This is a genomic window from Chitinophaga sp. 22308 (assembly GCF_052045305.1).
GTDB lineage: Bacteria > Bacteroidota > Bacteroidia > Chitinophagales > Chitinophagaceae > Chitinophaga > Chitinophaga varians_A.
In genome coordinates this window covers 444,274-501,944 of record NZ_JBQEOP010000005.1, presented here as the reverse complement: position 1 = coordinate 501,944, position 57,671 = coordinate 444,274, and the positions used below count along the sequence as shown (strand labels likewise).

General features: G+C 48.7%; 51 protein-coding genes, 6 tRNA genes and 1 other RNA gene (2 of these 58 only partly in view). 40 read left to right on the top strand and 18 right to left on the bottom strand.

Going from position 1 to position 57,671, the window contains the following annotated elements; translation table 11 throughout:
- On the bottom strand, positions 1-2,004 hold the 5' portion of the coding sequence (gene tamL, locus ACTJJS_RS22290) for a translocation and assembly module lipoprotein TamL (RefSeq protein ID WP_440665298.1). It extends 399 nt beyond the left edge of the window; the window shows 2,004 of its 2,403 coding nt (coding positions 1-2,004); it begins with the start codon at positions 2,002-2,004; its stop codon lies beyond the left edge, outside the window.
- Positions 2,005-2,135: 131 nt separating this feature from the next.
- Here tamL and ACTJJS_RS22285 point away from each other — a divergent pair, with 131 nt between their 5' ends.
- From ACTJJS_RS22285 to ACTJJS_RS22275, 3 genes are read left to right on the top strand one after another with little or no spacing between them, the layout of a single operon-like run.
- Positions 2,136-2,876: a TrmH family RNA methyltransferase gene (locus tag ACTJJS_RS22285; protein WP_440665297.1), complete on the top strand. Its 741-nt coding sequence runs from the start codon at positions 2,136-2,138 to the stop codon at positions 2,874-2,876.
- A gap of 9 nt (positions 2,877-2,885) precedes the next feature.
- Entirely contained in the window at positions 2,886-3,911 is a 1,026-nt protein-coding gene (locus tag ACTJJS_RS22280; protein ID WP_168871796.1) for a hypothetical protein, read from the top strand.
- Positions 3,877-6,198 carry a hypothetical protein gene (locus tag ACTJJS_RS22275; protein ID WP_440665296.1) on the top strand — a complete coding sequence of 774 codons (2,322 nt, stop codon included), beginning with the start codon at positions 3,877-3,879 and terminating at the stop codon, positions 6,196-6,198. Before ACTJJS_RS22280 ends, ACTJJS_RS22275 begins: the two co-directional genes overlap by 35 nt.
- Positions 6,199-6,200: 2 nt before the next feature.
- Here the strand turns inward: ACTJJS_RS22275 and ACTJJS_RS22270 are convergent, their stop codons facing one another.
- Entirely contained in the window at positions 6,201-7,436 is a 1,236-nt protein-coding gene (locus ACTJJS_RS22270) for an ABC transporter permease (RefSeq protein ID WP_440665295.1), read from the bottom strand.
- Positions 7,437-7,530: 94 nt separating this feature from the next.
- On the opposite strand from ACTJJS_RS22270, the gene ACTJJS_RS22265 reads away from it, so the two are divergent.
- A complete protein-coding gene (locus ACTJJS_RS22265; RefSeq protein ID WP_440665294.1) occupies positions 7,531-8,823 on the top strand; it encodes a DUF5103 domain-containing protein in 1,293 nt (430 codons plus the stop codon).
- Positions 8,824-8,931: 108 nt separating this feature from the next.
- Here ACTJJS_RS22265 and ACTJJS_RS22260 read toward each other — a convergent pair whose 3' ends face one another.
- From ACTJJS_RS22260 to ffs, 5 genes are all read right to left on the bottom strand, one after another.
- A complete protein-coding gene (locus ACTJJS_RS22260) occupies positions 8,932-10,245 on the bottom strand; it encodes an NAD(P)/FAD-dependent oxidoreductase (protein ID WP_440665293.1) in 1,314 nt (437 codons plus the stop codon).
- 349 nt (positions 10,246-10,594) lie between these two features.
- Positions 10,595-11,305, bottom strand: a complete 711-nt coding sequence (locus tag ACTJJS_RS22255) for an MIP/aquaporin family protein (RefSeq protein ID WP_168871801.1) — start codon at positions 11,303-11,305, stop codon at positions 10,595-10,597.
- Positions 11,306-11,316: 11 nt separating this feature from the next.
- Positions 11,317-12,813 (bottom strand): glycerol kinase GlpK, encoded by a 1,497-nt coding sequence (gene glpK, locus ACTJJS_RS22250; RefSeq protein ID WP_440665292.1) that lies wholly within the window; start codon positions 12,811-12,813, stop codon positions 11,317-11,319.
- 93 nt (positions 12,814-12,906) lie between these two features.
- Entirely contained in the window at positions 12,907-13,557 is a 651-nt protein-coding gene (gene fsa, locus ACTJJS_RS22245) for a fructose-6-phosphate aldolase (RefSeq protein WP_078667044.1), read from the bottom strand.
- Between the two features lie 128 nt (positions 13,558-13,685).
- Positions 13,686-13,785: signal recognition particle sRNA small type (gene ffs, locus ACTJJS_RS22240), an RNA gene on the bottom strand.
- A 238-nt stretch (positions 13,786-14,023) separates the two neighbouring features.
- Here ffs and ACTJJS_RS22235 point away from each other — a divergent pair.
- Together ACTJJS_RS22235 and ACTJJS_RS22230 are read left to right on the top strand one after the other, a co-directional pair.
- Positions 14,024-14,452, top strand: coding sequence for a DUF5684 domain-containing protein (locus ACTJJS_RS22235; RefSeq protein WP_440665291.1), 429 nt, complete (start codon positions 14,024-14,026; stop codon positions 14,450-14,452).
- 40 nt (positions 14,453-14,492) lie between these two features.
- The gene (locus tag ACTJJS_RS22230) at positions 14,493-14,918 is read left to right on the top strand and encodes an RDD family protein (protein ID WP_168871804.1); all 426 of its coding nucleotides are present in this window, start codon (positions 14,493-14,495) and stop codon (positions 14,916-14,918) included.
- 75 nt (positions 14,919-14,993) lie between these two features.
- On the opposite strand, the gene ACTJJS_RS22225 is transcribed toward ACTJJS_RS22230, so the two are convergent.
- Positions 14,994-15,737, bottom strand: a complete 744-nt coding sequence (locus tag ACTJJS_RS22225; RefSeq protein ID WP_168871805.1) for an RDD family protein — start codon at positions 15,735-15,737, stop codon at positions 14,994-14,996.
- Positions 15,738-15,852: 115 nt separating this feature from the next.
- On the opposite strand from ACTJJS_RS22225, the gene ACTJJS_RS22220 reads away from it, so the two are divergent.
- Genes ACTJJS_RS22220 through ACTJJS_RS22200 form a run of 5 tightly spaced genes read left to right on the top strand, consistent with a single transcriptional unit; the run spans position 15,853 to position 21,290 of the window.
- Positions 15,853-16,848: a stage II sporulation protein M gene (locus ACTJJS_RS22220; RefSeq protein ID WP_168871806.1), complete on the top strand. Its 996-nt coding sequence runs from the start codon at positions 15,853-15,855 to the stop codon at positions 16,846-16,848.
- Between the two features lie 5 nt (positions 16,849-16,853).
- Entirely contained in the window at positions 16,854-17,720 is an 867-nt protein-coding gene (locus tag ACTJJS_RS22215) for a DUF4129 domain-containing protein (protein ID WP_440665290.1), read from the top strand.
- A complete protein-coding gene (locus ACTJJS_RS22210; RefSeq protein WP_440665289.1) occupies positions 17,717-18,946 on the top strand; it encodes a hypothetical protein in 1,230 nt (409 codons plus the stop codon). Before ACTJJS_RS22215 ends, ACTJJS_RS22210 begins: the two co-directional genes overlap by 4 nt.
- Positions 18,946-19,926 carry an AAA family ATPase gene (locus tag ACTJJS_RS22205; protein WP_168871809.1) on the top strand — a complete coding sequence of 327 codons (981 nt, stop codon included), beginning with the start codon at positions 18,946-18,948 and terminating at the stop codon, positions 19,924-19,926. Before ACTJJS_RS22210 ends, ACTJJS_RS22205 begins: the two co-directional genes overlap by 1 nt.
- An 11-nt stretch (positions 19,927-19,937) precedes the next feature.
- Entirely contained in the window at positions 19,938-21,290 is a 1,353-nt protein-coding gene (locus tag ACTJJS_RS22200; protein WP_440665288.1) for a DUF58 domain-containing protein, read from the top strand.
- Between the two features lie 2 nt (positions 21,291-21,292).
- Here ACTJJS_RS22200 and ACTJJS_RS22195 read toward each other — a convergent pair whose 3' ends face one another.
- From ACTJJS_RS22195 to gatC, 5 genes are read right to left on the bottom strand one after another with little or no spacing between them, the layout of a single operon-like run.
- Positions 21,293-21,976 (bottom strand): hypothetical protein, encoded by a 684-nt coding sequence (locus ACTJJS_RS22195; RefSeq protein ID WP_440665287.1) that lies wholly within the window; start codon positions 21,974-21,976, stop codon positions 21,293-21,295.
- A gap of 12 nt (positions 21,977-21,988) precedes the next feature.
- On the bottom strand, positions 21,989-22,576 hold the full coding sequence (locus tag ACTJJS_RS22190; RefSeq protein WP_440665286.1) for a riboflavin synthase: 588 nt from the start codon (positions 22,574-22,576) through the stop codon (positions 21,989-21,991).
- Between the two features lie 21 nt (positions 22,577-22,597).
- Positions 22,598-23,158, bottom strand: coding sequence for a cob(I)yrinic acid a,c-diamide adenosyltransferase (locus ACTJJS_RS22185; protein WP_440665285.1), 561 nt, complete (start codon positions 23,156-23,158; stop codon positions 22,598-22,600).
- Positions 23,159-23,192: 34 nt separating this feature from the next.
- Positions 23,193-23,906: an ABC transporter ATP-binding protein gene (locus ACTJJS_RS22180; protein ID WP_168871814.1), complete on the bottom strand. Its 714-nt coding sequence runs from the start codon at positions 23,904-23,906 to the stop codon at positions 23,193-23,195.
- 4 nt (positions 23,907-23,910) lie between these two features.
- The gene (gene gatC, locus ACTJJS_RS22175) at positions 23,911-24,201 is read right to left on the bottom strand and encodes an Asp-tRNA(Asn)/Glu-tRNA(Gln) amidotransferase subunit GatC (RefSeq protein ID WP_440665284.1); all 291 of its coding nucleotides are present in this window, start codon (positions 24,199-24,201) and stop codon (positions 23,911-23,913) included.
- 186 nt (positions 24,202-24,387) lie between these two features.
- Here gatC and trpS point away from each other — a divergent pair, with 186 nt between their 5' ends.
- The 9 genes from trpS to ACTJJS_RS22130 all read left to right on the top strand — a co-directional run bounded on the left by trpS (position 24,388) and on the right by ACTJJS_RS22130 (position 36,979).
- Positions 24,388-25,398: a tryptophan--tRNA ligase gene (trpS, locus tag ACTJJS_RS22170; protein WP_168871816.1), complete on the top strand. Its 1,011-nt coding sequence runs from the start codon at positions 24,388-24,390 to the stop codon at positions 25,396-25,398.
- A 44-nt stretch (positions 25,399-25,442) separates the two neighbouring features.
- Entirely contained in the window at positions 25,443-26,078 is a 636-nt protein-coding gene (locus ACTJJS_RS22165) for a deoxynucleoside kinase (RefSeq protein WP_168871817.1), read from the top strand.
- Between the two features lie 157 nt (positions 26,079-26,235).
- The gene (locus ACTJJS_RS22160) at positions 26,236-27,024 is read left to right on the top strand and encodes a hypothetical protein (RefSeq protein WP_440665283.1); all 789 of its coding nucleotides are present in this window, start codon (positions 26,236-26,238) and stop codon (positions 27,022-27,024) included.
- Positions 27,000-29,063, top strand: a complete 2,064-nt coding sequence (locus ACTJJS_RS22155) for a ComEA family DNA-binding protein (protein ID WP_440665282.1) — start codon at positions 27,000-27,002, stop codon at positions 29,061-29,063. The genes ACTJJS_RS22160 and ACTJJS_RS22155 overlap by 25 nt, the downstream gene beginning before the upstream one ends.
- Positions 29,064-29,509: 446 nt before the next feature.
- On the top strand, positions 29,510-32,740 hold the full coding sequence (locus ACTJJS_RS22150) for a SusC/RagA family TonB-linked outer membrane protein (RefSeq protein WP_440665281.1): 3,231 nt from the start codon (positions 29,510-29,512) through the stop codon (positions 32,738-32,740).
- A gap of 24 nt (positions 32,741-32,764) precedes the next feature.
- On the top strand, positions 32,765-34,096 hold the full coding sequence (locus tag ACTJJS_RS22145; RefSeq protein ID WP_440665280.1) for a SusD/RagB family nutrient-binding outer membrane lipoprotein: 1,332 nt from the start codon (positions 32,765-32,767) through the stop codon (positions 34,094-34,096).
- A gap of 84 nt (positions 34,097-34,180) precedes the next feature.
- Positions 34,181-34,495: a DUF3467 domain-containing protein gene (locus tag ACTJJS_RS22140; protein ID WP_168871822.1), complete on the top strand. Its 315-nt coding sequence runs from the start codon at positions 34,181-34,183 to the stop codon at positions 34,493-34,495.
- Positions 34,496-34,502: 7 nt separating this feature from the next.
- Positions 34,503-35,576 (top strand): Ldh family oxidoreductase, encoded by a 1,074-nt coding sequence (locus tag ACTJJS_RS22135; protein ID WP_440665279.1) that lies wholly within the window; start codon positions 34,503-34,505, stop codon positions 35,574-35,576.
- A gap of 80 nt (positions 35,577-35,656) precedes the next feature.
- Complete coding sequence (locus ACTJJS_RS22130; RefSeq protein WP_168871824.1) at positions 35,657-36,979, top strand: aspartate kinase; 1,323 nt, start codon at positions 35,657-35,659, stop codon at positions 36,977-36,979.
- A gap of 60 nt (positions 36,980-37,039) precedes the next feature.
- Here the strand turns inward: ACTJJS_RS22130 and ACTJJS_RS22125 are convergent, their stop codons facing one another.
- The 4 genes from ACTJJS_RS22125 to dinB form a co-directional block, all read right to left on the bottom strand.
- Positions 37,040-37,501: an RES family NAD+ phosphorylase gene (locus ACTJJS_RS22125; RefSeq protein ID WP_168871825.1), complete on the bottom strand. Its 462-nt coding sequence runs from the start codon at positions 37,499-37,501 to the stop codon at positions 37,040-37,042.
- 3 nt (positions 37,502-37,504) lie between these two features.
- On the bottom strand, positions 37,505-37,957 hold the full coding sequence (parS, locus tag ACTJJS_RS22120) for a type II RES/Xre toxin-antitoxin system antitoxin (RefSeq protein WP_168871826.1): 453 nt from the start codon (positions 37,955-37,957) through the stop codon (positions 37,505-37,507).
- Between the two features lie 122 nt (positions 37,958-38,079).
- Complete coding sequence (locus ACTJJS_RS22115; RefSeq protein WP_440665278.1) at positions 38,080-41,031, bottom strand: DNA polymerase III subunit alpha; 2,952 nt, start codon at positions 41,029-41,031, stop codon at positions 38,080-38,082.
- 1 nt (position 41,032) lies between these two features.
- Entirely contained in the window at positions 41,033-42,247 is a 1,215-nt protein-coding gene (gene dinB, locus ACTJJS_RS22110) for a DNA polymerase IV (protein ID WP_168871828.1), read from the bottom strand.
- Between the two features lie 439 nt (positions 42,248-42,686).
- Between dinB and ACTJJS_RS22105 the strand changes: the two genes are divergently transcribed.
- Complete coding sequence (locus ACTJJS_RS22105; protein WP_168871829.1) at positions 42,687-43,352, top strand: SdpI family protein; 666 nt, start codon at positions 42,687-42,689, stop codon at positions 43,350-43,352.
- 83 nt (positions 43,353-43,435) lie between these two features.
- Here the strand turns inward: ACTJJS_RS22105 and ACTJJS_RS22100 are convergent, their stop codons facing one another.
- Entirely contained in the window at positions 43,436-43,876 is a 441-nt protein-coding gene (locus tag ACTJJS_RS22100; RefSeq protein WP_440665277.1) for a hypothetical protein, read from the bottom strand.
- 108 nt (positions 43,877-43,984) lie between these two features.
- On the opposite strand from ACTJJS_RS22100, the gene ACTJJS_RS22095 reads away from it, so the two are divergent.
- From ACTJJS_RS22095 to rpoB, 19 genes are all read left to right on the top strand, one after another.
- Complete coding sequence (locus ACTJJS_RS22095; protein WP_168871831.1) at positions 43,985-44,737, top strand: XRE family transcriptional regulator; 753 nt, start codon at positions 43,985-43,987, stop codon at positions 44,735-44,737.
- A 512-nt stretch (positions 44,738-45,249) separates the two neighbouring features.
- On the top strand, positions 45,250-45,447 hold the full coding sequence (gene rpsU / locus ACTJJS_RS22090) for a 30S ribosomal protein S21 (RefSeq protein ID WP_168871833.1): 198 nt from the start codon (positions 45,250-45,252) through the stop codon (positions 45,445-45,447).
- 89 nt (positions 45,448-45,536) lie between these two features.
- Entirely contained in the window at positions 45,537-46,475 is a 939-nt protein-coding gene (locus ACTJJS_RS22085) for a tyrosine-type recombinase/integrase (RefSeq protein ID WP_440665276.1), read from the top strand.
- A gap of 162 nt (positions 46,476-46,637) precedes the next feature.
- Positions 46,638-46,937, top strand: coding sequence for an HPF/RaiA family ribosome-associated protein (locus tag ACTJJS_RS22080; RefSeq protein WP_078667073.1), 300 nt, complete (start codon positions 46,638-46,640; stop codon positions 46,935-46,937).
- A 235-nt stretch (positions 46,938-47,172) separates the two neighbouring features.
- Positions 47,173-47,246: transfer RNA gene (locus tag ACTJJS_RS22075), tRNA-Thr, on the top strand.
- Positions 47,247-47,319: 73 nt separating this feature from the next.
- Positions 47,320-47,405 (top strand) — tRNA-Tyr (locus ACTJJS_RS22070).
- A 193-nt stretch (positions 47,406-47,598) separates the two neighbouring features.
- A tRNA-Gly gene (locus ACTJJS_RS22065) sits at positions 47,599-47,671 on the top strand.
- A 15-nt stretch (positions 47,672-47,686) separates the two neighbouring features.
- Positions 47,687-47,758: transfer RNA gene (locus tag ACTJJS_RS22060), tRNA-Thr, on the top strand.
- Positions 47,759-47,878: 120 nt separating this feature from the next.
- A tRNA-OTHER gene (locus tag ACTJJS_RS22055) sits at positions 47,879-47,958 on the top strand.
- 74 nt (positions 47,959-48,032) lie between these two features.
- Complete coding sequence (gene tuf / locus ACTJJS_RS22050; RefSeq protein ID WP_168871835.1) at positions 48,033-49,220, top strand: elongation factor Tu; 1,188 nt, start codon at positions 48,033-48,035, stop codon at positions 49,218-49,220.
- A 102-nt stretch (positions 49,221-49,322) separates the two neighbouring features.
- A tRNA-Trp gene (locus ACTJJS_RS22045) sits at positions 49,323-49,396 on the top strand.
- Positions 49,397-49,493: 97 nt separating this feature from the next.
- Positions 49,494-49,691, top strand: a complete 198-nt coding sequence (gene secE / locus ACTJJS_RS22040) for a preprotein translocase subunit SecE (RefSeq protein ID WP_168871836.1) — start codon at positions 49,494-49,496, stop codon at positions 49,689-49,691.
- A 4-nt stretch (positions 49,692-49,695) separates the two neighbouring features.
- Complete coding sequence (gene nusG, locus ACTJJS_RS22035) at positions 49,696-50,262, top strand: transcription termination/antitermination protein NusG (protein WP_078667076.1); 567 nt, start codon at positions 49,696-49,698, stop codon at positions 50,260-50,262.
- 166 nt (positions 50,263-50,428) lie between these two features.
- Positions 50,429-51,622 (top strand): transglutaminase domain-containing protein, encoded by a 1,194-nt coding sequence (locus ACTJJS_RS22030; protein WP_440665275.1) that lies wholly within the window; start codon positions 50,429-50,431, stop codon positions 51,620-51,622.
- A 231-nt stretch (positions 51,623-51,853) separates the two neighbouring features.
- Positions 51,854-52,297 carry a 50S ribosomal protein L11 gene (gene rplK, locus ACTJJS_RS22025; RefSeq protein ID WP_143307800.1) on the top strand — a complete coding sequence of 148 codons (444 nt, stop codon included), beginning with the start codon at positions 51,854-51,856 and terminating at the stop codon, positions 52,295-52,297.
- A 43-nt stretch (positions 52,298-52,340) separates the two neighbouring features.
- Complete coding sequence (gene rplA / locus ACTJJS_RS22020; RefSeq protein WP_247654960.1) at positions 52,341-53,030, top strand: 50S ribosomal protein L1; 690 nt, start codon at positions 52,341-52,343, stop codon at positions 53,028-53,030.
- A gap of 57 nt (positions 53,031-53,087) precedes the next feature.
- On the top strand, positions 53,088-53,615 hold the full coding sequence (gene rplJ, locus ACTJJS_RS22015) for a 50S ribosomal protein L10 (RefSeq protein WP_168871839.1): 528 nt from the start codon (positions 53,088-53,090) through the stop codon (positions 53,613-53,615).
- 122 nt (positions 53,616-53,737) lie between these two features.
- Positions 53,738-54,109, top strand: coding sequence for a 50S ribosomal protein L7/L12 (gene rplL / locus ACTJJS_RS22010; protein ID WP_113617224.1), 372 nt, complete (start codon positions 53,738-53,740; stop codon positions 54,107-54,109).
- 219 nt (positions 54,110-54,328) lie between these two features.
- Positions 54,329-57,671: the 5' portion of a DNA-directed RNA polymerase subunit beta gene (gene rpoB, locus ACTJJS_RS22005; protein WP_168871840.1), read on the top strand. Its footprint extends 467 nt past the window's final position; the window shows 3,343 of its 3,810 coding nt (coding positions 1-3,343); it begins with the start codon at positions 54,329-54,331; the stop codon falls past the right edge of the window.

Below are 57,671 nucleotides of genomic sequence, written 5' to 3'. Positions count from 1 at the left end.
GGAAGATGTGTCCTTGTAAGAGCCGGGCCCCAGTGTACGCAGCCGGAAAGCCCGGATGCTGTTGGGACCGCCGGAAGTGAACTGTCTTACATAAGGCAGTACGCTTGAAGAGCTGTAGGGAATGCCCACGCCTGCATATATCCTTGTCGCCAGCCCGCTATGAACGCCTAACCGCCAGTAGTGACGGTAGTCGGCCTCCATCTTCACAAAATTGGAAATATTTACTTTGGTAAGGGATTCAATATTGGATTTTTTACCGGTAGCCATGTCTACCAGGCTGTTGATACCATTCAGCCACAATCCTGACTCTTCGATGTTTGCCCTGAAATAGCTGTAGTGCCGTTGATGCAGCAGGTCATTATTGCTGTAGATAAAAGAAACACTCTCTCCGCCGATCAGCGCAGGTTCAAAACTACGCTTGAGGTAGGGGTTGGGGTCTACAGTGGTCGCCTTAAAATTTGGATCGAGGTTCACCCCTACATAGTTAAGCGTAAAAGGTTTCACGATCCAGCGTTTGTACAGGCTTTCGTTCCAGTCATATCCATAGGAGAGGTTGATGCTGGTAATATCGAATTTTTCGACTCGGGACAGGTAATTGGCGCCGAAAGTAAGGCGTGTTTTTACATTGGACCGCGCTGTCTGCCGGATATTGAACGGCAGTGCGAAGCGGGGCCAGGTGAAACTCATTTCCCCGCCAAACTCCCTGGACTGCAGCACCCAGCTGTCGGGCAGTCTTACCAGTTCAATGCCGGTATTAAGGCTCATGCTCAGCTGGGTAGCGCTTTTAGCGAGATTGATATGCCTGTAGTTGAGGCTCACGCCGGAACCTAACGTATAGTCGGAACTGTTGCTTAACTCGAAGTTGATGCCCAGCTCCTGTTTGCGGCGGGGCGTGAGAAAGAGATAGGCATCCAGCGCGTGTGCAGTATCCTTGTTTTCTTTGTATTGCAGGGTCACAAACTGCCATACGCCGAGGTCATACAGTTTGTTGACCGTATTATTATACTGCTGTAACGAGTATGTTTCTCCCGGTCTCAGCAGGATGGATTTGGACAGTGTTTTAGGTTTCAGGACATCCTGATGGGAACGGATGGTAATGTATTTGCGTTTATCTTCCTTCAGGGTGGAATCGTTGGGATTGCCATTGAGCGGGAAGTCCGGGTACGCGTATATTTTGCTGATGTGATAGCGTTGCCAGGTGGCGTTGGCCGAGTCTTCAGGGTTTTTGATCCTTACTTCCACGTCCATCGTGGGTTTTTCGCGGCCTTTGTTTTCCGCGAAGATGTTCACGAACCCTTCAAAGGGATTGAGGGAGTTGCGGAACAGTGCTTTATTGAGGGTATCAACTTCAAATTCGATGGCATCGCGGCCAAATTTGTAATAGCCGGCATCGCGGATAACGCGGGTAAGCCTTTCTCTCTCGGATGATAAAGTGGCCGACTTGTACGCGATGCCTTTTTTCAGGAGCGACAGATTTTGATTGGCCTGCACGATCGCGAGGAGATTGGAATCGGGCACTTCGTAGGTGATTTTATCCAGTACGAAGTTGCGGCCGGTATTCACAGCGTAGGTGACGCTGGTTTTGCGTCTTTTCTCGCTGGCGTCGGCTGTCACTGTGGCGTAGAAGAAGCCCTGGTTATGCAGGTAGCTGGTCATGCGGGCGATAGACTCCTTTGTTTTAGCGGAATCATAGACCACCGGGGCTTCCATGTTTCTTTTGGAGAGCACCATGTTCCAGAACCAGCTGGATTTTTTCTCGTTATACTTCTGATTGAACAGCCACACTTTAATGCGGGTGGTCAGCAGCTTTTTGTTGGGCTGCTGGGTCATCAGCGATTTAGAAGACAGGGAGCTGCGGATATCCTGTTTTTCTGAGTTGAGGATATCGCCTTTCACATCTACTGTACTGTTGATATATAAAGTCTGGTCCTGTTGCAGGTATTTGGTATTGGAACATGCGCCCAAAGCCAGTATTCCAACCAGTAGCAGCAAATATCTCAGCAAAGAAGTCCTTGAATTGGGTGGCGGCTGCATCACGGGCGAAAACGTTATAATATTTTAAATGGTAATACTGAACCCTACCTCCGGCAGCCTGTTTCTTGGCTGATTAAAAGAAATCGTGTAGGTTTGGCCTCATGTTGTCAAAGGCGCAAATTAAATATATTCAATCATTACAGCACAAAAAAAACCGTCAAAAATCCAGCCAGTATATTGCGGAAGGGGACAAGATCGTACAGGAGCTACTACAGGCGGGCATGCCAGTGAAAGCCGTATATGCCACCAGTGCATGGCTGCTTCAGCATAGCCAGCTCCTGGACCGTTTACCGGTGGATGCTGTAAAAGAGGTGGACCAGGCAGCCCTGAAACAACTATCGGCGCTTACTACGCCGAACAATGCCATGGCCCTGCTGGACATGCCACCGGCACAGGGAGAGGTCCCGCAGGAGGGTATGGTGGTACTGGCGCTTGAAGCCATCCAGGACCCCGGCAATATGGGCACGCTGATTCGTATAGCCGACTGGTTTGGTATCCGGCAAATCATTGTTTCCCCTGACTGTGTGGACGTTTACAATCCCAAAACCATCCAGGCCACCATGGGCAGTATTGCCCGGGTACAGGTGAAAGAGATGGACATCCGGACGCTGCTGGAAGAAAGTAAGCTGCCTTCCTACGCCGCTACCTTGCATGGAGAGGACATCACCCGCTTTACCACTCTCCGGGAAGGGATCATCCTGATCGGTAACGAAGGCCGTGGGCTGACCGAAGAGACCATTGCGCACGCTACCCATCGCATCACCATCCCGCGCCTTGGCGGCGCTGAGTCCCTGAACGCAGCCGTAGCCGCCGGCATTATCTGTGGCAGATTATTGATTTAACCGACTGAAATGTCCCGATATCTGTTTTTGTGTTTGTTGATACTGTGTTTCGCCTGCCAACGTCCCGCGCCGCGACAGATAACTCCTGCTTTTTACTACTGGAAACAAACATGGACCGGTAATGCCCGCGAGATGCAATACCTGCGTCAACTGCCGGCCAGGAGGCTCTACATAAAAATGTTCGATACCGATGTTGATCCCGGTACCGGAAAACCCGTACCGGTCGCCATATTACGGGAACAAGCACCCCTGCCGGACAGTATCGACATTGTACCGGTGGTGTTCATTGTAAATGAAGTGTGGGGCAAGCCGGATACTGCGCTTGCCGCCAATATTAACCGGCTGCTGGAGCAGCTGTGCCGGCACATTCCTGCTGCCCGTATCCCGGAAGTACAGATGGACTGCGACTGGACGCGCACTTCCCGGGATGCTTATTTTGCTTTTCTGCAGCAGCTGCGAAAGCTGTCTTTTTTTCGAGACCGGCAGCTGTCGGCCACTATCCGTATGCACCAGGTGAAATTTTTGATCAACAGCGGTGTGCCGCCGGTAGACAAAGGACTGCTGATGTGCTACAATATGGGTGATCTGCGGAAAGCAGGAGACCATAATTCCATCCTGGATGAAAACACCATGAAATCTTATATCGGTAGTGACAGGGTATCCGCTTATCCGGTACCTTTGGATGTTGCCCTGCCATTGTTTGACTGGTCGGTGTTATTCAGAGATGGTCGTTATGCGGGCATTCTTCGTAACATCGGAGCAGCCGAACTACGCGACACTGCACTGTTTGCGCCGTCAGGGAAATACGTCTACACCGTTCAGAAAGACAGCGTGGTAAATGGATACCTGTTAAAAGCCGGTAATGTGGTGCGCCGGGAAACGAGCGAGCCCGCCGTGCTGGAAGCCGTTTCCCGCATGGTAGCACAGCAGCGGCAGGACTATGACCCTGTTGTTATTTTTTATCATTTGGATTCAGTAACCCTTCATAATTATCCGTTGGATGAACTACAAAAAATTTATCGTTTTTTTCATTAGCTTTTGTGCCGTTTTTTTTGGCAATGTGATCTATACCCTGTCTTGTGGGGCAGAGGCAGATCCTTACGATTATTACATCTCCTTTTTTAATCCCTACCAATCAGGAAAAGGGTATGAGCCGTTTTACTATACCGGCATGAGCCCTTTTTATGAAGATGCCACCACGCCTTCAGAAACAGAAGTGAATGTGAGCGACTGGCAGCGGTTTACCGGCGATAAGGTAAAAACCGCTGATATCCGGGAGTACATCTACACCTATACCAAAGATGAGATGTCGGCGGTAGCTACGCGTAGTACTGCTTCCCTGCCTGACAGTGCGCGGAACAACACCTTTGTAAAGTTCCTGCAGGAAGACCGCAACCAGGATGCTGCGCGCTACCTGTTGTTTGCAAAAACATGTGAGCCGTCTGTCAGCCAGATCGATCCATGGACGCCGCCTACCCGTAACATGCCTACCATGGAGGCGTTGGGAAAAGAAGCTGCCGAACTGTATGAAAAAACCGGTAGTAAAGAGCTTCGCGAACGTTATGCTTTGCAGCAGGTAAGGCTGTTGCACTACAGTGGCCAGTATGAAGATGCCGTCACTACCTTCGATAAGCTGTTTAAGAAAGGCGGTTCTTCGCTGATGTATTACAAGGCACTGGCCCTGAAAGCAGGTGCTGTGCAACATATGGGCGATTCCATACAAGGGGCCTATCTGTTTTCCCGTGTCTTCGATAAGGCGCCTGCACTGCGTATCAGTTGTTATACCAGCATGAAATGGGGCAATGCGCCGGAAGAAGCAGTGTACCATCTTTGTAAAGACAACCGCGAAAAGGCCATGGTAGCGGCTATTTATGGTATGAGGAAAGAGGAGATCACATTGGAACCTTTGAAGAAAGTGTATGAATTTGATCCCACATCACCTGCGCTGATGGTTTTAGCGGGCCGTGAAATCAGTAAACTGGAATCCCGCTTTCTCGACAGGGCTGTTTCCTCTTCTACGGATTCCGTAACCATGGCGGGTATGGTGAACCTGTCACCCGAACTGAATACCATTGTCAATACCCAGATACGCCCGTTGATCGGCTGGATGAACAGCGTGATCGACAAAGGGAAAGTGAAAGACCTGGCCTTCTGGCAGGTGAATTCCGCCTACCTTTCCTATATGTGCCGTGACTATGATGTGGCAAGGGCACAGCTGGACAAAGTCAACAGCAAAGAACCCGAGATCCGTAATCAGTGGGAAGTGGTGAATTTGTTGATCAATATCAACCAGCATAAAACCATCGACAAAGAACTGGAAGAAAAATTACTGGGCACCTTTAAATGGCTGGACAGCCAGCTGGCGGCCGCACCGCGGCAGCGGGACTGGTGGGGCACCGGCCGGGACAGATATTTCGGCAAAACCTACCGCAACCTGCTGGGAGTCATATTAGCGCCTAAATACCATCAGCAGAAAGACTTTGCCAAAGAAGCGTTGATCCGTGGCCGTTGCGACAGCCTGAACGCATTTGATTATTTCCTCTCCGGCCAGTCAGCCACAGAACAGATCTGTGATGAGATGAACAGCGCACAGTTGTTGCAACTAAATAACTTCATGAAAGCTACCGGCAAAACCCCTTACGAGACTTACCTGACCGGCTTTTTCCCGAAAGAAGTGGATATGAATGCTGCCCTCGGCGAAAGTTACCTGCGCGTGCATGATTTCAAAACCGCACAACAATGGTTCAGAAAAGCCGGCAAGATGACCTCTTCTTACCTTGTGTTCAAAGAGCTGTTCCAGGATTTTGGTCCGGACGATGCACCTGAAAAAGCTTATCCCAAAGCCATTACACAGTTGCAGTTTTGCGACAAGATGTTAGCCTTGCAGGAGAAGATGAAAGTAGCGCCGGTAGACGCGAAGGTTTACTATGAATATGCGACAGGATTGTTTAATATCACTTATTACGGCAGAACATGGAACTTTGTAAGCCGCTACAGGCCATCTACCCGCTGGTATACTACTGAATGTGAAAAAGATCCTTTTGAGCGGCAGTATTTTGGTGCTTACGGAGCAGAGGGTTATTATCTGAAAGCAGCGCAGGCAGCCACTGATCCGGAATTCAGGGCTAAATGTTTCTTCATGGCGGCACGTTGTTATCAGAAACATGTGACGCCTTTGGAAGACAGCGATAAGTATTATGCAGCGTTGGTACGTAACCGTTACTTCCCCGTGTTACGGAACAACTATTCCCAGACACGCCTGTACCAGGAAGTATATGGGCAGTGCAGTTATTTGCGTGACTTCGTGAAGAGCGGAAGATAAAGTTATTTGAACTGGATCGCTTTTACCGGCGTGATTTTCCGGATAATGAGCGATGGAATCAGTAATACCAGCAGACAGATGGCGAGGGTGCCGAGATTGATCAGCACTATCTCCGGCCATCTGATATCGATAGCGGCCACCGACATGTAGTAAGACTCTTCCGGGAGTTTGAAGATGCCGGTGGCCTTTTGCATAAAGGCCAGTCCCAGTCCGAAGAAGTCGCCGATGAGGACGCCCATGAGGATGATGTAACCTGCCTGGAACACAAATACCTTTTGGATTTTCCAGTCACGCATGCCCAATGCCTTGAGGATGCCTACCATGTTGGTCCGTTCCAGTATCAGTATCAGGATAGCGGTGATCATGTTGATAACCGCCACGATGGTCATGATCACAATGATGATCAGTTCATTTTGGTTTTGTAACTGAAGCCAGTCAAAAATATTGGGATAGATATCGCGGATGGTGCGTGTAAAAAGTTGATCGGGCAGTGCGTTGTTATCGATGATGCGGGCGGTGGTGTCCATCTTATGATAGTCCTGGAGCATGATCTCGTAACCGCCTACCTGTGAGGGTTCCCAGTCGTTGAGCCGGCGTATGAGGTTCAGGTCACCGATAACATACGTCTTGTCATATTCTTCGATACCGGTTTTAAAGATGCCGGAAACCTGTAATTTGCGGGCGCGGGGCGGTAGTCCGCCGCCCTGGATGAAGTAGATGATGACTTTATCGTCTACCTTTAGCTGCAGTTCGTTCGCCATGTTGGTGGAAATCATAATTTCCGGTGCATAGCTGGTGTCATTAAAGCGGGGCGGCCGGCCGGTTTGCATGAACCGCTGCAGCTGCGGCCAGTCGTAGCTTTTGTCTATTCCTTTGAAGATGATGCCGTTGATTTCCTTTTCGGACTTGATGATGGCCGATTTGGTGGCGTAGGGATAGATGGTTTTTACGCCGGGCACTTTTTTAATACTGTCTATCAGGGAAGGCCTGGAGGTGAAGGGTATTTCTTCGGTCAATGGACCGGCGTTAGGCTGGTATTGATTAACGTGAAGGTGTCCCCAGAAGCTGAAAATCTTGTCCTGAATGACCTGCTGGAAACCATTGACGAGGGCCGTTGCCAGGATCATTACCGCCACGCTGACTGCGGTGGCAGCTACAGCGATGTTGATGATGAACTTCGAAAAAGAGGAGGCTTTGTTAAAGGCGATCCTTCTGGCAATAAAAGCAGATAATTCCATTGAACTGATTTCGATTAAAGCAAATGTAGCAAATCAAAAATCAAATCTCTAAATAAGCAAATAATCGTAACTTGAATACAACCAAATAGCCAGTATGCGTACAGCAGCTTTTCTTTTATGGGTGGTCCTGGCAGCCTGTCTGTTTACCGGCAGGGTAATGGCGCAGGCCAATGTCATTACACCGGACCATATCTACCACAACAACATCAAGTCCGTCAAATTCAATCAGCAGGGCGATCCGCTGAGTATGCCCATGTATACCATTGGTACCGGGGAGAAACTGGAGCTGTCTTTTGACGACATGGACAACGATGTGAAAACCTACTACTATTCTTTTATCCTTTGTAACGCGGACTGGACACCGGCACAGGTGAACCAGTTTGACTACATGCGCGGGTTCTCTGAAACCAGGATACTTAATTACAAGATGTCTTCCGTGGCATTGCAGCGGTATACGCATTACAGTGTGCAGCTGCCGGGCACCAACAGTTACCCGATCAAGTCGGGCAACTACCTGCTGAAGGTATACCTGGACAGTGATACCACGCAGCTGGCGTTTACCCGTCGTATGTACGTAGTGGAATCAAAGGCTGGTGTCGCCGGGTTTATCCAGCAGCCGGTGTCTCCGAAATTGTTCCGCACGCACCAGAAGGTGAACTTTGAGGTCAATACCGGTTCTCTGAATATCCAGAATCCTTTTGACCAGATCAAAGTGGTGATCCTGCAAAACTACCGCTGGGACAATGCTGTTACCAATCTGAAGCCGCAGTTTATCAACGGTAACGTGATCAAATACAATGCGGAGCTGGACTGTGTTATTCCCGCGGGGAAAGAGTTCCGCTGGATAGACCTACGGAGTTTCCGCTTGCAGACAGAGCGCGTACTGCGATCGGAGTATCATGCAAACAGTACGGATGTTTTCGCGGTGCCGGATGTAGAGCGGGCCGACAAAGTATATCAGTTCATCAAAGACGTTAATGGCAAATATTATCTGGCCACGCTGGATGATTATAACCCGGATTTTGAGGGAGACTATGCGTCTGTACATTTTTCTTTTGCTTCCCCTGAACCTTACGCCGGTTATGATATGTATATCTTTGGGGAGATGACCGACTACGAACTGAACAGCAATAGTAAATTGAGCTACAATGCTGCCAGCAGGGCTTATGAAGGCACTTTGTTCCTGAAGCAGGGATACTATAATTACATGTACGGGCTGATAGATAAGACAGTGCCTAATGCAAAATTGAATACAGAATTAACAGAAGGCAACTGGTGGGAAACGGAGAACAACTATACTATTTTGTTGTACTTCCGTCCGTTGGGCGGCCGTGCAGATGAGCTGGTGGCCAGTGTTACCTTAAATTCTATCCTGAACCGCAAGTAGCTGGCGGAGATATGTTATAAAGCAAAGACCTGATGAATGCTCATCAGGTCTTTTGCATTTTTAACAATAAAACACCTATTTATATAACAACAAAACAACCTTGTTTGATTATACGCCGACTGTTTGCCGTAGCTTCACAATGTTGGCTGCACCGCGTTTGATGATGATGCGGGTACCTCTTTCGTAGGTGAAGTAGCGGTAGAACCAGTTGATGAACACCACCAGTTTATTACGGAAGCCGAGCAGGCTCATAAGGTGCACGATCATCCATACTATCCAGGCGAAGTAGCCGCTGAGGCGCATATTGGCGAATTCGGCCACTGCTCTGTTTCGTCCGATGGTGGCCATGCTGCCGAGGTCTTTATAGTAGAAGCCTTTCAGCGTTTTTTTCTCCAGCAGGAGGCGGATATTATGTGCCAGGTTTTTCCCTTGTTGGATAGCCACCTGGGCCACCATGGGATATCCTTTTGGGAAGCGTGGGTCATTGGTCATTTGCGCGATATCGCCGATGGCGAATACGTTTTCAAATCCTTTCAGCTGATTGAACTCATTGACCAGAATACGGCCGTTAGGCAGCAGGATGTCCTGTGGCAGGCCATTTACCGGTACGCCTTTCACGCCGGCAGACCAGAGGAGGGACTGTGATTGAATTTTCTCGCCGTTGCTGAGCGTGATCGTATGGCCGTCATATTCTTTTACGCCGGTATTGACCATCACTCTTACGCCCAGTTCCTGTAACGCGTGCAGCGTACGTTCTGATGTTTTTTCGCTGAAGGAAGCCAGCAGTTTGGGGCCTGCTTCTATCAGGTAAACGTTCATCAGGGATTGGGGCAGATCGGGATAATCTTTAGGCATGATATATTTCCGCAGTTCGGCGAACGCACCTGCGAGTTCCACGCCTGTGGGGCCGCCGCCGACCATCACGAAATTCAGTTTGGGTTTTATTTCTTCGGGGTCTTTAAGCAGCAGGCTTTCTTCAAATTGTTTCACCACATAGTTTCTGATCTGAACTGCTTCGATCAGAGATTTCATACCGATAGCATTTTCTTCTATGGCTTTGTTGCCGAAGAAATTGGTATTGCTACCGGTGGCGAAGACGAGGTAATCGTAATGGATGTTGCCGATACCTGTTTCCAGTATGTTTTCCGTTGCCCTGATGCCTGTCACTTCCGCCATACGGAAGACGAGGTTTTTCTGTTTTCTGAAGATGCCCCGAAGCGGGAAAGCGATGCTGTCTGGTTCCAGTCCGGCGGTAGACACCTGATAGAGCAGTGGCTGGAAAAGGTGATAGTTGTTTCTGTCGAGCAGGACTACCTGGACCGGAGCGTGTTTGAGCTGTTTGGCCAAATTAATACCACCAAATCCTCCTCCTACAATAACTACGCGCGGTTGAGCTGACTCCGGAATATTAGGCTGGATCATAATTCATCTGTTTATTTTGTATTTGGATATGGCATGCCTCGTTATAACATTCTGATACTGCTGGCAGTTCAAATGCCGTACCAGTAGTAATCTTTATCAAAGTTACGAAACTTTCAGAAAAAAATGAAAATAACTCACATGATAAATATCAGGTTTTTGAGATAGGCGTTTCCGTGAGGTGGTTTTCATCCGGTGGCAGGGGGCGTTAGGCGTGGGATTGGAGGCGGTTTTCGGGGCGGGGTGCTTGGGTTCGGGAGACAGGAGAGCCATTAATAATGAATAATGTATTCTGACGAGTCAAGATCCCGGAGCTTCAGCCCGGGATCTCAATCATGCAATCATAACAATATTAAATCAGGAAGGCGTTGTATATCAACGCGGCTGCCACTGCTCCGGCGATAGGGCCGGCGACGGGTATCCATGCGTAGCTCCAGTCGCTGCTGCCTTTTCCGGCGATGGGCAGCATGGCGTGCATGATACGCGGACCGAGGTCTCTGGCGGGGTTGATGGCATAGCCAGTAGGGCCGCCAAGGGAGAGGCCGATGGCCAGTACCACGAAGGCTACGGGCAGCGCATCGAGGGAACCGATGCCGGTAGCGGGTTTGGTGATATAAAATACGGCCAGTATAAAAACGAGTGTGGCAATAAATTCGGTGAGGAAGTTATAGCCTGGCGTTCGTATAGCCGGGATGGTGCAGAAGACGCCCAGTTTGCTGGCGGCATCTGTTGTGGCGTCGAAGTGTTTTTTGTAGCAGAGCCATACGAGACCGGCGCCCAGCATGGCTCCCAGCATCTGGGCGGCGATGTAGGAAGGTACCAGTGCCCAGCTGAAGGAGCCTTTTACGGCCAGGGCAATGGTGACGGCAGGATTAAGGTGGGCGCCGCTGTACTGTCCGGCGCAGAATACGCCGACGAAGACGGCCATGGCCCATCCCATGGTGATGACGATCCAGCCGCCCTGGTTGCCTTTGGACCGGTTTAGTACTACATTGGCGACTACACCGTCTCCGAGGGCGATGAGGAAAGCTGTTCCGATAATTTCGGCTAAGAATGGTGACATGTGTGGAATTTTTAGACTTCTTCTGTCCAGGCCTGGGCTGCTCTGACAGCACGTTTCCAGTCCCTGCAAAGTTGTTGGCGTTGTGTTGTTTCCATAGCGGGTTCAAAGGTGGCGTCTATCTTCCACTGGCGGGCGATGGACGGGATACTGTCCCAGTATCCGACGGCCAGGCCGGCGAGGTAGGCGGCGCCTAAGGCGGTCGTTTCGGTGATATGCGGCCGTACCACGCGTACCTGCAGCAGGTCTGACTGGAACTGCATGAGCATGTTATTGCTGGTGGCGCCGCCATCAACGCGAAGTTCGCTGATGGTCATACCGGCGTCGCCTTCCATGGCTTTGAGCACGTCCATGGTCTGGAAGGCAATACTGTCAAGGGCAGCGCGGGCGATATGTGCAGCGCTGGTGCCGCGGGTGATGCCTACCATGGTACCGCGCGCATGCTGGTTCCAGTAGGGGGCGCCCAGGCCGGCGAAAGCGGGCACGAAGTATACGCCATCACTGTGTGGCACGGTAGCGGCCAGTTTTTCCACATCTGCCGAATGGCGGATGATGCCGAGGCCGTCGCGCAGCCACTGTACTACAGCCCCGCCAATGAAAATGCTGCCTTCCAGTGCATAGGTGGTTTTACCGTTGATCTGCCAGGCTACGGTGGTGAGCAGGTTGTTTTTTGACGGGATGGGTTTGTCACCGGTATTGAGCACCATAAAACAGCCGGTGCCATAGGTGTTTTTCAACATACCGGGCTCGGTGCACATCTGTCCGAAGAGCGCCGCCTGCTGATCGCCGGCGATACCGGCAATAGGAATACGATAGGGGGTGAGGGTGGCTTCGGAGTAGCCATATACTTCACTGGAAGGTTTTACTTCCGGCAACATAGACGCGGGGATATCGAAAAGAGCGAGCAGTTCTGTGTCCCATTGCATGTCGTGGATATTAAACAACAATGTGCGGGACGCGTTGCTCACATCGGTGATATGCAGGTGGCCGTTGGAGAAGTTCCAGGTAAGCCAGCTGTCTACGGTGCCGAAGGCCAGTTCGCCGGCGGCTGCTTTTTCTCTGGCGCCGTCAACGTTGTCCAGTATCCACTTTATTTTGGTGGCGGAGAAGTAGGCATCTATACGCAGACCTGTTTTGTCTTTGATCATTTGTTCCTTGCCTTCTTTGATAAGGCTGTCGCAGTAAGCGGCGGTGCGGCGGTCCTGCCATACGATGGCGTTATGGACTGGTTTACCGGTTTTGCGGTCCCATACGATGGTGGTTTCCCGTTGATTGGTGATACCGATGGCCGCGATGTTATCGCCGGTGATGCGGGCTTTAAGCAGTACTTCTGCGGCTACGCTGGCCTGGGACGTCCATATTTCCATGGCATCATGTTCCACCCATCCGGGTTGGGGGAATATTTGTTTGAATTCTTTTTGTGCAGTAGCCCTGATACTGCCATCGTGGTCGAAGATGATGGCGCGGGAGCTGGTGGTGCCCTGGTCCAGCGCAAGAATATATTTCCCCATCCGGTTAATGGTTTTGGTGGTCAACAATTTACAAAAAAATCCCCGGCGCAAGAACTGCACCGGGGATACACCATCTAAAAAATATCTTTGAAACTACATTTTCTTGGCATCTTCCAGGAACTTGGCGAGGCCGATATCCGTTAACGGATGTTTCAGCAGGCCGAGGATGGAATCTAACGGGCAGGTACATACGTCAGCACCTACTTCAGCGCATTTAACGATGTGGAGCGCGCTACGGATGGATGCTGCGAGGATCTCCGTTTTGAAGCCCTGCAGGCTGTATATCTGCGCAATCTGTGCGATCAGTTCAACACCGTCCCAGTTGCTGTCATCAATACGACCGATGAAAGGAGATACGTAAGCAGCACCGGCTTTAGCCGCCAGGATAGCCTGACCGGCAGAAAACACGAGGGTGCAGTTGGTACGGATACCGTTCTCAGAAAACCATTTGATGGCTTTTACGCCTTCTTTGATCATTGGTACTTTTACCACGATGTTGGGGTGAATAGCAGCCAGTTTCTTACCTTCTTCCACGATAGATTTGAAATCAGTAGAAAACACTTCTGCACTCACGTCACCATCCACGATTTCGCAGATGTCCGCATAATGTTTCAGGATAGCGGCTTCACCTTTAATACCTTCTTTGGCCATCAGGGACGGATTGGTGGTTACACCATCCAGTACGCCGAGATCATGAGCTTCTCTTATCTGATCGAGATTGGCTGTATCGATAAAGAATTTCATACTATTAAGAATTAGATTGTAAGGACTTGATTTGCGTCATTTGTGGAGTACACTGTCATTAGTGAATGAGGTGAGCAAATAGTAACCAGATGACTACTGACGAGCAACTAATGACCTTTAAAAAAGAAAAAAGGCAAGTTACTTATATCGCACCGCTTCAACCACCTACCCTTGCTACATTCCTGTCCTGGGGGAGTTCAGCAGGAGCTGGTCGTATAAGACTTGCCGGTTGCAAAGGTAATGCAATCCGCTGAAAATCCAAATTTTGTAGAAGAAATCTCAAAAAAAATGTTGGATCAGTTCCCCTGGCGTATTATTTTCCCATTAAAAAATCAACCAAATATGTATGTACTACAATTGTTATACTTGAATTTTTGTGTATCTTGTTGACGTTTTAATCCCAGACAACGTGCTGAAACATGTGGCAGCCGTTTGTCTTTATTCTTTCATTCAAAACTATATCCTTATGGACAACGCCAATAGTGGTGCCATCTTTGCCTTCCTTATTCCCTTTCTGCTGTTTGGTATCGGCATTGCTGTTTTCTCCATCATCTGTATGTGGAAAATATACAGGAAAGCCGGCTTTGAAGGCTGGGAGTGCATCATCCCCATTTACAGCACACTTATTTTACTGCGGATTATCGGCAAGCCATGGTGGTGGCTGTTGATGTTTTTTATCCCCTTTGTTAACATTATTTTCGGCATCATGGCTATCCACCTGTTCAGCAAAAGTTTTGGAAAAGACATCGGGTATACACTGGGTCTGATATTCCTGAACTTTATCTTCATAGCTATCATGGCATTTGACCGGACGATCGTGTACCAGGGACCAGCGGGCGACCCCAATGCCCCACGGCCACAGGATATTAACTCCATCGGAAAAAGCCTCGTTTAATGTAAAATCTATTTTTTAACGCTATATACTGTTTCAACCTATGGATTCATTTAACCAAACCAAAAACACTGACCTGCTCTCTGACCTGCAGGAACAAGCTTCCTTTGAACATGCTTCCAAAGGACAACGTTTTGCTAACCTCCTTATCGACGGCATTATCGTGGGCGTAGCCCAAAACATAATAGCCGCGGTACTCGGAATAGGCATTTACGAATCTATCCTCCTCAGTCTCGTCATTAACCTCGCTTACTACACCGGCATGGAAGGTTTCGCAGGCGGACGGACTGTTGGTAAGATGGTAACCGGTACGCATGTGGTAAGCACCAACGGACAACCACTCACTACCGGAAGAATCATGCTCCGCACCGTTTGCAGATGGGTACCCTTTGAGCCATTCAGCATGCTGTTTGGCGACGCACCCTGGCATGATACCTGGACTGACACCGCTGTAGTGAAAGGCAAATAAGTCAGTGCGAATATCTTACTGAAACAGAAAGGCCGAAGCAACATGCTTCGGCCTTTCTGTTGAATATCATCCACCTCAGTTGTCCCGCGTGGTGTAGTAGTTGTAATCGTTTAATACCGTTTCGAGAAAACCGGTATTGGGCAGATCGGACTGAATATGCAGCACCTCTTTGACGCGATGCGCCACCTTGGCGGCCAGTACTTCATCTCCGGCCAGCAACGCTTTGTCCAGCAGTTCTTTTACCTTGTTCATATCCCGGTCAGACAACCGCATGATCTGCGGAAACTGCGGCTGGTAGTCGGATGCCGACATGTCCCGGAAAATAGTTTCTTCAATGCTGCCTTTACGTTTGGTATTGATCACTATCGTGCCGGCCACCAGATCGCCCAGGCGCTGGTTATATGCGGTGCGGGACATGGTCACTATCGGAAGGATCACTGGTATAAAAAAGAGCCCGGCCATCAGGGGGGATTCTATCATCCGGAATATCCACCGGATAAGGTGTTGGCTCGCGGTAGGCTGATTGCCGGTCAGGCTCACCACTTTCATATGAAGTATTTTTTTACCGGGTGACTGCCCGCCCATGGCTATTTCCGTTACCAGGAAATACAACATGACAGGTATCGTTACCACCAATATGATAAACACCATTCTGGCGTTGGAAGATATATTAAGTGCGCCAATAGCTATAAAAGCCAGCAGGACATATGCGCCCCTGATCCCGAAATCAATGAGCCAGGCGAGAAAACGCGCCATCGCGTCCGCCGTTTCAAATTCGAGGTCAATGTTAAAGGAAGTTGGTATTTTTATGTTGCTCATACTCAAATTTACATATTTGTTTATATATTGTTAAACGATTTAGTATGTTTGCCCGATACTCCCCCTTATACTGTAGGTAGATATCCGGATTCAAAAAAAGGGAATTTGACTCATTATGAGAGAATCGTTGTTTATCAAGAAAAATTTGCCCCGCTGGAAACAGATCCAGGAGGAGCCAACAGAGGACCCCGATGAAATGGCGGAAAGATTTGTTTCCTTACTGGATGATCTCTCTTATGCCAAAACATTCTATAGCTTCAGCAAAGTAACCCGCTATATCAACGGACTGGCAGCCGGTATTTACCAGCGTATTTATCAGAACCGCAAAGAGGAAGTAGGCCGCTTTCAATTGTTCTTCCGGTATGAACTGCCGCTGTTGTTCAGGCAGTATCACCGGCTGTTGTTGTTTACGCTTTGTTTTTTCCTGCTGTTCTGTATCATCGGCGCTTTTTCTTCTGCGCATGATGAAACATTTGTCAGGGGTTTTCTGGGAGATGAATATGTAAACATGACAGAACGGAACATCGCGAATAACGACCCTTTCGGCGTATATAAACAGGGCAATCCGTTGCTGATGTTCCTGCAGATAGCGATCAACAATATCCGGGTATCGCTGATGTGTTATGTTGGTGGTATCTTCCTCGGCGCAGGCTCGTTGTACCTGTTGCTGCACAACGGTATTATGCTCGGCGTATTCCAGTATATTTTCTTTTCGCATGGTCTGGGCTTCAAGTCCATACTGGTGATCTGGATACACGGAACACTGGAAATATCCAGTATCGTTATTTCCGGCTGTGCAGGAATTATTCTGGGAAAAAGTCTCCTGTTCCCCGGCACCCGCAAGCGGCTGGACTCCTTACGAAAAGGCGCTAAAGACGGTATCAAAATCATGGTGACCTTGATCCCTGTTTTCGTGGTGGCCGCTTTCCTGGAAGGCTTTGTGACCCGCTATACTGAAATGCCGTTGTGGCTTAGTCTTTTTATACTCGCCGGTTCATTGTTTTTTATGATAGGTTACTTCGTTGTATACCCTATCCGGCTGCACCGTAAAGGGTACCGCCTCAGTGAAAGCGGTAAAGTGATTGTTCCATTGCCCCGTTCAAAGCAGTAATTGTCATGAGAAGCATTTGCAAAAAATATAGCTGGTCGCTGCTGTTGTTATGCCTGTTGGGCATAGCACTGAAGGGGACCGCACAGTCTGTTCCGCCACCAACAACCGACCCGCCCCCGGCGATAGCTGTGCCGGCAGAAGATTCGTCGGCCGTTATTACACCCGTTGAAACAGCTGCTGGTGAGGAAGGCGCGCAGGCGCAGGCGCAGACCGGGTCTTCTGTTCTGGACCAATATGGTGAAGAAGTAGAGCTTCCCCCATTTGATAAAAGGGCGGTGCATGAAAATACCATGAGGGAACTGAAAGCAGACGACGACATGCAGTATCGTGATAACCCCGATAAAGACAAAAAAACGACCTCCGGATTCGGAGAGGGCGTTGCCCGTTTTTTTGCTGCGTTGTTCTATTTTCTTTGGCGGTTTAGCTGGGTAATCCTCATCCTGTTATTAGCAGGGCTTGGTTATCTGTTGTACCGGTTTATGAAGAACAACGACCTGAGCATCTTCCGAAAACCCAAACTGGTAGATGGTCTGGAAGAAATACAGGAAGAAAACCTGCAAAGCGCGTCGGAATACGAAGAAAAAATCCGTGCAGCCATCGCTGCGGGAGAGATAAGACAGGCTATCCGCTGGTGGTACCTGTACACGTTGTTCCAACTGGCCAACCGCCAGCTGATCACTCCCGGCCGGGAAAAAACCAACAACGATTATCTGCGCAGCATGCGGAATACACCTTACTATAAAGCGTTTTCCACATTAACGCTGGACTATGAATATATCTGGTACGGCGGATTTGAAATCAGTGCGGACAACTTCAGGACCATGGACCAGCAGTTCAGGGATTTTAATAACCAATTAGGCAAAGCTTCGTGAAAAACAGGACCACCTATATCATCATCGGCGTTGTATTGCTCCTGGTAATATTGCTGGCTTTTGTCGGCAAAAAGGGAACACTGAACAACGACCGGTTATCTACCAAAATGGAGAAATCATCTTTCTCCAGCAAGGATAAAAAGGCTGGTGGCGCTTATGTGGCCTTCAAAACGTTACCGGAACTTTTTACCCGCCACTCCGTGCAGGTAGTGACCAAACCCTTTGCCACCACCTATGCAAAGGAATCAGAACTGCGTTATGCGTACAACAACTATATCCTGGTGGCCAACGAGCTGTTTACAACGGAGAAAGATGTGGAGGCCATGATGGAATGCGTGTCCATCGGCAACTATCTTTTTCTGAGCGTGAATAAAATTGATCCGTTGCTGGCGAAGAAGCTGAAATGTAAAGTAGTTGAAGGGTACAATTATCAGCCGGGCGTTCCCACCAAAGTACAGGGATATAATGATCAGTCAGTGCCGCTGGACACGACTTACAGCTACAGCGGTATGGTAGCCGGCAGTTATTTTTCTGCTATCGATACCGCCTATACGAAAGTACTGGGCAGTAATTTTAAAGGCAAACCCAACTTCATCCGGGTGGTACACGGGCGCGGCTGCTTTTTTATATCGCTGAACCCTTATACTTTCTCCAACTACTTTCTGCTGGAACAGGATAATATCGGGGCGCTGGAAACGCAGTTGTCCTACATGCCGGGAGATGCGTCCAATATTTACTGGGACGATTTTTACAGCCACCAGGACAGCGCACAGTCCGGCGATTTCAGCGAATGGCAGGTGCTGATGCGTTATCCTTCGATGCGCTGGGCACTGTGGCTGTCGGTATTACTGTTATTACTGTATGTGCTTTTTGAAGGAAAAAGAAGACAACGCATCATTCCTGATAAACCTGTGCTGGCCAACAATTCCCTTGAATTTGTGGATGCCATCGGCCAGTTGTATTATCAGCAGCACGATAACTTCAACCTGGCGCATAAAATGATATTGCACCTGTTGGAGTATATCCGTAACCGTTATTACCTGAACACCAATCACCTTAATGCACAGTTCATTGAAGCATTGTCCAAAAAGGCGGCCATGCCTGAGAATGAAGTAAAAGAGCTGATTAATATGGTGCATCATATTCAGCTGGCCGGACAGGTAAGCGACGAGCAACTACAGCATTTTTATCAACGCATTCAACATTTTTATTTAAATACGAAATAATGGACATCAATACCTTTCAACCCAGGACTGATTTTACCACCCTGCATGAAGGCGTGGAAGCTATCAGAGCACAGATTGGTCAAGTAATTGTGGGACAGCACCAGATGGTGGACCTGCTGATAGCGGGCCTGCTCACGCAAGGGCATGTACTGATTGAAGGGGTGCCGGGCGTGGCCAAAACACTGACCGCCAAATTGCTGGCACAGTGTATAGACGCTGATTTCTCCAGGATACAGTTCACCCCCGACCTGATGCCGGCAGATGTACTCGGCACCTCCGTATTCAATCCGCAAACGCGGGAATTTGAATACAAAAAAGGACCCGTCTTCAGCAATATGGTACTGATAGATGAAATCAACCGTGCCCCTGCCAAAACACAGTCGGCGCTTTTTGAGGTGATGGAAGAAAGGCAGATCACCAACGATGGTACAACTTACCAGCTGGACCGTCCGTTTATGGTAATTGCCACGCAGAACCCGATAGAACAGGAAGGCACTTACCGGTTGCCGGAAGCACAGCTGGACCGTTTTCTTTTCAAAGTGGAAGTGAAATACCCCGACCTGAAAGAAGAAGTGGCAGTGCTGCAAAATGTACAACGGCTGAACGGCGCTACAGACCTGTCTACAGTAATAGCGAAAGTAGTGACGGCCACACAGATGATCGAATTCCAGAATCTGGTGCGCCAGGTAAGGATAGACGAAAAGCTGTTGCACTATATCGCTTCCATTATCCAGGAAACCCGTATGAACGCATCTTTGTACCTGGGTGCTTCACCGCGTGCATCCATTGCCGTTATGAACTGCGCCAAAGCCATGGCTGCCATGCGTAACCGGGACTTTGTGGTGCCTGATGACATCGTGGAAATGATCCCCCACGTATTGCGTCACCGCATTATGCTGACACCGGAAAAAGAAATGGAAGGTATCCGTACGGACGATGTGATCGCACAGATCATCAAGATGGTAGAGGTTCCCAGATAAGCTGATTGTATATGTCTTCAACTGTAAAAAACAACTTGTATCAGCAGCTGTTTTTCAGCAATCGCCTGTATATGGGACTGGGGGCCAACATCCTGTTGTTCATCATTTCCTTTTTTGTGCCGGGGCTGTTCAATGTTGCCATATTGATTTTTGTGGTGCTGCTGGTATTACTGGTGCTGGATGTGATATTGCTGGTACTGAGACCGGCCAATATCTTCCAGGCCATGCGTACAGCCAGTCCCCGCTTTAGTAACGGGGATGAAAACGACGTAGTGGTTGCCTGTACCAACCGTTATCCTTTTCCGGTGTCTGCAACACTGGTGGAGGAGCTGCCATTCCAGTTCCAGGACCGTAATTTCGCTATGAAAGCGAAGTTGGGTGCCGGTGAAGCGTATGAATTCAGGTATAAGCTGCGTCCTGTGGAAAGAGGCGTATATCATTTCGGATATACCTATATTTTTGTACAGAGCGCGCTAGGTATCGTTAACCGCCGCTTCGTCTTCAATACCGAACAGGATGTGCAGGTGTATCCCAGCTTTCAGCAGTTACGGCATTTCTCCCTGTATTCCTATATGAACCGGCTCAATGAGATAGGGGTGCATAAACGTCGTGTAATTGGCCACAGTATGGAGTTTGATCATATCAAGCCGTATACGAAGGGGGATGATGTGCGTATGCTCAACTGGAAAGCGACCGCCCGTTCCGGTAACCTGATGGTGAATAACTATGTGGAAGAAAAATCACAGCAGGTATACTGTGTGATCGACAAGGGGCGTACCATGAAGATGCCTTTTGACGGGCTGACGTTGCTGGACTATGCCATCAATGCTTCGCTGGTATTCAGCAATGTGGCGTTAGGCAAAGGCGACAGGGCAGGACTGGTAACGTATAATGAAGGTGCCGTGGAAGTGTTGCCGGCGAGCAATAAAAAAGTACAGCTCAACAAGATACTGGAGTTGTTGTATTCGCAGGAAACACAGTGGAAGGAGAGTGACCTGGAAGCGTTAAGCGTACAGTTGCGCAGTCATTTATCACAGCGTTCCCTGCTGATATTATTCACCAATTTCGAATCGATGTCCAGCCTGCAGCGGCAGCTGCCCTATCTGCGGCGGCTCGCGAAGTACCACCTGGTGCTGGTCGTGTTTTTTGAGAATACGGAACTGAAGCGGATAACAGAGCAGGAGGCCGTGGACGTGGAAGCTATTTACAAGCAGACTATTGCACAGAAGTTTGCCTACGATAAGAAGCTGATCGTGAAAGAGCTGGCCAAATACGGCATTATGTCTTTATTGAGCACACCGGAACATCTAACGCTGAATGTGGTCAACAAATACCTGGAGCTGAAGGCGCGTACGCTGATTTAACGTTATTGACGCCGGCCCCGTGGCCTTGCCTGTCCCGGCGGGGGAGGCAGTTCGGGGTCGGGCATTATTTTAACAGGTACTTCTGAACGAATATACAGGTTAGGGTTGGCTTTGTACCATGCTTCCATGATCACGGCCTTTGCCGTATCATTTTGTTCCACCAATACATCCTGACCGATAACAGTACCGGCAGAAGTCCGGAACCGCAGTTGTACGGTATCCAGCGGCAGTACCCGCCCGCTGCTGAATTTCCCCTCTACGTTCATATAATAGCGGATGTTACGTTTGATGCTGTCCGCATAATGGTTGAAACGCATGCCTACCAGGTAAGGCAGGGTCAGTGTATTTGACAGGGACGTATTTCCTTCCCCGTTAACGGTAATGGTTACACGATAATGGTCCTTTACCAGTTGCAGGCGGTCGAAATAAAGGATACCGTCCCGGATATTGCCGTTGGACGTGCTGACCTGTATTTTATTCCAGCGGAGGTTGCCGCGCAACATGCCGGTGGTTTGGCGGCTGCTGCTGTCGCTATATACGAGCTCCACGCCGACAGGCACCCGGTCATAGAGTTCGGACACGGCGGTGGTATCGTACCACACGTTGATACGTGCCACTTTTGTCTGTTGGGCATGTGCCAGCAGTGTGAGCAGCAGTGATATGGACAGCAGCAGGTGTTTTTTCAAAGTCTTTATTGTTTATCGCACCGCCATTTGTCTGGCTACGTATTTACCCAGAATGTCAAACTCCAGGTTAACGAGGTGTCCGGGGTGCATGAATTGTACGTTGGTGAATGCGAACGTATATGGTATGATGGCCACAGAAAATTCTTTCTCCGTGATATCGAATACGGTAAGGCTGATGCCATTCATGCAGATGCTTCCTTTTTCCACTATCAGGCCGGCGTTGGCGGTAGGATAGGTGAAGCGGTACAGCCAGCTGCCATTTTGCTCCTGGCGAGAAATGCAGGTGCCGGTGCCATCCACGTGGCCTTGCACGAGGTGCCCGTCTATACGGCCGTTGAAGACCATGGCCCTTTCCAGGTTGACTTGTGCGCCTGGCACCAGCAGTGACAGATTGGTTTTCTGTAACGTTTCCGCGACAGCTACCACTTCGTAGGTATCGCCCTGAATGTTTGTAACGGTAAGGCATACACCGTTATGGGAAACGCTCTGGTCTATTTTGAGTTCACCGGCAATTGACGACTTGATATTGATAATGAGATTACCGCCGTCTTTGCGGGTGGACATAACTTCTCCTGTTGTTTCAATGATTCCTGTGAACATGCAGCGAATTTAAGAAAAAAACTATACCCTTGGTTTCCAGGGAATTTCTTCCACGCCCAGCTTGTGGCCGGTCCAGCGGGCCAATACAAAGAGGTAGTCGCTCAGGCGGTTGATGTATTTAAGGACCAGCGGTTCGATGAACATCTCCTGTTCCTGCATGCCTACGCAGAGCCTTTCAGTGCGGCGGCATACACAGCGGGCGATATGGCAGGTGGATACGGCCACATGTCCGCCTGGCAGAATGAAGTGTTTCATGGGGGGCAGTTCTTCATTCATTTTATCGATGCTGGTTTCCAGCAGTTGGATATCTGCTTCGTGGAGGTCGGGGATGCGCATTTTCGTTTCTTTGTCGGGATCGCAGGCGAGTGCTGCGCCGACGGTGAACAGGCGGTCTTGTATTTCCTTCAGCAGTGTTTTGGTGTCCGGATCTGCCATGTAATCGTTGACCAGACCGATATAGGAGTTCAGTTCGTCTACGGTGCCATAGGCATCTATGCGGAGATCGCTCTTGGGTACTTTGGTACCGCCTATCAGGGAGGTTTTGCCTTTATCCCCTGTTTTGGTGTATATTTTAAGAGACATGTCTTTTTTCTGCAAAATACGAATTACGCAGCGGTCATGATTTGAGCAGGGCTTCTTTTTTCTCATTGACCCTGTCAGACTCGATGACACCGTCTCTCAGGCGGATGATCCTTCTGGCGTGATCGGCAATATCTTCTTCGTGCGTCACCAGTACGACGGTGTTGCCCGAAGCGTGGATGCTGCCGAATATGTCCATGATTTCGATGGAGGTTTTGGTATCGAGGTTACCGGTCGGTTCATCGGCCAGGATGAGGGAAGGATCGTTCACGAGGGCGCGGGCGATGGCCACACGCTGGCACTGTCCACCGGACAGTTCGTTGGGTTTGTGTTTGTAACGGTCGCCCAGTTTTACCCTTTCGAGCATTTCGCGGGCTTTTTCCTCCCTTTCTTTTTTACCGATACCGGCGTAGATGAGGGGGATGGCCACATTTTCGAGAGCGGTAAGGCGGGGCATGAGGTTGAACTGCTGGAAAACGAAACCGATTTCTTTACCGCGAACGCCGGCCAGGTCGTTGTCTGCCATGGTGCTGACGTCGTGGCCGCTCAGGATATATTTGCCGGCGGTGGGGGAGTCCAGGCATCCGAGAATGTTCATCAGCGTGGATTTACCGGAGCCGGAAGGTCCCATCAGGGCAACATACTCGTTTTTGAAGATGTCCAGGGATACCCCCTTCAGTACCGGTAGCTCATTTTTACCTAAAAAATAGCTTTTTCTGATGTCTTCCAGGTGGATAACGGACTTTTGCATGTGGTTATTTCTTTATGACTTTCGGTACCTCAAAGTATTCAGAGGTGGCCGCAGGTGCGTTTTGAAGGCCTTCTTCCCGGGTGATGGTGGTCGTCACCCTGTCTTCCCGGAAAACATTATAGTCAGCAGTAAGATGTAACAACGGTTTTACATCGGTAGTGTCCAGTTCGTTGAGTTTCTCCACAAAGGTGATCATCCGCTGAAGGTCGCCACGGATGGCGGTTTTCTCCTGCTCGTTGAATTCCAGTCTGGCGAGGTCGGCTAACTGTTGTACCAGGGCGTCGTTCACTTCCATAATCAAATTAAATCAAAAAATAATAAAATGTAATAGCCAAAATGATGGTATCTCAAAAATAGGGATAAACGGAGAGCTTTCAGCTGCCTGCCATCGCCTTTTTGCACATTTTATGATATTTTTTTACAGATCGGCAGGCAAGGGAATATTAAAAGCTAACAGCTATTCTTTAAATTGCGCCCTGTTATGGCTACAGAAAAAGAAATTGTGGTGAGCGGCATACGCCCCACCGGTTATTTGCATTTAGGCAATTATTTTGGCGCGATCCGTAATTATATCCGGATGCAGGAAGAGTTTGACTGCTACTTTTTTGTGGCGGACTGGCATTCGCTGACGACCCATCCGAACCCGAAAGACCTGCAAGCCAATGTGATGCGGGTGCTGGCGGAAAACATTGCTTCCGGCCTCGACCCGGAAAAAGTGACCCTGTACGCTCAAAGCCATGTACCGGAAATAGCAGAGCTGTATCTGCTGATGAATATGCTGGCTTATAAAGGTGAGCTGGAAAAAGTACCTACGTTTAAGGACAAGGTAAGATTGCAGCCCGAAAACGTAAACGCCGGCCTGCTGACCTATCCGGTGCTGATGAGCGTGGACATTCTTATTCAGCGTGCCGTGAAAGTGCCGGTGGGCAAAGACCAGGGACAACACCTGGAAATGGCCCGCAACTTCGCGCAGCGTTTTAATAACCGTTATGGTGAGCTGTTCCCTGAACCGGTGGCTTTCAACTATGGTGATAACCTTGTGCGTATTCTGAGCCTCGATGGTAAAGGTGGTAAAATGAGCAAGAGCGAAAATGAAATGTCTACCATTTACCTGTCAGACGATGATGAAAAGATCCGCCAGAAGTTGAAAAAAGCTAAAACCGACAGTGGCAGCGGCATACCAGGCGAACCTATGCCGGAATCCGTAGCTAACCTGGTTGAAATCATGAAACTGGTATCTGCTCCTGATACCGTTCAGTTTTATGTTGATGCTTTTAATGCCGGCACGATCCGCTATGGAGATATGAAAACACAACTGGGGGAAGATATGGTGAAATTTATTGCTCCTATCCGCGAAAAGGCGAAAGACCTGCAGGAAAATCGCGCTTATCTGCATAAGATCATGAAAGAAGGAGCTGAAAAAGCACGGGCAAATGCGGCACAAACTTTGCAACAGGCGAGAAATCTCATTGGTTTAAACTATTTTGAGTAACCACAACTGTCAGCATTTTTCAGTATTCACGACCTTTCATAAGCATGGCAAAACAAAATAAAATCAAACATATCGCGATCGCCGGCAATATCGGCGCGGGTAAAACCACCCTCACCGAAATGCTCTGCCGCCATTACAAATGGCATCCGCAGTATGAAGATGTAGAGCACAACCCATATCTGAACGATTTTTATGAGGATATGCCCCGTTGGTCTTTTAACCTGCAGGTATATTTCTTAAACGGCAGGCTGAAACAGCTGCTCGAAATCCAGAATGGAAAAGAGACAGTGATACAGGACCGCACTATCTACGAGGATGCGCATATTTTCGCGCCCAACCTGTATGAGATGGGACTGATGACCAAAAGGGATTTTGATAACTATTTCAATTTTTTCCAGACGCTGAAAAGCATGGTGAAACCACCGGACCTGCTGATTTACCTGCAGGCGTCCGTGCCCACGCTGGTAGCACAGATACAGAAAAGAGGAAGGGAATATGAGGAAAATATCCGGCTCGACTATCTCAAACGGCTAAACGAATATTACAACAACTGGATTGAGAAATATGATGAAGGTCCTTTGCTGGTGATTGATATTGATAAAAATAAATTTCCCGAGAGCGATGAAGACCTCGGAGAAATCATTTCAAAAATAGATTCCCAGCTGCACGGACTTTTCTGATCCTTACAGCAACAGCTTATTACGCCCCGTCTGGCAACCGCCAGGCGGGGTTTTTATTTTCCGGGAAATTTTTTTCACGCGTTTAGAAGTGATTAACATTTGCCATTTTTTAGTGGTGTATGTTTGTCGTACAGGAATTGTTTGTTAAAACCCCGCTATGAAACCATTGTTACTGACCATTGTTTGTGTGTCATACTTTCTGATGACGTATGCACAGTCTTTATCCACGCCGGCCGGCAAAGATGCTGCCGCAGGCAGTTACAGCCGTCATTTTCAGCAGGTGGCTTCGGCCGCTTATCAACCCGCCGGGTTGTCTTGTCTGCACGCCTTTACAGCAGGTATCTATGCAGAACAACGTTTTTTATTACAGGAGATACCGCTTTACCAGGCTATGGCCGCTATTCCCACAGGGGCCGGTGCGTTTGGTTTACAGCTGATGCGCTTAGGCAGCAGCGTTTATTACCGGCAGCAGGCCGCACTGGCCTATGGCATGCGGCTGGGACGGAACGCCGGAATAGGGCTGCAGGGCAGTTACCTCACAGAAGCGATAACTGGTTATGGCAGTCGCGGTGGCGTGGCCGTTACCGGCGGCCTGTTATGGCATGCCGGTGAGCAGTGGCATACCGGCGTCCGTATCAGCCATTCCCGGCCAGGGACGACCATATACAGTGCCGGTATTGGTTCTGAGGCTTCCTCCGCTTTTTTACTGAGTGCCGAAATAGGAAAAGCCGACAATGAAACCGCCTGGCTGAAAGCAACAGCCAGCTATCGGATCGTTCCGCCACTGGCATTGCAATGGGGATTTGCCACCTGTGCGCCCTTTCAGCATGCCGGTATCACCATTCATTGGCATATGCTGCAGATCATGTTTGCAGCCGGCTTTCACCCTCAACTGGGCATCACCCCTTCAACCACTATCATATGGCAGCGGGATGGTACCGAATAACCGTGATATGGCTGCTGTTGTGTGGTAGCTGGGAGAAGGCGGCAGCCAGACAGGTAACGGAGCTGCCTGCCGTCATGGAAAATGCGCTGGAAAAAGAAACTGCCGCAACAGACGCCGCATCAGACGATGATGAGGACTGGCAGCAGCTGGAAGATTTTATGCGGCATAAAATACAGCTAAATACTGCTGATGGCGCCATGTTGCAGTCGTTAGGAATACTGACGGCCATACAGGTGGAGGAGTTCCTCACTTACCGGCGCCTTTTGGGCAACCTGGTCAGTATCTATGAACTCCAGGCGGTGCCGGGATTTGAACCGGAGGTGATACGGCAGTTGTTGCCCTATGTGAAAGTAGGCGATGACCTTATGCCGCATTACAGCCTGCATGATTATCTGCATAAAGGCGGCCATACTGCCATGTTACGGTACGGCCGTCAGCTGGAAAAGCCCCGCGGCTATCAGGGCACTGCCACCGCACCGCCAGCCTATCAGGGCGGTCCGGACAAGATACTGCTGCGTTACCGGTATAGTTTTCCGCGTTATATCAGCTGGGGCGTCACCATGGAGAAAGATGCAGGTGAGCCGTGGAGCGGGTTTCCGAAGCAGTATGGGTTTGACTATTACAGTGCGCATCTGTTTGTCCGTAATGTATGCGGGCTGAAGACCATCGCCCTGGGAGATTACACGGTGAACCTTGGACAGGGACTGTTGCAGTGGCAGGCGCATGCCTATGGTAAAGGAGCGGCTGCCATGCAGGTAAAGCGGGAAGGTGATATCCTGCGGCCACATACTTCCGCCGGGGAAAATAATTTCTTCCGGGGCGCGGCCGCCACCTGGGAGCAGCGGGCGTGGCAGGCCACGGCCTTCGTGTCGCTGCGGCGGCTGGACGGTACGTTGTCTGCCGATGACGATCAGGATGCGGGAAGTGCCACTGCCTTGCAGCGTAGCGGGTATCACCGTACGTTGGCGGAACTGTCACGCAAGGGAACGGTGCAACAGTGGAGCGGCGGTGGGAGTGTCCGTTATCAGCAGCGTCGCTGGCAGCTGGGCGCCAATATCGTTAGTCACCGTCTTAACCCTGCACTGCAACGGGAACTGAAACCGTACAGCCAGTTTGATTTCACCGGCACGCAGCTGACCGGCGCCAGTATGGATTATGCGGCATACTGGAAAAATGTTCATCTGTTTGGGGAGGTGGCCGCCAGCGATAACGGCAGGCCTGCCATCGTGCAGGGCGCGCTGGCCAGTGTGGCGCCCATGGTGGACGTGGCGATGATGTACCGGTATTATGATAAAGCATACCAGTCGTTTTACACCAGCAGCTTCGGGGATGGCTCCCGGACGGTGAATGAACAGGGCTGGTACACAGGTGTCAGCATGTTGCTCAGCAATCGCTGGAAGGTAGACGGCTATGCAGACTTCTTTCGCTTTCCCTGGCTGAAATACCGCGTGGATGCACCTTCAGGCGGGCATGATTTTTCAGTACAGGCAGTATACACGCCCAATAAACGAAAACGGCTGTCACTGCGGATCACGAATGCCACCCATGCGGAAAACAGAAAGGCTGCAGGCAATGCGCTGAACGTACTGACGGATGTAACATCAACGCATCTGCGTTTGCAGGGTGAAAGTACCTATGGCCACAGCTGGCAGTTCAGGTCAAGAGCAGAGTACAGCATGTACGCAGCGGATACCGGCAGGAAAACAGGATGGCTGGCATACCTGGAGGCGGCATGGCATCCGCGTGCCTGCCCGCTGGCGCTCAATGCAAGAATTACCCGTTTTGGAACGGCAGACTATAACACACGGATATACGCTTATGAGCGTAGCGTATTATATGATAACACCGTCTCAATGTTATATGGAGATGGTTGGCAGTACTACCTGAACGCGAAGTGGAAAATAAACCGTCGTTTGTCTTGCTGGCTGCGAATGCATCAGGTGATATACTTCGGGCAGCAAACCATCGGGACAGGGCAGGAAATGGTCACAGGTGACAGAAAAACCTTTTTTCAGTTTCAACTGCTCCGGTCATGGTAAGCAGTCCTTCAACCGGTATTAATTTTTATTCTCGTAAATGAATGATTGTTAATTGATTAGATGCTTTGGGGTCTTTGCTGTTAAAAAAATGTTAACTGCAAAGGGGCTAGAAAGGTTTTTTTTTATAACTTGGGGATGTTCAACCAAAATCTAAATCTTAAAAACTAAACTATCAATGAGGCGCTTTTACCTTTAAAAAAGCTGTGCCCTTAGCAATGGCTATTCCAACTTGCTAGTCTTATTTGCTTGTTTGCTCGTTTGCTTGTGACTATATGCGATTATAGAAATGGTTTTTGCTGTCTATCGTACGTTAATCAAAGCCAGATCAGAAGTTATTTATGCCGTTAGCGGTATATACAATTGTATTGTATATGCCAGGTCTATGACAACGATATAATGCTGGACGCTTGTCCGCTTTCTTTTTCAACCAAAATTTGAATCTTTTTATGAAAAAGGTTTTACTCCTTTTTGCCATGCCCATGGCAATTGTCAGCCTGACTTATGCCCAGGAACGGCAGGTATCAGGTACAGTAAAGGGCAGTGACGGAAGCCCGGTACTTATGGCTACCATACAGATTAAAGGCACCACCACCGGTACTACTACCGACAGACAGGGAAATTTCCACCTCACGGTAAAAGACGCTAATGCAGTGCTTGTGGTGAGAAGCGTTGGCTTCCTCACCCGCGAAGTGACCGTTGGTGATAATCCCACTCTTAATATCGTCTTGCCGGTAGATACCAAAGCGTTGCAGGAAGTTGTGGTAACGGCCCTGGGTATACGCCAGGAGAAAAAAGCGCTTGGCTACGCTGCCCAGGACGTTAAAGGCGAAGAATTAGTCAGAACAGCTCCTTCCAACCCTCTCAGTGCCCTTTCCGGTAAAGTAGCCGGCGCCAGTATCGTGACCGCTTCCGGTACGCCTGGCGCCCCGGTGAGAGTACAGCTCCGTGGGGCAACGACCATCATGGGTAGCAACCAGCCATTATTTGTAATTGATGGTTTACCGGTGGACAATACAGAAACCAATACCTCCAGCGATGGCGGAGGTACCGCCGGTGTACTGCAATCCAACAGAATGGTGGACATCAACCCTGATGACGTAGAGAATATCACTATGCTGAAAGGGCCTGCTGCCGCAGCATTGTATGGTAGCATGGCCTCCAACGGTGCTGTGATCATCACCACCAAAAAAGGAAAAAGAAATCCTGACGGCAGGTCATTTAATATCTCCTATGGCATTACTGTCAACTTCGACAAGGTAAGCCAGCTGCCGGAAAGACAAAACAAATATGCACAGGGTTACGGCGATCTTTCCCATCCGGGTGATGACGGCGGACCTAAAGCTTATTCTTTCGGACCGGCCATAGATACGCTCGTGTTCGACGGTAAACCATACCTGTGGGACAAAAATGGTATGCTGGTAGGCAGAAGCCAGAACCCTGGCGGTAAAGCGGCTATCGCTTACGACCCTTACCAGTTCTTCCGGACAGGCGTAGGTACACAGAACAACCTGGCCATCAGCGGCGCTACGCCCAACCTGACATACCGCGTGTCTGCTTCTATCTACAATCAGAAAGGGATGATCCCGCTCACAGATTTTAAGAAGAACACCATTGCTTTCTCAACGGACTATAAGTTCTCTGATAAGTTCAGCATGTTCAGCACCATGAACTATGTTAATTCAGGCGGCCGCCGCGCGCAGCAGGGTAGTAACCTGAGCGGTATCATGCTGGGCCTTCTGAGAACAACACCTACTTTCGATAACTCCAACGGCGCTTCCGATCCTACCGATCCTTCCGCTTATCTCCTCGGTGATAACAGCGGCGATCAGCGCAGCTACCGCGGCAGAGGTATCTATGACAACCCTTACTGGACTGTCAATATGAATCCTTTTAAAGACAACGTACAACGTTTCTTTGGTACGGTGGGCGGCGTTTACAAGCCTTTTGAGTGGTTGAGTATTACCGAAAGGTTTGGCGGCGACTATTCCATGGACAACCGTAAACAGATCTATTCCAAAGGCTCCGGTGGTTTCCCCGATGGACAATATTTTGAAGATCAACTCAGCACCCTGGTTATCAACAATGACCTCTTTGCTACGTTCACTAAAAAATCAGGCAACTTTGACTATTCCTTCCTCGTTGGTCAAAACGTGTACGATTATAAAACCAAATACCTGCATACACAGGGCGATGGGCTGAGCGGCAACGACTTTCAGGGCGTTACCAACACAGGTAGCAATACCTTGTCTATCACGAATACCCAGCAACGCAGGGTCGCTTTCTATGGTAAGGCAAACGTAGCGTTCAACAATTACCTGTTCCTGGAACTGACCGGTCGTTACGAAGGTAACAGCACGTTGCCGGTGAAGAACCAGTTCTTCTTTTATCCTTCCGCCAGCCTCGGCTATGTGTTTACCGAAGGGCTGAAAATAAAGAGCGATGTGCTGTCCTATGGTAAAGTGCGCGTAGCCTTTTCCAGCGTAGGCCGCGGTCTCAATCCATATAGCCTGCAAACGTACTATACACGCACTGCGCCTATTGACGGCTGGACCAACGGTATTGTTTTCCCGTATAATGGCCTGGTAGGATATTCCAAAAGCAGCACACTGGGTAATCCCAATCTGACCGCAGAAAAAACGAACCAGTTTGAAACAGGTGCGGAACTACGTTTCTTTGACAACCGTGTAACAGTTGATTACACCTACTATAAAGGCAAGAGTAAAGGGTTGTTAAATCAGGTAAGTATAGCGCCCAGCAGTGGCTATGGCTCCGCCTTCCTGAATGCCGCCTCTATGGAAAACCATGGTCACGAGCTGACAGTAGGCATCACGCCGGTCCGTACCAAAAACCTGGACTGGACCCTGACATTCAACTATGCGCAGAACCGGAACAAGGTACTGGCGCTGGCCGAAGGTATTGACCGCTTCGACTTCAACGGTTTCACCGGTATTTTCGTTTCTGCTATCGTAGGTAAACAATATGGTTCACTCTACGGTACCGGTTACCTGAAAGACGCACAGGGCCGCCTGGTTATTAATGACGAAGGCACGCCTGGCGATGGCTCTTACGGCTATCCGATCGTATATGATCCGTTACAGTACCTGGGTGATGTAAACCCCAAATGGTCCGGCTCTGTAGGAAACATGTTCAATTTCAAAGGTATTATCCTCAGTTTCCTGATTGAAACCAAACAAGGTCAGAGCATGTGGAACGGTACCTGGGGCGCCATGACCAACTTTGGTACCAGTGCCAATACACTCGCCAGAGGTTCCCAAACCACCTTTGATGGTGTAAAAGGACACCTGGACGGTAGCAATAATCTCGTTACCAAAGGAGAGAAAAACGATATCAAGGCTGATCTGAATGCTGACTACTACAGTGGCGTAGGCAGCGGCTTTGTGGTAAATGAACCATTCATCCAGGATGCCAGCTGGGTAAGGCTGCGTGAAGTGTCTATCGGTTACAGGCTGACAGGCTCCAGGGTCTTCAAAAAACAGAAACCCTGGTTCAATGCAGTAACGTTGACGGCTATAGGAAGAAATCTCTGGCTGCATACCAAATACACCGGCGTAGATCCTGAAACAAGTCTTTTCGGTACGCAGGAAGCACAAGGATTTGATTACTTCAACAACCCTGGCTCCAAAACCTACGGCTTCAGTGCAAAATTTGAGTTCTAATTGAAAAATCGAAAAACAGAAGTTATGACTATTCTCAATAAAACACTTGTCACTGCTGGTTTCGCAGCCCTGCTTGCGCTGGGTTCCGGTTGTAAAAAGTACCTGGATGTTAATAACGATCAGGACAGGCCTGTAGACGCTCCGCCTGCGGCCATCCTCACCGGGGCGGAAGTAACTGCCGCCTATACGATTGGTGGCGCAGACGTTGCCCTCACTGCCAGCCTGCTCACCAATCAGGTGGACGGCACCAGCCAGCAGTTTAAGAACTACCAGTTATACCAGATCGTGGCAGATAACCTGACCAACTGCTGGAGCAATCTCTATCAGAGCACGCTCAATGACCTGGTAGAACTGCGTAAAATGTCAGAACCCAAGAAATGGTATTTCTACAGTGGCGCCAGCAAAATACTGATCGCCTATGTATTGGGCACCAGCACTGACCTCTGGGGAGACATCCCTTACAGCGATGCTTTTCAGGGACTGGATTTTAAGTTCAAACCGAAATATGATAAACAGGAAGATATCTATAAAACCATCGATGGTTTGCTCACTTCAGCTATCGCTGACCTGAACCAGCCACAGCTGGGACCGGTGCCCGGCGGCAACGATGTGCTTTACGGCGGTGATCCTGCTCTCTGGATAAAATTCGCTAACTCTTACCGGATGCGGACGCTGATCCATCTCACCAAAAAGGATCCTGCTGGTTATGCACAGAAGGTAATTGACGCGTCCAAGGCGGCAGGCGGCATTATCGGCGCAGGTGAGGAAGCTACAGTGGCTTTCCTGAACGACCCTACCAGGGCTAATCCGGTGCAGCAGTTCAATGCCCAACGTCCCGGATACATTACCTACGACCAGTCGTTTATGATCAACCAGATGAAAGCGCTGAGCGATAGCAGGGTGGGACCATACCTGGGCGGCGCCTACGACTCCAAAACTTCCCCTGTGTACCTGTTGACTGCCTATGAGCTGGACTTTATCCTGGCAGAAGCATACGCCCGTCTCGGACAGGATGCTGATGCGCAGGCCCACTACGAAGCAGCAGTAACTGGCTCCTTCCTTTCTGTAAAAGCTGACCCAACAGGTTATCTGGCCAAACCGGAAGTGAAATATGATCCGGCAGCCAGCGCTACTGATAAACTGAAGCTCATCCTGACGCAGAAATATTATGCGATGTACCTGCAGGCGGAGAACTTCACCGATTGGCGTCGCACGGGCTTTCCGGCGCTGACGTCCAAAAATGCCGGCAAGGAAATTCCGAGACGTTATCCTTATCCACAGTCTGAGCTTTCCTACAATGGTGCTAATGTGCCTACCGGTATTTCACTCACTACCAAAATGTGGTGGGACCAGTAAAAAAGCCGTTTAACCGCTTTCCATAAAAAAAGAGGGCTCATTGAGCCCTCTTTTTCTATTTTTGTGGGGCTAAATCATATAGATATGGAAAATCAGCACGAAGAGCAGAATCAGCTTAACATCGAGTTAAATGAAGAGATTGCGGAAGGGCAATATGCCAACCTCGCTATAATCACCCATTCCAATGCCGAGTTTGTAGTGGATTTTGTCAATGTGATGCCGGGCCTGCCGAAAGCAAAAGTCAAGTCACGCATTATTCTTACGCCCCAGCATGCCAAGCGTTTTATGAAGGCATTGCAGGATAATGTCAAAAAATACGAATCTGTTCACGGCACAATTCAGGACCAGGAGCCGGTTTCTGTGCCCATGAATTTTGGTGGTCCCACTGCTCAAGCCTGATTACACCATGGAACATATTTATTCTTATCATCATCTGACGGAGTTTACCCGCGAGGTTTTTATTCGTATGGGTTGCTCCCGCGACCATGCTATGCTGGCCAGTGAAGTACTGGTAGCGGCTGATCTGCGGGGGATAGATTCTCACGGTATAGCCCGGTTGTCCGGCTATGTGCGTTTGTGGGAAGCCAAAAGGATTAACGCCCGTCCCAATATCCGCATTGTACACGAAACACCCAGCACGGCTGTTGTTGACGGCGATGCAGGCCTGGGCCTCGTTGTAGCGCCGTTTGCCATGGAAGTGGCCATACAGAAAGCTGCTGTTGCCGGTACCGGCTGGGTAAGCGTTAAAAACTCCAACCACTTCGGTATCGCTGGTTACCACGCCATGAAAGCGCTGGACCAGGATATGATCGGTATGGCTATGACCAACGCCAGCCCACTGGTAGCGCCCACTTTCGCGAAAGAAAGAATGCTGGGCACCAATCCCATTGCGGTGGCCATCCCGGCGAAAGAGCAACCGCCGTTCGTAGCAGATTTCGCCACGACTACTGCTGCCAATGGTAAACTGGAGATCCTGCAACGTAAAAACCAGGAAGCTCCCATTGGCTGGATTCAGGACAAAGATGGCAATCCCAGCACCAACCCGCATGAACTCAAAGATGGCGGGGCTTTGCTGCCATTAGGCGGCGACCGCGATCATGGAAGTCACAAAGGGTATTGTTTGGGAGCAATAGTTGATATATTTTCGGCCGTTCTTTCCGGGGCCAATTACGGACCATGGGCGCCTCCTTTTGTGAGCTTCCTGCCGCTGGCCCCTGATCCGGTGGGTGAAGGACTGGGACATTTCTTCGGCGCCATGCGCGTAGATGCGTTCCGCCCGGCAGATGAATTCAAAACCCACATGGACACCTGGATCAGCCGCTTCAGGGCCGCAGTACCGGTGGAAGGTAAACAGGTGCTCATACCCGGTGACCCGGAAAGGGAAATGCACAGCCATCGCCTGGAAAACGGAATACCTGTTCTGGCGCCGGTAGTGAAAGATATGCAGGAGGTAGCTGCTAAATTTAATTTGAATTTTTAAATTTCTATCATTCATATAAACAGCCGGAAACGGGCCAGCAGACTGCTATCCCGGCAAGAGGCAAAAACAATTATATTCAGATGAAAGTGTTAAAATTTGGTGGAACCTCCGTGGGAAAACCAGAGCGCATGCATTCAGTAGCGCAACTGATCACAGCAGATAATGATCAGAAAATTGTGGTACTGTCTGCCCTGTCAGGCACCACGAACGCACTCGTGGAAATCAGCCAGTCATTGTCGGAAGGCAAAAAAGCACAGGCGAAGCAGCAGATAGACAAGCTGGAAAGCCATTACAGGACCTTCTGCGATGAATTGGTGAAACAGGAGGCTGGTCGTGCCAGCGCTAAAGCTATCATTGATGAACACTTTGAATTTCTGAACATCATCCTGAAGATATCTTTCAACGAAGCGTTGAATAAAGATATCCTCGCACAGGGCGAACTGTTGTCTACCCGCCTGTTCTGCGTATCCCTGGAAGAAGCCGGCATTCCCGCTGTCTTGCTGCCGGCGCTGGATTTCATGAGCATCGATGAATACGAAGAACCGGAAATTCCTAAGATCAAAATCAAACTGGGTAACCTGATCAATCAGCATAAAGGTCAGAAGTTATTCATCACACAGGGATACATCTGCCGTAATGCCAAAGGAGAAGTGGATAACCTGAAACGTGGCGGCAGCGACTACTCCGCTTCCCTGATCGGCGCCGCGATCCAGGCTGAAGAAATCCAGATCTGGACCGATATCGATGGTATGCACAATAACGATCCGCGCGTAGTGAAAAAAACCTTCCCGATCGAGCAGCTGTCATTCGATGAAGCCGCCGAGCTGGCCTACTTCGGTGCTAAAATCCTGCACCCGGCTTCTATCTGGCCTGCGCAGCATTTTAATATTCCGGTGAAACTGCTCAATACCATGCAGCCCGAAGCCAAAGGCACCATCATCACTGAAATGCCTAATGGCAACGGTGCTAAAGCTATCGCGGCAAAAGACGGTATCATCGCCATCAAGATCAAATCCAGCCGCATGTTGCTGGCCTATGGCTTCCTCCGGAAGATATTCGAGGTATTCGAGAAGTACCGTACTCCGATCGATATGATCACTACTTCTGAAGTGGCCGTATCACTCACCATCGACAGCGAAGCGCACCTGGACCAGATCCTGAAAGAGCTGCAGCCGTTTGGTACGGTGGAACTGGACCATCATCACACCATCGTTTCTATCGTTGGCAACGAGGTGGCTGCTACTCCTTCCATCATCACCAAACTGTTTGATGCCATGGAAGGTATTCCTTTGCGTATGATCTCCTACGGTGGCAGCAGACATAACATTTCCATCCTGGTAAATGGCCAGTTCAAGGAAAAAACACTGCAGGTGCTGAATAAAGGACTGTTCGGTTTAGAGTAAACCGCTACTGCTAAAGATATCCAAAGGAAAAAGGGGCGTACCAACTGGTACGCCCCTTTTTTATACTTTTCTCAGCCGCTGGTCAAACACAAACGGTTGGGTGTCCGTAATCGTGACACGGGCGGCATCGGGATGCAACGGGTTGATGAGATAGTTATTTTCTTCGGCAATCACTACAGAGGGAATCCTGAGCACGGCATAGCGGGCAGTGTCCACCCATTCGTCGCCAATAGTCTGCAGGGCAGGGAAGGGCGCCAGCGATTGCCAGCCGGAGGGAAGGTCTTTTTTCGTGAGCACTTTAATCGCAATATCGTCCGGGATGTGGATGGTGGCGATACAAAAGTCCTGAATAATATTTTTTAAGGGAATGTGCACTAGTACTTCCAGCGCTGACAGCGCCCTGCTGCCGGCCGTGTAAACGATCGAATGGCCCGGGCTGTTCCACCGGCCTCCGTACAAGCGGGACCCGGTGCCTGTCAGGTCATTGATGTAGGCACATTTACTGATTCTGTAAACATCCATGAGCTATGCGAATATCCCGTGTTCAATGCGTCCCAGTTCGTCTTCAATCAGCTGAAAACCAAAAGTAGTATCTAACAGGGAAATAGGAAGTTGATAGTTAAAGGTGGGAAGCGGCGTGCGCATCCACTCCTTGAAGTTTTCCAGGCTGCCGAAAACTTCTGTGCCCCGCTGGTACAGCTGGGAGAGGAGGATGGCCCGTTCGGAAGTATCGGCGCCAAGTTTGGCGTCGTCTGCATAACGCTGCAACGTTCGTTCTGAAATGTGCAGCACCTGCGCCAGTTCTGTCAGTGAAAAAGAAAGCTGACGACTCAGGTTCAATAATGCTCTTTTTAATACGCCACTCCGGGAAAGTTCTATGAAATCATAGTATCCGCTGCCCGGAGTGTAGGCTGCGCCCGGGTTCTCCACAATCATCAGGGTGTTTTCCTGCACCTGGTATTTTCTTGCGTGTTTCATATGTCCCGACATTTGGCACAAAAATACAACAAATTGTCGTTAAAATGAATCAATTAAGGTTAAAAGGAAGTTAACGGAGACAGCATCAGGTTTTTAACCTTTCTTTCCAGGGGAAATTATTATCAGAATTTTTTATCCTCGAAGTACCCGATTTTTTTCATCTGACTGATTTCCAGTGTGATAACATTATATTCGGAGATGGCTTTCCCTTTTAAAATATAAAAACCGCCCTTCTGAAAAGGATATTGACGCAGGCTGTCCGGAAAATGGACCGTATCAATAAACTGTCCCTCACGGTCCAGGAAAGTACCAAAACACATCGGTTCACCTTTGACGGTACGCATGGTTTTGGTGGTGACCAGATACCCCAGCGTAGTCACCGGTTGATTGACATACCGGTGAAAATCACGGGCAGGGATATACGCAGACTGGTCATGATTGAGCACTTCAAAAGGAGATGCCAGCGGAAAACCCAGCAGGTCTATTTCATCAAAGGCGTCTTCATGCTGATGGTAGGCCAGCTCCGGCAGTTCACAATTGACAGCAGCGGGCTGGAACAATGACAGATTGTGGACAGCGGCAGTACCGGGCTGCCGGACCAACAAACTGCTTTTCCACAACAGCTGTTTTTTAGTCTGGCCGGTAAACTGAAAACAGCCAATACGGATCAATAATTCCAGTTGTTCCGCGCCCGGGGAAATACGGCTACAGAAATCTTCCAGGTGCAGGTAAGGACCGCATTGCCGGCGCTCCTCCAGTATCCTTTCAGCGAGGGCCTGCTCAAGGCCTTCCACATGGATAAGCCCTACATACACCTCCTGTCCTTTGATGTTGGTGGGATAGTCGCTGTTGTTGATGCAGGGCGGATGAATGTTGACACCGGTCTTTTTCAGTTCCCGGAAATACAGTTCGCGGTTGTAGAAGCCGCCGAAATTATTGATCACGGCGACCATAAACTCTGCCGGAAAATAAGTTTTCAGATAGAGGCTCTGGTAGCTCTCCACGGCAAAGCTGGCGGAGTGGGCTTTGGAAAAGGAGAAATTGGCAAAGCTGGCGATCTGCCGCCATACCTCCGCGGACACTTCATAAGGACGTCCCAGTTGTGCGCAGTTGGCAAAAAAACGTTCCTGTATTTTTTCAAAGTCCTTTGTTCCCCTGTATTTCCCGGCCATGGCCCGCCGCAGCGAGTCGGCATCCGCCAGTTCCATATTGGCGTAGGTATGTGCCACCTTGATCACATCTTCCTGGTATACCATGATGCCAAACGTATCACTGAGCAACTCTTCGATGACAGGGTGCAGGTAAGTGACACTGGCAGGATTGCGGTAACTGTGGATATATTGTTTCATCATGCCGGATTGCGCCACGCCCGGCCGGATGATAGAACTGGCGGCCACCAGGGTAAGGTAGTTGTCGCACTGCAACTTTTGCAGCAACTGCCGCATACCGGGTGATTCTATATAAAAGCAACCAATGGTGTTAACTTTTTTCAGGTTTTCTTTCACCTTCTCGTCCACTGTAAATGCTTTGACATTATGAATATCGATGTCCACCTGTTTGTTTTTACGGATAATGTCGATGGTGTCGCGGATATGTCCAAGGCCACGTTGACTAAGGATGTCAAATTTATAAAGGCCGATGCGTTCCGCCTGAAGCATGTCCAGCTGGGCGGTGCTGAATCCTTTCGGCGGCAGGTATGTAGTGCAGTACTGATGGATGGGCGCATCGCTGATGAGGATACCGCCGGCATGGATGCTGAGATGGTTGGGAAAGGATTTTTCCTGGTCCATCAGCCGGCTGAAATGCTGGATCTTACGCTGGATATGATCTTCGTTCAGCTGTATGTTGAAGCCGTTTTCTAGTATCTGGTCGATTTCCTTTTTAGGGAGACCGAACACTTTGCCCATTTCCCGAATGATGGCATTCGTTTGAAATGTGGTGACAGTGCCTAACAGCGCGGTATGCGTGTCGCCGTACTTGTCAAACACATACCGGATGATGGCATCGCGGTCGCGCCAGGAAAAATCGATGTCAAAATCCGGAGGGGAGGTGCGGTAAGGATTGAGGAAGCGTTCAAAAAAGAGATTCAGCTCTATCGGGTCCACATCGGTTATTTTGAGGCAGTACGCCACAATAGAATTGGCCCCACTGCCGCGTCCTACATAGAAAAACTGTCTTTCCTGTGCGTAGCGGACGATGTCCCAGGTGATCAGGAAGTACGCCTCAAATTCCTGTTGTGCGATGATGTCCAGTTCTTTTTCAATGCGCCGCGAAGCTTCGGCATGGCCTTTCCCGTAGCGGTATTCCATCCCCTGATAGGCCAGTTGCCGCAATAGCTGCCGGTCTTCTTCCACGTTGCCCAGAAATGATTTTCGGTTGCGGGGCGTTTGCAGCGCCATTTCCACTTCACATGTTTCCAGTACGCGGAGCGTGTTGGAAACAATATGCGGGTATTGCTCAAAGCGTTCCACCATTTTGGCGGGATGCACAAACTGGTCGTGGACAGTGCCGGTAGTGTGTGGTTCCAGTTGGGAGATAAGGATGTTCTGATCGATGGCGCGTAATACGCGGTGCAGTTCATAGTGGTCATTGTCCTGAAAGGTGACAGGGTGCATGATCACCAGCTGGTGGCGGATGCTAAGGGTATCTATCCGGAAAAGTCTGTTGAGGTCGCGTGGATTAACGCCCAGCAGTTCGTGCGGCAGCAGCCTGGCTGGCTGAACAGTGCCCCAGTTATAGATGGCCCAGGTGCCGGGGAGGGCGGGGGCGCGGTCGGGGAAAGGTATCTCCCGGCTCAGGTGATCGGAAAGAAAGCGGTTGATATGATACCATCCTTCCTGGTCCCGGGCCAGCAGCAGGTAGCAGAATGTTGACTGATTACGGCATTCCACGCCCAGTACTGGTTTGATGAGATGTTTGCGGCAAAGGTCCACAAATTCCCAGGCATCGGAAGTGATGTTGATGTTGGTAAGGGCCAGCGTGGTGATGCCCAGTTGCGCTGCTTTTTTGACCAGCATTTCAGCGGGCATGGTGCCATATCGAAGGCTGAAAAATGTTTTGCAGTTCAGGTACATGTTATCCTTTATAGTACGGCATGATATCTTTTTTCGGCGCGGGGATGTTCTTTTTATCCGGTGGCACCACGTTAGTGCCTTTCAGCAGCATATCCCAGCCGAAGCGGTTTTTGATATTGTCGATGGCCTGGTAGAGCGCGATCATTTCCTGGCTGTCATCAAAAAGACTGATCTGGTGGTTGCCTTGCACCAGGTGGCTGAAACGTACGCCGATGAGGCGTACCAGCAGGCGACGGTCGTATAGTTTTTTAAACAGGTCTTTCACTTTTTCCAGCAATACATGATCGGAGCAGCTATAGGGGATGGTCATTTGTTTGGTGACGGTTTCGAAATCGGAATACCGGATTTTGACGGTCACGCAACCGGTGAGCTTATTCTGCTGCCGCAGTTCGAAAGCAATTTTTTCCGTCATGCGTACCAGCTCCGCATGCAGAAATTCCATGTCGATGGTATCGGCAGGAAAAGTACTTTCCGTGGAGATGGATTTTTGTTCATAGTACGGCACTACAGGGGAGTCGTCGATACCGTTGGCTTTTCTCCAGAGAGAGATGCCATTTTTACCCATCCATGCTTCCAGCAGGGAAGGAGGTACTTCGCTGAGTATTTTCACTGTTTCCACGCCGCGGCGCCGGAGCTGTGCGGCCGTTTCCCTGCCTACCATCGGTATTTTTTCGACAGGCATCGGAGCAAGGAAATTTTTTTCGGCCCCGAAAGGTATTTCCAGTTGGCCGTTGGGTTTGGCTTCGTCAGTCGCTACTTTGGAAACGAGTTTGTTGGATGCAAGCCCAAAAGAGATAGGCAGCCCGGATTCTTTGATGATGGCTTTCCGCAGTTCTGTGGTCCATTTAAGCGAGCCAAAGAATTTATCCATGCCGGAGAGGTCGAGATAAAATTCGTCGATAGAAGATTTTTCATACAGCGGCGCTTTGTCAGCGATGATGCTGGTCACTTCGCGGGACTTTTCGCTGTAGCGGTCCATGTCACCGCTACGGACGATGGCGTGTGGACACAGGCGCAGGGCAGTTTTCATGGGCATCGCGGAGTGGATGCCGAAGCGGCGGGCTTCGTAGCTGCAGGCAGCTACCACAGCGCGGTCGCTGCTGCCGCCTATCAGCAGCGGCTTGCCTTTCAGTTGACTGTCATGCAGACATTCCACTGATACAAAAAAACAATCCAGGTCGAAATGTGCGATAGCTCGCTGTTGTAATGTAATCATGTTTCCCTGTTTAGGAACGAGTTCCCGTTCGGAATACTATTTGTGCTCCTCCATCGAAATATCATTTATTCTTCCCAATCCGGCCAATTTTCAATCGTATATACTGATTTCCCGCCATCTGCAATACCGTCATTCTCCCCACTTGGGGGATACCATCATTCTCCGGGTTTGTAAGCGATAAGCGGATGGCAGGCCGGGCGAAAGTCGGCACAAATAGTGATCAGCAGGGCCTGCCAGCCGTAATCACCCGATTTATTGTAAAGATACTAAATTTTTTAGTTTTGCTAAAATTATTAGTATTTCTTTATTCAAATTTTATCCCCATTTTCAATTTTCCTAACTTTGATACAACATATCCGAGGGGCCATCTGTAGTATATAAGAGAATGGAAATGAACGAATAAGAAAAGCGTGAATGTTCATCTTTAAACTATCGTCCCATGAAACAGACCAAAGCTTCAAAGGAAATATTTATCCTGGCTTTGTTGCTCCTGCCCATGGCTTATCTGGCCATCATCTGGAACAGCCTTCCTGCAACAATTCAAACCGACCAGAGCTTATCTGAACAGGCTGAAGGCAGAACTGCTTTTCTGTTGCTGATGATATTCCTCTTTGTGACCAATGCGTTGATTTACGCGTTATTCCGGTTTATTCCGAAAACGACGGAAGACAGTCCGGCGGTGGCAACTGTGGAACAGCGGGAATTTTACCGTATCCGTTTCATCATACATACATACCTGGCGCTGTTTACCTGCATCATCATCTTTTTGGTGAGCCAGGGACGGCCTTTTGCGATGGCAAGCTGGGCTTTTGTGGGGGTAGGTTTGCTGATTGCGGCGATAGGCCTATATTTGTGGAAGTTGCAGCTGGAACCCAATCACTATGTGGGCGTTCGTACGCCCTGGACGTTACAGAACAAAGAGATCTGGCAGGAAACACACCGTATGGCCGGGACCCTCTGGGTGAGCGCAGGAATAGTGATGATGATAGCAGGCTTTTTTCTGTCGCTTGTTACCGGGGTGTTCCTGATCTTTTTTGCAGCGATCGTACTGGCAGCACTGCCGTACATTTATTCGTTCCGGTTATATAACAAGGACAAGGGATAAGGTTATTCATAGTGGTCAATCAATAACAAAAAGAAAATGGCGGTCAACTGACCGCCATTTTTCATGTATATAATACGTTGTGCTTAGAACCAGTTCGCTCCTAATGCCTGACGGAACGGCCAGGGGATGAGGGCCAGAATAAGGATAAATGCGATCCCGTAGAATATAAGGGCCAGCTTGTGTTTCTGGGCATCTGAGGTCGCCTTTTTGACTTTGGATTTGCCGATGTGCACCAACGCAATGGCGATCACCGCCATCAGGGTATGTTCTACCGTGAAAAAGCGAAGCGCAGGACTTTTCATGGTTTCACCCATATTGGATAGTCCCACTTTTCCACTAAATACAAAATATAACAGCAGTCCCACCAGCAGCTGAATGTCACAGAAGATCATGAAAAACAGTCCTGCTTTATTGTCAGCAGCTGTAAATGGTGTTCTTCCGGAAACACCTTTAAATGCACGGAGCACTGCCCAAAGCCCAGCCAATACGATTGCCCATCTCAGAATGGAGTGTAGATGTACCATAACAAGTTGATTTTACCGGGCAAAAATAAGCGAAGCGGCTTGAATATATTTGGTATTTTATAAAATTATTTGCTAATTTTGTTAGCAAGGTACTAAATTATTTAGGTTATGTCCGTAGTATGCCAGAATTTAAAATATCTGCGTAAGCAAAAAGGCTGGACGCAACAGGAGTTTGCAGACAAACTGGGCATCAAGCGTTCCCTGCTGGGTGCTTATGAAGAAGAACGTGCGGAACCCCGTACGGAAGTACTGGAACAGGTTAGTGACATGTTCCGGGTTTCCATCGATGATCTGCTTCGCCGCGATCTGGGCTCCCAGAAAGACAGTTTCCTGGAAAAACGCCGTCAGCAGAAGCTGGGCAACGCCCGTCAGGCGATCCACTTTGTGCCCGTAAAAGCCGCTGCCGGTTACCTGGCCGGTTATAACGACGACGAGTTTATCGAGGAACTGAATACATTTACCCTGCCCATGCTGGGCGCCGGCGACTACCGGGCTTTTGAAATTGCAGGGGATTCCATGCTGCCCGTTCCTTCCGGATCTGTGATCGTTTGTCATAAAGTAGAAGGATGGGAGGAGATAAAAAACAATGAAACCTACGTGGTGGTGACTTCCCGCGAAGGGATTGTTTTCAAAAGAGTATTGAAAAGCAACCGTGCGAAGTCCAGGATCACGCTGGTATCTGATAACCCTCAGTTTGAACCTTATCCGGTAGAAATGGAAGAGGTGCTGGAATTGTGGCAATCAGATGCGGTCATCAGCAAATCCAACCAGCAAAGCCGCATGAGTGTTAACCATCTGGCCGATATGGTCAGCCATCTGCAGGACCAGGTTAGCCTGTTGAAAAAGAAAATCAAAGACTAATACGGACATTGCAGGCTATTGCTGAATACCGGCAGCCCTTTGGCAACACATAGGTATGTCGCTCCTGAAGCAGTGCCTGATAAGAAAGGGTGCCTTTACACTTGGGCGATATCCCTTGTTGCCTGGCTTCTTTTATGAGGGGCTCGTAGCGCCATATGAGGAAGGTTACAGGGGCAATGGGAGCTTGTTTGCTGGTACTCGTAAATTCTGTGCAAGCTGGTAGCACTGGTGATTACATCGGTTTCCGGGCCCGGCAGCAGCTGTGTACAAGGCGGCAGTGTCAGTAATCACATCTGCCTGGTTTCTCCTGCAAGCGGACTGAGGGCTTTGCAATGCTGTTATTTTTCATCCCGGGAAGCCCTTTCAAAAGAGCCATAACCTATTCATTATTTGAGGTTTAAGGATAGTATCGGGAAGGCCGGAAGAAAAAAGAAAATCAAAACCTGTTTGGTTTTTGTTTTTATAAAATGTTGTCTTATCTTTGCATTCCTAAAAAATAAGAGGCAAAAATTATGTTGATCATTGATTCTAAAGATTGCGAAAACATAGACAAGGCGCTTAAAAAATATAAAAAGAAATTTGAGAAAGCACGCATCCTGCTGCAACTCAGATCACGCCAGTCTTTTACTAAACCATCTGTTAAACGCCGTACAGAGGTGTTGAAAGCTGTTTACAAACAACAGCTGGCCAGTGGTAAATTGGAAGCTTAATCTGTTGTAGCCGTCACTGGCTTACCAACTCAAAATATTTGATGATTGTAAGGTTATTTAATAACTTTACAATCATCAATCTTTTTGCGTTGAACGAAGCATTATATTCCTTAGCCGAGCGATTCATCTCCTACATTCAGCTCGAAAAGCGATACTCAGAGCACACCTGCACCGCTTATCGCAACGATCTCCTTCAATTTTTTGATTATACTACGGCTGCCTATGGTAATGTGACCATAGGAGACATCACCCATGTCATGGTCCGCAGTTGGCTGGCAGGTCTCATGGAAGATGCCATGACCGCCAAAAGTGTAAACCGCAAGATCTCCACCCTGAAATCCTTTTTCAAATTCTGCATACGTCAGGAGCTGCTGAAGCAGACCCCGATGGCGAAGGTCGTGGCGCCCAAGATCAGCCGCCGCCTGCCTGGATTTATCGACGAAAAAGGCATGAAGGCGCTGGAAGACAACCGTAGTCCGGCTTCCGTGGCAACACCCTTTATCTTTTCCGATGATTTTGAAGGAGAAACCCACCGGCTGATATTTGAGATCTTCTATCAGACAGGCATTCGTTTGTCGGAGCTGATCACTTTGCAGGAGTTCCGGGTGGACAAAGGCAACCTGTCCATCAAGGTGATGGGCAAAGGAGGAAAGGAGCGTATTATTCCGGTCAGCAGCCGGCTCTGTGCGCAGATTACTGCTTATATGGAACAGAAGCGGCGGGAACTGGAGGAGTTTGAGCCAGGTGTGTTGCTGGTGCATCCGCATAGCGGTCAGCGGTTGTATCCCAAGTATGTGTACCTGATGGTGCGCAAATACCTGACAGAACATGAAATCACTACCTACAAGAAAAAAAGCCCGCATTTACTGCGGCATACTTTCGCCACGCATCTTACTAATAACGGGGCAGACCTGAAGGCGGTCAAGGACCTTTTGGGGCACGCCAGTCTTACGTCTACACAGATTTATACGCATACTACCATTGAGCAGTTGAAGAAGGTGTACCAACAGGCACACCCGAAGGCCTGACGCATTATTTTTTCATTTTAACAAAATATTACGCATTAGAACAGCATTGCATTACAAAAGTGAGTATATTTAATACAGAAGTTCTTTCACAACCAAGAGAATGCCTATGACCATGGTTTACACACTATAACCTAGATTGTTAAATATTAAAAAATTAGTGCTATGAACGTTCAAATTCAAACTGTGCATTTTGATGCTGATTCAAAACTGATTGATCACGTGAATAAAAAACTGCAGAAGCTGAACACTTTTTATGACCGGATTGTCAGTGTGGATGTATTTTTAAAATTGGATAATTTAGCGCATCAGGTTAAAGATAAAATTGCCGAAATAAGAGTACGAATTCCCCGCCAGGACCTCTTTGTGAAGCATGAATCCAAATCCTTCGAAGAGTCCTTTGATCTTGCATTTGATTCCTTAGTCAACCAGGTAAAACGACAAAAGGAAAAGAAATTTCAATAATTTTTTAAAATAATTTTGGAAATATTAATCTCTTTGCTACCTTTGCCATCCCGATTCAAAAAGAGGGTCGGTAAAGGTAGCAAAGTTCTTTATGGTAGGGCGTTTTCAGGGAGACAGATAAATTTTTAAATATTTGTAACAAACTGAAAAAAAGATTTTGAGATTTGAAAAAATCGCTTAATTTTGCGCTCTCTTTCAACGAGTTACTTTTTTGAAAGAATGTTTTTTGAAAGATGCCAGCATAGCTCAGTTGGCCAGAGCTACTGATTTGTAATCAGTGGGTCGGGGGTTCGAATCCCTCTGCTGGCTCATCAAATTTTGATATTTAGCTATTTTAAAATTTTTAAATTTCAAAATAACCAAATTTCGAAATTTCAAAAAAGGGCAGGTTCCAGAGCGGCCAAATGGGGCGGACTGTAAATCCGCTGTCTTTCGACTTCATAGGTTCGAATCCTATCCTGCCCACCAAAACGGCTTGTTCCGCTTTTGCGCCTAGCAGAGGCGGAACAATGTTGTTGAGTGGAAGGTGAGAATAAATTCTCGTAGTTGATTGGCAAAATTTTCCCGGTGTGCCTGTGATGCAACAGCCTTTTATGTTCTTTAATTTATTCAGGAGAGTTCAGTCAGCGTTATTACCTTGCTGAATTGAATTGTCCGGTATGCGGGAGTAGCTCAGTTGGTAGAGCGACAGCCTTCCAAGCTGTAGGTCGCGGGTTCGAACCTCGTCTCCCGCTCGCATATAATTTCAAGCTGTTGTAGCTCAGGGGTAGAGCACTTCCTTGGTAAGGAAGAGGTCGAGAGTTCAATTCTCTTCAACAGCTCTTTTGAATTTTAGAAGAGAAGCATCGCGGTCGCAGTGAGATCACTTCGCCACTACATACACTCCATAAAATTCGGATTTCGGATTCGAATTTGTTAATTCTGCACTCCGAAATAAACTTAGCGTTGTAGCTCAATGGCAGAGCATCCCACATTTTTTATTTTATCGGGAAGGACATGAGTTCAATTCTCATCAGCGGTACAAGTTTGTAAAAAGCCGTTTTTTTAAAACAACTATCAATACAATCTTTACAAACCATCTAAAAAGAAAATACAATGGCAAAAGAAACCTTTAAGCGGGATAAACCCCACGTAAACATTGGTACCATCGGCCACGTGGACCACGGTAAAACTACCTTGACTGCTGCCATTACCACAATTTTGGCAAACAAGGGTCTGGCAGAGAAAAGAGGCTATGATGAGATCGATGCTGCTCCTGAAGAAAAAGAAAGAGGTATCACTATCAATACAGCTCACGTAGAGTATCAGACAGCTAACCGTCACTATGCTCACGTTGACTGCCCTGGTCACGCTGACTATGTGAAAAACATGATCACCGGTGCTGCCCAGATGGACGGTGCTATCCTGGTGGTTGCCGCTACAGACGGTCCTATGCCACAAACAAGAGAGCACATCCTGCTGGCTCGCCAGGTAGGTGTACCTCGTATCGTTGTTTTCATGAACAAAGTTGACCTGGTTGACGATCCTGAACTGCTGGAACTGGTTGAGATCGAGATCCGTGACCTGCTGACTTCCAATGGCTTCGACGGTGATAACGTTCCTGTTATCCAAGGTTCTGCTACCGGCGCTCTGGCTGGTGACGACAAATGGATCGGCGCTATCGACCAACTGATGGAAGCGGTTGACTCTTACATTCCGCTGCCTCCTCGTCCGGTTGATCAGGACTTCCTGATGTCCGTAGAAGACGTATTCTCTATCACAGGTCGTGGTACCGTTGCTACAGGTCGTATCGAACGCGGTCGTATCAAAGTTGGTGAGAACGTTGAAATCGTAGGTCTGCAGGAAGAACCCCTGAAATCTACTTGTACAGGTGTTGAAATGTTCAAAAAACTCCTGGACGAAGGTGAAGCTGGTGACAACGCTGGTCTGCTGCTGCGTGGTATTGAGAAAAACCAGATCCGTCGTGGTATGGTTATCTGCAAACCAGGTTCCATCACTCCGCACACTGAATTCAAATGCGAAGTTTACGTACTGAGCAAAGAAGAAGGTGGCCGTCACACTCCGTTCTTCAACAAATACCGTCCTCAGTTCTACTTCCGTACAACTGACGTAACCGGTGAAGTTGAACTGCCTGCAGGTGTTGAAATGGTTATGCCTGGTGATAACGTGACACTGACTGTAAAACTGATCCAGCCTATCGCTATGGATAAAGGTCTGAAATTCGCTATCCGCGAAGGTGGCCGTACAGTAGGTGCCGGTCAGGTTACTGAAATTATCAAATAAGTATTTCTAAAATACTAAAAGCCATTAGCTTCGGCTATTAAATGTCAGGATTTATTGTTATATTTGCTGACTGCTGAAAGCTCAAAGCTAATGGCTTTACACACGGGTATGGTGCAACGGTAGCATACGGGTCTCCAAAACCTTTGATCTGGGTTCGAATCCTAGTACCCGTGCCAAGGTTAATTAAATGGTTGAATTGTTATTATTAAAAAATAAACAATTCAACCATTTTTAGGCTTTAATCAATTGACCATAAATCGTTAACTTTACAGAATGAATAAGATCAGAAACTACTTCCGCGAGTCTTATCATGAGTTGGTCTACAAAGTATCCTGGCCTACCTGGCAGGAACTGCAGTCCTCCACCATGGTAGTGCTGATAGCAACTCTCTTTGTTACAGCGCTGGTTTGGGGTATGGACGCCGCTTCCAATTTTGTGTTGGCACACTATTACGAAATTTTCAAAAAATAAATAAATGGATGCAACCAATATTCCTGCGCAGGAAACAAAGTGGTATGTACTCCGCGTTGTTAGTGGCAAGGAAAAAAAAGTGAAGGAATACCTGGATATTGAAGTGCGCCGATCTGATTGGGGTAACGTTATCACACAGGTGTTTCTCCCGGTAGAAAAAGTATATAAAGTGCAGGCCGGTAAAAAGGTAATGCGCGAAAAAAACTTCTACCCCGGTTATGTGATGATCGAAGCCATAGATGGCAAAATGACCGACGAAGTGATCCAGGCCATCCGTAACGTGTCTGGCGTTATTCACTTCCTGGGCAAGGAAAAACCGATTGCACTCCGTAAAGCCGAAGTCAACAAAATGTTGGGTAAAGTAGATGAACTGAGCGATCAGGGCCTCACCATGAGCGAACCATTCATCGTCGGCGAAACCATCAAGATCATCGACGGTCCGTTCAACGACTTTAATGGCGTAATCGAAGAAGTGATCGAAGACAAAAAGAAACTGAAAGTAACCGTGAAAATCTTTGGCCGCGCCACCCCTGTGGAACTGAACTTCATGCAGGTGGAAAAATTAGCATAGTTACTGTATCAAATATTTTTAAAAAAGCGCTCCCGGACAGGAGCGCTTTTTTATTTTGATATGTTGGTATTTTAATATTTTTGCGACACCTTTCTTTGCAGAAAGGACTTCAAATCTTAAAAATCCCTGTGCCCAAAACCCAATAACAACATAATAAGATAACAAAATGAAAAAATTGCTTTGCGGTATGGCCGGCTGCCTCTTGTTGCTGTCAGCCTCAGCCCAGCAAAAGAAACCTGCTGTAACACCTGTATCTGCTGTCCCCGTTAAAACCTATGCCGCCATCCCTGACTCTGTAACCGGCACTTCCGCCAGCATGGCGGCCTGGCTGGTGTCTCACAGTGAAAACAAAACAGCGCTCCTCCGTTCCCTGTACGCATGGATGTCTTCCCATATCAATTATGATATGGTCAATACCTTCCAGCCTGGTTATTATAAGGACACGACAGACGCCATCAACAAAACCCTGCAAACACGCGTTGCTGTGTGTGAAGGATATGCCTCATTGTATATGGACGTCGCCCGGCGCGCAGGCATTCCCGCAGTATTGGTGACAGGTTATCCGCTCACCGGCGGCAGACCGGACAATGCCAGTCACGCCTGGGTGGCCGTACAACTGGACAATGAATGGAAAATGATCGACCCCACCTGGGGTGCCGGTTCGGTGATCAATAATAAATACACGGCCCGGCTCAACTGGAAACACTTCCTGGCAGAACCGCATGAATACCTGAAAACACACGTGCCGTTTGATCCGCTGTTCCAGTTCTCCGAATATCCGCTCCGGCACGATGAAATCCGGGATGGTAAATGGGGCGGAGGAACAGACCAGCCCGTATTTGTGTTCCGCGACACCCTGGCCGCCTTTAGTAAGCTGTCACCCCTGGCCAAGTCGGAGAATATGGCCGCGAGGATCGGGCGTTTTGGTGTGACCAACCAGCTGATTTCCGCAGAGCTGACTTTCCTGATCAACCAGCTCACCGTAGAACGGCAGAATGCCAATATTATGGAGCAAAACCGGGTGGCAGATCAGATCAATGAGTGCAGCCGGCTGTATAACCGGTTGACCAACGACTTTAATGAATATGTGAATTTCCGTAACAAGCAGTTCGCTCCAGCGAGGCCTGACCAGGAAATCCGGGAATGGGTGGACGGTATGTCGCGGCAGTCGGACGATGTAGAGCGGAAGGCGCGGAAGTTGACAGTGACAGACCCAGGCAACCGCCGGGTATTAATGGAAGTATTGGAGGCCAACACGCAGCTGAAGCGTCGTATTGCGGATGAACAGGCTTTTGTAGGTAAATATATTAAAACGGGAAAGATGTTCCGGAAGTCTTTGTTTTATAAAGTGAGCTTTTAGCTGTACTTTTGCGCTTCTCCCGGATAATAAGGTTTTTTTAAGAGAAATGCAATGGATTTGTAAAAAAAAGGTTTCTGTTAGCAAAAAGGATGCCCAAATTCAAATACTTTTTGGCATTTTAATATTATTATTTACCTTTGCATCCCCTTTAAAAGGTTATTTCAGTTCCTTTTAGTTTTGGGAGTTCTCTGTACAGCAGAGGGCGTTTTAACCAAATTAAATACAATAGTAATGGCAAAAGAGATCGCAACGTACGTGAAATTGCAGGTAAAAGGCGGCCAGGCCAACCCTGCACCTCCGATTGGTCCTGCACTGGGTTCCAAAGGTGTGAACATCATGGAGTTCTGCAAACAGTTCAATGCCCGCACCCAGGATAAAATGGGTAAAGTATTGCCTGTATTGCTGACAGTTTACACTGACAAATCATTTGACTTCGTAATTAAGACTCCTCCGGCACCGGTACAGCTGCTGGAAGCTGCTAAATTGCAAGGTGGTTCTAAAGAGCCTAACCGTAACAAGGTGGGTAAAGTGACCTGGGCACAGGTTGAAGCTATCGCGCAGGATAAAATGCCTGACCTGAACTGCTTCACTCTGAACAGCGCTATGAAAATGGTAGCTGGTACTGCTCGTAGCATGGGTATTACTGTAGAAGGTAAAGCTCCCTGGGAAAACTAATTGGTTCACCCTGTTAAGGCAGGAACTTTAAATCATTTTGACAATGGCAACTAAAAAGAGAAAAGTAGCGCAGGCTAAAGTTGATAAAAACAAGGCGTATACGCTGAAAGAAGCATCTGCTTTAGTAAAAGACATCAACTGTACTAAATTCGACAGTTCTGTCGATTTACATATCCGCTTAGGCGTTGATCCTAAGAAAGCAGACCAGGCTATCCGTGGTTCCGTAACGCTTCCCCACGGTACTGGTAAGACTAAGAAAGTTTTAGTGCTCTGCACACCTGACAAAGAAGCTGCCGCTAAAGAAGCTGGTGCTGATTTCGTTGGTTTGGACGAGTTTATCCAGAAAATTGAATCCGGCTGGACTGAGATCGATGTTATCATCGCTACTCCTGCTGTGATGCCTAAAATCGGTAAACTGGGTAAAATCCTGGGTCCCCGCAACCTGATGCCAAACCCGAAAACCGGTACTGTTACCAACGACGTAGCTGCTGCTGTGAACGAAGTGAAAGGTGGTAAAATTACCTTTAAGGTAGATAAAGCTGGTATCATCCACGCTTCTATCGGCCGTGTATCTTTTGCAACTGATAAAATTGAGCAGAACTCCCAGGAGCTGATCAATGCTATCATCAAGCTGAAACCAGCTACAGCAAAAGGCACTTACCTGAAAGGCCTGTCCATGGCTTCTACTATGAGCCCTGGTATTGCGATCGACACTAAATCTGTTCAAAACTAATTGATCACGCGTGTGTAGCCTTATCTGCAAGGAGGGGCTTGCTACAAACGGTAAAATATGAATAAAGATCAAAAAAATGAAGTGATCGAACTGCTGAAAAGCAAGTTCTCTCAATATAGCAACTTCTACATCACCAACACCGAGTCATTAACGGTAGCGCAGGTTAACGACCTGAGGAAGACTTGCTTCAACAAGAATGTGGAAATGAAGGTGGCTAAAAACACCCTGATCCGTAAGGCACTGGAATCTCTGGACAGCGAAAAATATGCAGGTATCTATGATGCCCTGCACGGTGTAACTGCCCTGATGTTCTCTGACAGCCCGAAAGAGCCGGCTCTGATCATCTCCAGCTTCCGTAAAGCGAACAACAAACTGGAAAAACCAGTATTGAAAGCAGCTTTCGTAGCAGACGAAATCTTCGTAGGCGACAACCAGCTGACTGCCCTGACCAACATCAAGACCAAAAACGAGCTCATTGGCGAAGTTATCGGTCTGTTGCAATCTCCTGCAAAACGCGTTATCGCTGCTTTGCTGGAAAAAGGCAAGAAAGAAGGCGCAGTGGAAGAAGCTCCGGCTGCAGAATAACCGGGACCTGGCCGGTCTGGAACTTAAATTCTTTCCAGATCATTGGTTCCCAATAAATTATGGCTTCCAAGTCACAATATAATTAACAAACATTACAAACATTACATTAAAACATTATAAAAATGGCAGACGTAAAAGCATTAGCCGAACAATTAGTAGGTTTAACTGTTAAGGAAGTACAAGAACTCGCAGACGTACTGAAAAACGAGTACGGCATCGAACCAGCAGCTGCTGCTGTTGTTGTTGCTGCAGGTGGTGGCGAAGCTGCTGCTGCTGAAGAAAAAACTGCATTCAACGTAGTTCTGAAATCTGCAGGTGCTTCCAAACTGAACGTTGTTAAGGTTGTAAAAGACCTGACCGGTCTGGGCCTGAAAGAAGCGAAAGAACTGGTTGACGGCGCTCCTAAATCTGTGAAAGAAGGCGTTAGCAAAGCAGAAGCAGAAGATCTGAAAGCTAAGCTGACTGAAGCAGGTGCTGAAGTTGAAATTCAGTAATTCTTTGCTTAGTATACATCTTTTAAAGGTCAAAAGTGCCCATGGTACTTTTGGCCTTCTTCCCTTTGGGAAAGTGTCTTTTTCAGAGAGTCAAAACGGGGAATCACCCAAGGTGACTTTGACCATGTGCAGAAGGCATATCTAAAATTAGGATGGATATTGGTAAAGAAATCTTAATTTCCCTAATTCTTACAAGTCATATAACTGCTAACTTCGAATATGTCTCTAAAAAAAGCCCAAACAAGCGAAAGAGTAAATTTTGGAAAGATCAAACAAGTTACTGAGACACCGGATCTGTTGGCTATCCAAATCCAATCTTTCAAGGATTTCTTCCAATTAGAAACCACACCAGACAAACGAAATAACGAAGGCCTTTTTAAAGTATTTAAGGAGAACTTCCCGATTACAGATACCCGCAATATCTTCAATCTGGAGTTCCTTGATTATTTCGTAGACCCTCCGCGCTATACCATTGAGGAGTGTATTGAACGTGGGCTTACCTACTCTGTACCGTTGAAGGCGAAACTGCGTCTCAGCTGTAATGATGAGGAGCATGTGGATTTCCAGACAATTGTGCAGGACGTGTTCTTAGGTAACATTCCCTACATGACCCCAAGAGGTACTTTCGTTATTAATGGTGCTGAGCGCGTAGTTGTTTCCCAACTGCACCGCTCTCCTGGTGTATTCTTTGGTCAGTCTGTTCACCCGAACGGAACGAAGATCTACTCTGCAAGGGTGATCCCGTTCAAAGGGGCCTGGATGGAGTTTGCAACCGACATCAACAATGTGATGTATGCTTACATTGACCGTAAGAAGAAGTTCCCTGTTACCACCCTGCTGCGTGCCATCGGTTATGAAACCGATAAGGACATCCTGCAGCTGTTTGGTATGGCTGATGAAGTAAAAGCAGACAAGAAAAGTCTTGATAAATACGCCGGCAAAAAGCTGGCTGCCCGTGTTTTAAGAAGCTGGGTGGAAGACTTTGTGGATGAAGACACCGGTGAAGTGGTAAGTATCGAGCGTAACGAGATTATGCTCGAGCGTGACAGCATTCTGGACGAAGCGAACATCGAGACCATCGTGGATATGGGCCTGAAGAGCGTTTTCGTACAGAAAGAAGAGGTGAGCGGCGATTTCTCCATCATCTACAACACATTAAACAAGGATACATCCAACTCCGAGCTGGAAGCCGTTCAACACATCTACCGCCAACTGCGCGGTGCCGATGCGCCGGATGATGAAACAGCAAGGGGTATCATCGATAAATTATTCTTCTCCGACAAACGTTATGACCTCGGAGACGTAGGCCGTTACAAAATCAACCGGAAACTGGGTCTGTCTACTCCGCTGGACATGAAAGTGCTGACGAAAGACGACATCATTTCCATCATCAAATACCTGGTACAACTGACCAACGGTAAAGCAGAGATCGACGATATCGATCACCTGAGCAACCGTCGTGTACGTACCGTGGGTGAACAGCTGTACGCTCAGTTTGGCGTTGGTCTGGCCCGTATGGCCCGTACCATCCGCGAACGTATGAACGTACGTGACAACGAGGTGTTTACACCAGTGGACCTGATCAATGCGAGGACCCTGTCTTCCGTGATCAACTCCTTCTTCGGTACCTCCCAGCTGTCGCAGTTCCTTGACCAAACCAACCCGCTGTCTGAGATCACGCACAAACGCCGTATCTCCGCCCTCGGTCCCGGTGGTCTGAGCCGTGAAAGAGCAGGCTTTGAGGTGCGTGACGTTCACTATAGCCACTATGGCCGTCTGTGTACGATCGAAACACCGGAAGGCCCGAACATCGGTCTGATTTCCACCCTTTGCGTACACGCGAAGGTGAATGAAATGGGCTTCATCGAAACACCGTACCGCAAAGTAAATTCCGGTAAGGTAGACATGCAGAAGGTAGAGTTCCTGAGCGCGGAAGAAGAAGATACCGTGAAGATCGCACAGGCCAACGCTCCGCTCGATGACAAAGGCAACTTCCTCAACGATAAAGTAAAATCCCGCGAAACCGGTGACTTCCCGATCCTGGACAAACAGGAAGTGGAATTCATGGACGTGGCGCCAAACCAGATCGTAGGTCTGAGTGCTTCCCTGATTCCGTTCCTTGAACATGATGACGCCAACCGTGCGTTGATGGGATCAAACATGCAACGTCAGGCCGTGCCGCTGCTGAACCCGGAAGTGCCCATCGTGGGTACCGGCCTGGAAGCAAAGGCAGCACGCGACTCCCGCCTGCAAATCACCGCAGAAGGCAAGGGCGTGATCGAATTCGTGGACGCCAAAGAAATCCATGTTCGTTACGAGCGTGACGAGCTGCAGAAACTGGTGAGCTTCGAAGACGACCTGGTGATCTATAACCTGACCAAATTCGTTAAAACCAACCAGAGCACCTGTATCAACCTCAGACCTTGCGTGAAGAAAGGTCAGCGCGTGGAAATCGGCGACTTCCTCACAGAAGGCTACGCTACCCGCGGCGGTGAACTGGCACTGGGCCGTAACATGAAAGTGGCGTTCATGCCATGGAAAGGTTACAACTTTGAGGATGCGATCGTAATCTCTGAACGTGTAGCACGTGAAGACCTCTTTACCTCCATCCACATTGACGAATACGAACTGGAAGTACGTGACACCAAACTGGGCGAGGAAGAACTGACCCCGGATATCCCGAACGTGAGCGAAGAGGCTACCAAAGACCTCGACCAGAACGGTATCATCCGTGTGGGCGCCCACATTAAGGAAGGTGACATCCTGATCGGTAAAATCACACCGCGTGGTGAATCTGATCCTTCTCCGGAAGAAAAGCTCCTCAGAGCGATCTTCGGTGACAAGGCATCCGATGCGAAAGACGCTTCCCTGAAAGCACCTCCGTCCACAGAAGGCGTGGTGATCGACAAGAAGCTGTTCAGCCGCGCTAAGAAAGATAAAAACTCCAAGACCCGCGAAAAAGCGGCCATCGAAAAACTGGAGAAAATACACCAGAAGAACACTGAAGACCTGCTGGAAGTGCTGATGAGCAAACTGCTGGTACTGCTGAAAGACAAAACGTCCCAAGGCATTACCAACACTTACGGTGAAGTACTGATCTCCAAAGGTTCCAAGTTCTCCCAGAAAAACCTGGTGAATATTGATTTCATGAACGTGAACCCGCTGGGTTGGACCACCGACGAGGTGACCAACGACCAGATCAATACCCTGCTGCACAACTACAACATCAAGTACAACGAAGAGCTGGGCCGTTACAAACGTGAGAAATTCAACATCTCCATTGGTGACGAACTGCCTGCCGGCGTACTGAAACTGGCGAAGGTATACCTGGCCAGCAAACGTAAGCTGAAAGTAGGGGACAAGATGGCGGGCCGCCACGGTAACAAGGGTATCGTAGCAAGGATCGTGCGTGACGAAGACATGCCGTTCCTGGCAGACGGTACACCGCTGGACATCGTACTGAACCCGCTGGGCGTACCTTCCCGTATGAACCTCGGACAGATCTACGAAACCGTACTGGGCTGGGCCGGTCTGAAACTGGGTATGCGTTTCGCTACTCCGA

What these genes read in the sequence shown, in the direction of transcription:
- ACTJJS_RS22285 (WP_440665297.1), top strand. Translation starts at nt 2,136, where the DNA reads ATGTTGTCAAAGGCGCAAATTAAATATATTCAATCATTACAGCACAAA.
- ACTJJS_RS22280 (WP_168871796.1), top strand. Translation starts at nt 2,886, where the DNA reads ATGTCCCGATATCTGTTTTTGTGTTTGTTGATACTGTGTTTCGCCTGC.
- ACTJJS_RS22275 (WP_440665296.1), top strand. Translation starts at nt 3,877, where the DNA reads ATGAACTACAAAAAATTTATCGTTTTTTTCATTAGCTTTTGTGCCGTT.
- ACTJJS_RS22270 (WP_440665295.1), bottom strand. Translation starts at nt 7,436, where the DNA reads ATGGAATTATCTGCTTTTATTGCCAGAAGGATCGCCTTTAACAAAGCC.
- ACTJJS_RS22265 (WP_440665294.1), top strand. Translation starts at nt 7,531, where the DNA reads ATGCGTACAGCAGCTTTTCTTTTATGGGTGGTCCTGGCAGCCTGTCTG.
- ACTJJS_RS22260 (WP_440665293.1), bottom strand. Translation starts at nt 10,245, where the DNA reads ATGATCCAGCCTAATATTCCGGAGTCAGCTCAACCGCGCGTAGTTATT.
- ACTJJS_RS22255 (WP_168871801.1), bottom strand. Translation starts at nt 11,305, where the DNA reads ATGTCACCATTCTTAGCCGAAATTATCGGAACAGCTTTCCTCATCGCC.
- glpK (WP_440665292.1), bottom strand. Translation starts at nt 12,813, where the DNA reads ATGGGGAAATATATTCTTGCGCTGGACCAGGGCACCACCAGCTCCCGC.
- fsa (WP_078667044.1), bottom strand. Translation starts at nt 13,557, where the DNA reads ATGAAATTCTTTATCGATACAGCCAATCTCGATCAGATAAGAGAAGCT.
- ACTJJS_RS22235 (WP_440665291.1), top strand. Translation starts at nt 14,024, where the DNA reads ATGGACAACGCCAATAGTGGTGCCATCTTTGCCTTCCTTATTCCCTTT.
- ACTJJS_RS22230 (WP_168871804.1), top strand. Translation starts at nt 14,493, where the DNA reads ATGGATTCATTTAACCAAACCAAAAACACTGACCTGCTCTCTGACCTG.
- ACTJJS_RS22225 (WP_168871805.1), bottom strand. Translation starts at nt 15,737, where the DNA reads ATGAGCAACATAAAAATACCAACTTCCTTTAACATTGACCTCGAATTT.
- ACTJJS_RS22220 (WP_168871806.1), top strand. Translation starts at nt 15,853, where the DNA reads ATGAGAGAATCGTTGTTTATCAAGAAAAATTTGCCCCGCTGGAAACAG.
- ACTJJS_RS22215 (WP_440665290.1), top strand. Translation starts at nt 16,854, where the DNA reads ATGAGAAGCATTTGCAAAAAATATAGCTGGTCGCTGCTGTTGTTATGC.
- ACTJJS_RS22205 (WP_168871809.1), top strand. Translation starts at nt 18,946, where the DNA reads ATGGACATCAATACCTTTCAACCCAGGACTGATTTTACCACCCTGCAT.
- ACTJJS_RS22200 (WP_440665288.1), top strand. Translation starts at nt 19,938, where the DNA reads ATGTCTTCAACTGTAAAAAACAACTTGTATCAGCAGCTGTTTTTCAGC.
- ACTJJS_RS22190 (WP_440665286.1), bottom strand. Translation starts at nt 22,576, where the DNA reads ATGTTCACAGGAATCATTGAAACAACAGGAGAAGTTATGTCCACCCGC.
- ACTJJS_RS22185 (WP_440665285.1), bottom strand. Translation starts at nt 23,158, where the DNA reads ATGTCTCTTAAAATATACACCAAAACAGGGGATAAAGGCAAAACCTCC.
- ACTJJS_RS22180 (WP_168871814.1), bottom strand. Translation starts at nt 23,906, where the DNA reads ATGCAAAAGTCCGTTATCCACCTGGAAGACATCAGAAAAAGCTATTTT.
- gatC (WP_440665284.1), bottom strand. Translation starts at nt 24,201, where the DNA reads ATGGAAGTGAACGACGCCCTGGTACAACAGTTAGCCGACCTCGCCAGA.
- trpS (WP_168871816.1), top strand. Translation starts at nt 24,388, where the DNA reads ATGGCTACAGAAAAAGAAATTGTGGTGAGCGGCATACGCCCCACCGGT.
- ACTJJS_RS22165 (WP_168871817.1), top strand. Translation starts at nt 25,443, where the DNA reads ATGGCAAAACAAAATAAAATCAAACATATCGCGATCGCCGGCAATATC.
- ACTJJS_RS22160 (WP_440665283.1), top strand. Translation starts at nt 26,236, where the DNA reads ATGAAACCATTGTTACTGACCATTGTTTGTGTGTCATACTTTCTGATG.
- ACTJJS_RS22155 (WP_440665282.1), top strand. Translation starts at nt 27,000, where the DNA reads ATGGCAGCGGGATGGTACCGAATAACCGTGATATGGCTGCTGTTGTGT.
- ACTJJS_RS22150 (WP_440665281.1), top strand. Translation starts at nt 29,510, where the DNA reads ATGAAAAAGGTTTTACTCCTTTTTGCCATGCCCATGGCAATTGTCAGC.
- ACTJJS_RS22145 (WP_440665280.1), top strand. Translation starts at nt 32,765, where the DNA reads ATGACTATTCTCAATAAAACACTTGTCACTGCTGGTTTCGCAGCCCTG.
- ACTJJS_RS22140 (WP_168871822.1), top strand. Translation starts at nt 34,181, where the DNA reads ATGGAAAATCAGCACGAAGAGCAGAATCAGCTTAACATCGAGTTAAAT.
- ACTJJS_RS22135 (WP_440665279.1), top strand. Translation starts at nt 34,503, where the DNA reads ATGGAACATATTTATTCTTATCATCATCTGACGGAGTTTACCCGCGAG.
- ACTJJS_RS22130 (WP_168871824.1), top strand. Translation starts at nt 35,657, where the DNA reads ATGAAAGTGTTAAAATTTGGTGGAACCTCCGTGGGAAAACCAGAGCGC.
- ACTJJS_RS22125 (WP_168871825.1), bottom strand. Translation starts at nt 37,501, where the DNA reads ATGGATGTTTACAGAATCAGTAAATGTGCCTACATCAATGACCTGACA.
- parS (WP_168871826.1), bottom strand. Translation starts at nt 37,957, where the DNA reads ATGAAACACGCAAGAAAATACCAGGTGCAGGAAAACACCCTGATGATT.
- ACTJJS_RS22115 (WP_440665278.1), bottom strand. Translation starts at nt 41,031, where the DNA reads ATGTACCTGAACTGCAAAACATTTTTCAGCCTTCGATATGGCACCATG.
- dinB (WP_168871828.1), bottom strand. Translation starts at nt 42,247, where the DNA reads ATGATTACATTACAACAGCGAGCTATCGCACATTTCGACCTGGATTGT.
- ACTJJS_RS22105 (WP_168871829.1), top strand. Translation starts at nt 42,687, where the DNA reads ATGAAACAGACCAAAGCTTCAAAGGAAATATTTATCCTGGCTTTGTTG.
- ACTJJS_RS22100 (WP_440665277.1), bottom strand. Translation starts at nt 43,876, where the DNA reads ATGGTACATCTACACTCCATTCTGAGATGGGCAATCGTATTGGCTGGG.
- ACTJJS_RS22095 (WP_168871831.1), top strand. Translation starts at nt 43,985, where the DNA reads ATGTCCGTAGTATGCCAGAATTTAAAATATCTGCGTAAGCAAAAAGGC.
- rpsU (WP_168871833.1), top strand. Translation starts at nt 45,250, where the DNA reads ATGTTGATCATTGATTCTAAAGATTGCGAAAACATAGACAAGGCGCTT.
- ACTJJS_RS22080 (WP_078667073.1), top strand. Translation starts at nt 46,638, where the DNA reads ATGAACGTTCAAATTCAAACTGTGCATTTTGATGCTGATTCAAAACTG.
- tuf (WP_168871835.1), top strand. Translation starts at nt 48,033, where the DNA reads ATGGCAAAAGAAACCTTTAAGCGGGATAAACCCCACGTAAACATTGGT.
- secE (WP_168871836.1), top strand. Translation starts at nt 49,494, where the DNA reads ATGAATAAGATCAGAAACTACTTCCGCGAGTCTTATCATGAGTTGGTC.
- nusG (WP_078667076.1), top strand. Translation starts at nt 49,696, where the DNA reads ATGGATGCAACCAATATTCCTGCGCAGGAAACAAAGTGGTATGTACTC.
- ACTJJS_RS22030 (WP_440665275.1), top strand. Translation starts at nt 50,429, where the DNA reads ATGAAAAAATTGCTTTGCGGTATGGCCGGCTGCCTCTTGTTGCTGTCA.
- rplK (WP_143307800.1), top strand. Translation starts at nt 51,854, where the DNA reads ATGGCAAAAGAGATCGCAACGTACGTGAAATTGCAGGTAAAAGGCGGC.
- rplA (WP_247654960.1), top strand. Translation starts at nt 52,341, where the DNA reads ATGGCAACTAAAAAGAGAAAAGTAGCGCAGGCTAAAGTTGATAAAAAC.
- rplJ (WP_168871839.1), top strand. Translation starts at nt 53,088, where the DNA reads ATGAATAAAGATCAAAAAAATGAAGTGATCGAACTGCTGAAAAGCAAG.
- rplL (WP_113617224.1), top strand. Translation starts at nt 53,738, where the DNA reads ATGGCAGACGTAAAAGCATTAGCCGAACAATTAGTAGGTTTAACTGTT.